At 71.9% G+C, this 55,774-nt stretch carries 56 protein-coding genes (1 of these 56 cut by a window edge); 17 read left to right on the forward strand and 39 right to left on the reverse strand.

Annotated features, from left to right (window positions below):
• Positions 1 to 144 precede the first annotated feature (144 nt).
• Entirely contained in the window at positions 145 to 897 is a 753-nt protein-coding gene (locus ACFWU3_RS28390; RefSeq protein WP_384443401.1) for a S1 family peptidase, read from the reverse strand.
• 241 nt (positions 898 to 1,138) lie between these two features.
• Between ACFWU3_RS28390 and ACFWU3_RS28395 the strand changes: the two genes are divergently transcribed.
• Positions 1,139 to 2,041, forward strand: coding sequence for a hypothetical protein (locus ACFWU3_RS28395; protein ID WP_384443501.1), 903 nt, complete (start codon positions 1,139 to 1,141; stop codon positions 2,039 to 2,041).
• Positions 2,042 to 2,064: 23 nt separating this feature from the next.
• Positions 2,065 to 3,678: an ankyrin repeat domain-containing protein gene (locus ACFWU3_RS28400; protein ID WP_384443403.1), complete on the forward strand. Its 1,614-nt coding sequence runs from the start codon at positions 2,065 to 2,067 to the stop codon at positions 3,676 to 3,678.
• Between the two features lie 76 nt (positions 3,679 to 3,754).
• On the opposite strand, the gene ACFWU3_RS28405 is transcribed toward ACFWU3_RS28400, so the two are convergent.
• The 4 genes from ACFWU3_RS28405 to ACFWU3_RS28420 all read right to left on the reverse strand — a co-directional run bounded on the left by ACFWU3_RS28405 (position 3,755) and on the right by ACFWU3_RS28420 (position 6,421).
• On the reverse strand, positions 3,755 to 4,141 hold the full coding sequence (locus tag ACFWU3_RS28405) for a barstar family protein (RefSeq protein WP_384443405.1): 387 nt from the start codon (positions 4,139 to 4,141) through the stop codon (positions 3,755 to 3,757).
• Between the two features lie 18 nt (positions 4,142 to 4,159).
• Positions 4,160 to 4,576 carry a ribonuclease gene (locus ACFWU3_RS28410; RefSeq protein WP_384443407.1) on the reverse strand — a complete coding sequence of 139 codons (417 nt, stop codon included), beginning with the start codon at positions 4,574 to 4,576 and terminating at the stop codon, positions 4,160 to 4,162.
• 118 nt (positions 4,577 to 4,694) lie between these two features.
• Positions 4,695 to 5,576: an SDR family oxidoreductase gene (locus ACFWU3_RS28415; RefSeq protein WP_384443409.1), complete on the reverse strand. Its 882-nt coding sequence runs from the start codon at positions 5,574 to 5,576 to the stop codon at positions 4,695 to 4,697.
• A complete protein-coding gene (locus ACFWU3_RS28420; RefSeq protein ID WP_384443411.1) occupies positions 5,573 to 6,421 on the reverse strand; it encodes an SDR family oxidoreductase in 849 nt (282 codons plus the stop codon). The genes ACFWU3_RS28415 and ACFWU3_RS28420 overlap by 4 nt, the downstream gene beginning before the upstream one ends.
• 56 nt (positions 6,422 to 6,477) lie before the next feature.
• Here ACFWU3_RS28420 and ACFWU3_RS28425 point away from each other — a divergent pair, with 56 nt between their 5' ends.
• The 4 genes from ACFWU3_RS28425 to ACFWU3_RS28440 are packed head-to-tail and all read left to right on the forward strand — an operon-like array spanning position 6,478 to position 9,882.
• On the forward strand, positions 6,478 to 7,227 hold the full coding sequence (locus ACFWU3_RS28425) for an enoyl-CoA hydratase family protein (protein WP_384443413.1): 750 nt from the start codon (positions 6,478 to 6,480) through the stop codon (positions 7,225 to 7,227).
• Positions 7,224 to 8,075 (forward strand): CoA transferase subunit A, encoded by an 852-nt coding sequence (locus tag ACFWU3_RS28430; RefSeq protein ID WP_384443415.1) that lies wholly within the window; start codon positions 7,224 to 7,226, stop codon positions 8,073 to 8,075. The genes ACFWU3_RS28425 and ACFWU3_RS28430 overlap by 4 nt, the downstream gene beginning before the upstream one ends.
• On the forward strand, positions 8,072 to 8,818 hold the full coding sequence (locus ACFWU3_RS28435) for a CoA-transferase subunit beta (protein WP_384443417.1): 747 nt from the start codon (positions 8,072 to 8,074) through the stop codon (positions 8,816 to 8,818). The genes ACFWU3_RS28430 and ACFWU3_RS28435 overlap by 4 nt, the downstream gene beginning before the upstream one ends.
• Positions 8,815 to 9,882 carry an NAD(P)H-dependent flavin oxidoreductase gene (locus ACFWU3_RS28440; RefSeq protein WP_384443419.1) on the forward strand — a complete coding sequence of 356 codons (1,068 nt, stop codon included), beginning with the start codon at positions 8,815 to 8,817 and terminating at the stop codon, positions 9,880 to 9,882. The genes ACFWU3_RS28435 and ACFWU3_RS28440 overlap by 4 nt, the downstream gene beginning before the upstream one ends.
• Positions 9,883 to 9,891: 9 nt before the next feature.
• On the opposite strand, the gene ACFWU3_RS28445 is transcribed toward ACFWU3_RS28440, so the two are convergent.
• The 6 genes from ACFWU3_RS28445 to ACFWU3_RS28470 form a co-directional block, all read right to left on the reverse strand.
• Positions 9,892 to 11,559, reverse strand: a complete 1,668-nt coding sequence (locus tag ACFWU3_RS28445; RefSeq protein ID WP_384443421.1) for a DEAD/DEAH box helicase — start codon at positions 11,557 to 11,559, stop codon at positions 9,892 to 9,894.
• 96 nt (positions 11,560 to 11,655) lie between these two features.
• Positions 11,656 to 11,859 (reverse strand): cold-shock protein, encoded by a 204-nt coding sequence (locus ACFWU3_RS28450; RefSeq protein WP_037915390.1) that lies wholly within the window; start codon positions 11,857 to 11,859, stop codon positions 11,656 to 11,658.
• A 229-nt stretch (positions 11,860 to 12,088) separates the two neighbouring features.
• Positions 12,089 to 12,577: an SRPBCC family protein gene (locus ACFWU3_RS28455; RefSeq protein WP_384443423.1), complete on the reverse strand. Its 489-nt coding sequence runs from the start codon at positions 12,575 to 12,577 to the stop codon at positions 12,089 to 12,091.
• Between the two features lie 168 nt (positions 12,578 to 12,745).
• Positions 12,746 to 13,903 carry an acetyl-CoA C-acetyltransferase gene (locus ACFWU3_RS28460; RefSeq protein ID WP_384443425.1) on the reverse strand — a complete coding sequence of 386 codons (1,158 nt, stop codon included), beginning with the start codon at positions 13,901 to 13,903 and terminating at the stop codon, positions 12,746 to 12,748.
• Positions 13,904 to 13,920: 17 nt separating this feature from the next.
• Positions 13,921 to 14,532 (reverse strand): TetR/AcrR family transcriptional regulator, encoded by a 612-nt coding sequence (locus ACFWU3_RS28465; RefSeq protein ID WP_327684788.1) that lies wholly within the window; start codon positions 14,530 to 14,532, stop codon positions 13,921 to 13,923.
• A gap of 28 nt (positions 14,533 to 14,560) precedes the next feature.
• Positions 14,561 to 15,349, reverse strand: coding sequence for an SDR family oxidoreductase (locus ACFWU3_RS28470; protein WP_384443427.1), 789 nt, complete (start codon positions 15,347 to 15,349; stop codon positions 14,561 to 14,563).
• 46 nt (positions 15,350 to 15,395) lie between these two features.
• Between ACFWU3_RS28470 and ACFWU3_RS28475 the strand changes: the two genes are divergently transcribed.
• Positions 15,396 to 16,535: an acyl-CoA dehydrogenase family protein gene (locus ACFWU3_RS28475; RefSeq protein ID WP_384443429.1), complete on the forward strand. Its 1,140-nt coding sequence runs from the start codon at positions 15,396 to 15,398 to the stop codon at positions 16,533 to 16,535.
• Entirely contained in the window at positions 16,535 to 17,560 is a 1,026-nt protein-coding gene (locus ACFWU3_RS28480; protein ID WP_384443431.1) for an acyl-CoA dehydrogenase family protein, read from the forward strand. The genes ACFWU3_RS28475 and ACFWU3_RS28480 overlap by 1 nt, the downstream gene beginning before the upstream one ends.
• Here ACFWU3_RS28480 and ACFWU3_RS28485 read toward each other — a convergent pair.
• From ACFWU3_RS28485 to ACFWU3_RS28510, 6 genes are all read right to left on the reverse strand, one after another.
• Complete coding sequence (locus ACFWU3_RS28485; RefSeq protein ID WP_384443433.1) at positions 17,557 to 18,030, reverse strand: pyridoxamine 5'-phosphate oxidase family protein; 474 nt, start codon at positions 18,028 to 18,030, stop codon at positions 17,557 to 17,559. The two genes, ACFWU3_RS28480 and ACFWU3_RS28485, sit on opposite strands and share 4 nt — an antisense overlap.
• Before the next feature lie 86 nt (positions 18,031 to 18,116).
• Positions 18,117 to 18,677, reverse strand: a complete 561-nt coding sequence (locus ACFWU3_RS28490; RefSeq protein ID WP_384443435.1) for a HutD family protein — start codon at positions 18,675 to 18,677, stop codon at positions 18,117 to 18,119.
• Positions 18,674 to 19,414, reverse strand: coding sequence for a vWA domain-containing protein (locus ACFWU3_RS28495; RefSeq protein ID WP_384443437.1), 741 nt, complete (start codon positions 19,412 to 19,414; stop codon positions 18,674 to 18,676). The genes ACFWU3_RS28490 and ACFWU3_RS28495 overlap by 4 nt, the downstream gene beginning before the upstream one ends.
• 237 nt (positions 19,415 to 19,651) lie before the next feature.
• Positions 19,652 to 21,112 carry a glutamate synthase subunit beta gene (locus ACFWU3_RS28500; protein WP_384443439.1) on the reverse strand — a complete coding sequence of 487 codons (1,461 nt, stop codon included), beginning with the start codon at positions 21,110 to 21,112 and terminating at the stop codon, positions 19,652 to 19,654.
• Positions 21,105 to 25,676 carry a glutamate synthase large subunit gene (gene gltB / locus ACFWU3_RS28505; RefSeq protein ID WP_384443441.1) on the reverse strand — a complete coding sequence of 1,524 codons (4,572 nt, stop codon included), beginning with the start codon at positions 25,674 to 25,676 and terminating at the stop codon, positions 21,105 to 21,107. Before gltB ends, ACFWU3_RS28500 begins: the two co-directional genes overlap by 8 nt.
• A 653-nt stretch (positions 25,677 to 26,329) precedes the next feature.
• Complete coding sequence (locus ACFWU3_RS28510; protein WP_384443443.1) at positions 26,330 to 27,058, reverse strand: VIT1/CCC1 transporter family protein; 729 nt, start codon at positions 27,056 to 27,058, stop codon at positions 26,330 to 26,332.
• Between the two features lie 224 nt (positions 27,059 to 27,282).
• Between ACFWU3_RS28510 and ACFWU3_RS28515 the strand changes: the two genes are divergently transcribed.
• The 7 genes from ACFWU3_RS28515 to ACFWU3_RS28545 are packed head-to-tail and all read left to right on the forward strand — an operon-like array spanning position 27,283 to position 35,501.
• Positions 27,283 to 28,347: an ADP-ribosylglycohydrolase family protein gene (locus tag ACFWU3_RS28515; protein WP_384443445.1), complete on the forward strand. Its 1,065-nt coding sequence runs from the start codon at positions 27,283 to 27,285 to the stop codon at positions 28,345 to 28,347.
• Entirely contained in the window at positions 28,347 to 29,972 is a 1,626-nt protein-coding gene (locus ACFWU3_RS28520; protein WP_384443447.1) for an ADP-ribosylglycohydrolase family protein, read from the forward strand. The genes ACFWU3_RS28515 and ACFWU3_RS28520 overlap by 1 nt, the downstream gene beginning before the upstream one ends.
• Positions 29,938 to 31,101, forward strand: coding sequence for an ADP-ribosylglycohydrolase family protein (locus ACFWU3_RS28525; protein WP_384443449.1), 1,164 nt, complete (start codon positions 29,938 to 29,940; stop codon positions 31,099 to 31,101). Before ACFWU3_RS28520 ends, ACFWU3_RS28525 begins: the two co-directional genes overlap by 35 nt.
• On the forward strand, positions 31,098 to 32,618 hold the full coding sequence (locus ACFWU3_RS28530; protein WP_384443451.1) for an ADP-ribosylglycohydrolase family protein: 1,521 nt from the start codon (positions 31,098 to 31,100) through the stop codon (positions 32,616 to 32,618). Before ACFWU3_RS28525 ends, ACFWU3_RS28530 begins: the two co-directional genes overlap by 4 nt.
• On the forward strand, positions 32,615 to 33,502 hold the full coding sequence (gene rbsK, locus ACFWU3_RS28535) for a ribokinase (protein WP_384443453.1): 888 nt from the start codon (positions 32,615 to 32,617) through the stop codon (positions 33,500 to 33,502). The genes ACFWU3_RS28530 and rbsK overlap by 4 nt, the downstream gene beginning before the upstream one ends.
• Positions 33,499 to 34,707 (forward strand): CaiB/BaiF CoA transferase family protein, encoded by a 1,209-nt coding sequence (locus ACFWU3_RS28540; RefSeq protein WP_384443455.1) that lies wholly within the window; start codon positions 33,499 to 33,501, stop codon positions 34,705 to 34,707. The genes rbsK and ACFWU3_RS28540 overlap by 4 nt, the downstream gene beginning before the upstream one ends.
• On the forward strand, positions 34,704 to 35,501 hold the full coding sequence (locus ACFWU3_RS28545) for an HpcH/HpaI aldolase/citrate lyase family protein (protein ID WP_384443457.1): 798 nt from the start codon (positions 34,704 to 34,706) through the stop codon (positions 35,499 to 35,501). Before ACFWU3_RS28540 ends, ACFWU3_RS28545 begins: the two co-directional genes overlap by 4 nt.
• Before the next feature lie 105 nt (positions 35,502 to 35,606).
• Here the strand turns inward: ACFWU3_RS28545 and lgt are convergent, their stop codons facing one another.
• The 11 genes from lgt to hisI all read right to left on the reverse strand — a co-directional run bounded on the left by lgt (position 35,607) and on the right by hisI (position 44,657).
• Positions 35,607 to 36,578 (reverse strand): prolipoprotein diacylglyceryl transferase, encoded by a 972-nt coding sequence (lgt, locus tag ACFWU3_RS28550; protein ID WP_384443459.1) that lies wholly within the window; start codon positions 36,576 to 36,578, stop codon positions 35,607 to 35,609.
• 99 nt (positions 36,579 to 36,677) lie between these two features.
• Positions 36,678 to 37,514, reverse strand: a complete 837-nt coding sequence (locus ACFWU3_RS28555) for a DsbA family protein (protein WP_384443461.1) — start codon at positions 37,512 to 37,514, stop codon at positions 36,678 to 36,680.
• 88 nt (positions 37,515 to 37,602) lie between these two features.
• Complete coding sequence (gene trpA / locus ACFWU3_RS28560) at positions 37,603 to 38,427, reverse strand: tryptophan synthase subunit alpha (RefSeq protein WP_384443463.1); 825 nt, start codon at positions 38,425 to 38,427, stop codon at positions 37,603 to 37,605.
• On the reverse strand, positions 38,424 to 39,722 hold the full coding sequence (gene trpB / locus ACFWU3_RS28565; RefSeq protein WP_384443465.1) for a tryptophan synthase subunit beta: 1,299 nt from the start codon (positions 39,720 to 39,722) through the stop codon (positions 38,424 to 38,426). Before trpB ends, trpA begins: the two co-directional genes overlap by 4 nt.
• Before the next feature lie 214 nt (positions 39,723 to 39,936).
• Entirely contained in the window at positions 39,937 to 40,194 is a 258-nt protein-coding gene (trpM, locus tag ACFWU3_RS28570; protein ID WP_384443467.1) for a tryptophan biosynthesis modulator TrpM, read from the reverse strand.
• Between the two features lie 8 nt (positions 40,195 to 40,202).
• On the reverse strand, positions 40,203 to 41,012 hold the full coding sequence (gene trpC / locus ACFWU3_RS28575) for an indole-3-glycerol phosphate synthase TrpC (RefSeq protein WP_384443469.1): 810 nt from the start codon (positions 41,010 to 41,012) through the stop codon (positions 40,203 to 40,205).
• Between the two features lie 145 nt (positions 41,013 to 41,157).
• Complete coding sequence (locus ACFWU3_RS28580; RefSeq protein ID WP_384443471.1) at positions 41,158 to 41,589, reverse strand: DUF2752 domain-containing protein; 432 nt, start codon at positions 41,587 to 41,589, stop codon at positions 41,158 to 41,160.
• A gap of 92 nt (positions 41,590 to 41,681) precedes the next feature.
• Positions 41,682 to 41,957 (reverse strand): HGxxPAAW family protein, encoded by a 276-nt coding sequence (locus ACFWU3_RS28585; protein WP_384443473.1) that lies wholly within the window; start codon positions 41,955 to 41,957, stop codon positions 41,682 to 41,684.
• Positions 41,958 to 42,090: 133 nt separating this feature from the next.
• Entirely contained in the window at positions 42,091 to 42,735 is a 645-nt protein-coding gene (locus ACFWU3_RS28590; RefSeq protein ID WP_384443475.1) for a TIGR02234 family membrane protein, read from the reverse strand.
• A gap of 15 nt (positions 42,736 to 42,750) precedes the next feature.
• On the reverse strand, positions 42,751 to 44,280 hold the full coding sequence (locus ACFWU3_RS28595; protein WP_384443477.1) for an anthranilate synthase component I: 1,530 nt from the start codon (positions 44,278 to 44,280) through the stop codon (positions 42,751 to 42,753).
• Between the two features lie 11 nt (positions 44,281 to 44,291).
• The gene (gene hisI / locus ACFWU3_RS28600; protein WP_313946911.1) at positions 44,292 to 44,657 is read right to left on the reverse strand and encodes a phosphoribosyl-AMP cyclohydrolase; all 366 of its coding nucleotides are present in this window, start codon (positions 44,655 to 44,657) and stop codon (positions 44,292 to 44,294) included.
• An 84-nt stretch (positions 44,658 to 44,741) separates the two neighbouring features.
• On the opposite strand from hisI, the gene ACFWU3_RS28605 reads away from it, so the two are divergent.
• Positions 44,742 to 45,377: a TIGR03085 family metal-binding protein gene (locus ACFWU3_RS28605; protein WP_384443479.1), complete on the forward strand. Its 636-nt coding sequence runs from the start codon at positions 44,742 to 44,744 to the stop codon at positions 45,375 to 45,377.
• A 24-nt stretch (positions 45,378 to 45,401) separates the two neighbouring features.
• Here ACFWU3_RS28605 and ACFWU3_RS28610 read toward each other — a convergent pair whose 3' ends face one another.
• The 11 genes from ACFWU3_RS28610 to hisD form a co-directional block, all read right to left on the reverse strand.
• Positions 45,402 to 46,673: an MFS transporter gene (locus ACFWU3_RS28610; protein WP_384443481.1), complete on the reverse strand. Its 1,272-nt coding sequence runs from the start codon at positions 46,671 to 46,673 to the stop codon at positions 45,402 to 45,404.
• Positions 46,674 to 46,710: 37 nt separating this feature from the next.
• Positions 46,711 to 47,301, reverse strand: a complete 591-nt coding sequence (locus ACFWU3_RS28615) for an ArsR/SmtB family transcription factor (RefSeq protein ID WP_384443483.1) — start codon at positions 47,299 to 47,301, stop codon at positions 46,711 to 46,713.
• A 160-nt stretch (positions 47,302 to 47,461) separates the two neighbouring features.
• Entirely contained in the window at positions 47,462 to 48,667 is a 1,206-nt protein-coding gene (locus ACFWU3_RS28620; protein ID WP_384443485.1) for a cytochrome P450, read from the reverse strand.
• Positions 48,668 to 48,880: 213 nt separating this feature from the next.
• Positions 48,881 to 49,636, reverse strand: a complete 756-nt coding sequence (gene hisF, locus ACFWU3_RS28625; protein WP_313946906.1) for an imidazole glycerol phosphate synthase subunit HisF — start codon at positions 49,634 to 49,636, stop codon at positions 48,881 to 48,883.
• Entirely contained in the window at positions 49,633 to 50,031 is a 399-nt protein-coding gene (locus tag ACFWU3_RS28630; protein WP_384443488.1) for a RidA family protein, read from the reverse strand. The genes hisF and ACFWU3_RS28630 overlap by 4 nt, the downstream gene beginning before the upstream one ends.
• Positions 50,028 to 50,753 carry a bifunctional 1-(5-phosphoribosyl)-5-((5-phosphoribosylamino)methylideneamino)imidazole-4-carboxamide isomerase/phosphoribosylanthranilate isomerase PriA gene (gene priA, locus ACFWU3_RS28635; protein WP_313946904.1) on the reverse strand — a complete coding sequence of 242 codons (726 nt, stop codon included), beginning with the start codon at positions 50,751 to 50,753 and terminating at the stop codon, positions 50,028 to 50,030. Before priA ends, ACFWU3_RS28630 begins: the two co-directional genes overlap by 4 nt.
• Positions 50,753 to 51,394: an imidazole glycerol phosphate synthase subunit HisH gene (gene hisH, locus ACFWU3_RS28640; RefSeq protein ID WP_384443490.1), complete on the reverse strand. Its 642-nt coding sequence runs from the start codon at positions 51,392 to 51,394 to the stop codon at positions 50,753 to 50,755. The genes priA and hisH overlap by 1 nt, the downstream gene beginning before the upstream one ends.
• Positions 51,391 to 51,558: a hypothetical protein gene (locus ACFWU3_RS28645; RefSeq protein ID WP_313946902.1), complete on the reverse strand. Its 168-nt coding sequence runs from the start codon at positions 51,556 to 51,558 to the stop codon at positions 51,391 to 51,393. Before ACFWU3_RS28645 ends, hisH begins: the two co-directional genes overlap by 4 nt.
• Complete coding sequence (hisB, locus tag ACFWU3_RS28650; RefSeq protein ID WP_313946901.1) at positions 51,555 to 52,148, reverse strand: imidazoleglycerol-phosphate dehydratase HisB; 594 nt, start codon at positions 52,146 to 52,148, stop codon at positions 51,555 to 51,557. Before hisB ends, ACFWU3_RS28645 begins: the two co-directional genes overlap by 4 nt.
• A complete protein-coding gene (locus ACFWU3_RS28655) occupies positions 52,145 to 53,266 on the reverse strand; it encodes a histidinol-phosphate transaminase (RefSeq protein WP_384443492.1) in 1,122 nt (373 codons plus the stop codon). Before ACFWU3_RS28655 ends, hisB begins: the two co-directional genes overlap by 4 nt.
• Entirely contained in the window at positions 53,263 to 54,612 is a 1,350-nt protein-coding gene (gene hisD / locus ACFWU3_RS28660) for a histidinol dehydrogenase (protein WP_384443494.1), read from the reverse strand. The genes ACFWU3_RS28655 and hisD overlap by 4 nt, the downstream gene beginning before the upstream one ends.
• Before the next feature lie 149 nt (positions 54,613 to 54,761).
• On the opposite strand from hisD, the gene ACFWU3_RS28665 reads away from it, so the two are divergent.
• Positions 54,762 to 55,774 carry the 5' portion of an oxidoreductase gene (locus ACFWU3_RS28665; RefSeq protein WP_384443496.1) on the forward strand. It continues 589 nt past the right edge of the window, so only the first 1,013 of its 1,602 coding nucleotides appear in the window; the start codon lies at positions 54,762 to 54,764; the stop codon falls past the right edge of the window.

Genomic DNA, 55,774 nt, shown 5'->3' on the forward strand with positions numbered 1-55,774 from the left:
TAATTCGGCGGGGGGTGGGTTTACCGCGCCCTGGTAATTTGGGGGGGCGTGTTTGTTATAAACGGGCCGGCCACCGGCCCTTGTTCCGGGGTTCTCCGGGGGCGGGCCGGGTCCGTGGCGGACCCGGCCGGACCGACTGTGTTGCTACAGCGTGGCGGCCGCGGACTTGATCGCGGCAGCGAAGGTGGACACCTCGGTGTAGACACCGGGGTAGTTGGGCCGTGCGCAGCCCTCGCCCCAGCTCACGATGCCGACCTGGATCCAGGCGTTGTTGTTGTCCTTGCGGAACATCGGGCCACCGGAGTCGCCCTGGCAGGTGTCGACGCCGCCCTGCGGGAGTCCGGCGCAGATCTCCTCACCGGCGACGAGGCTCGGGTAGGACTGCTTGCAGGAGGCGTCCGAGACGAACGGCACCTGGGCCTTGAGCAGGTAGCGCTGCTGCGCGCCGCCCTCACGGGCCGCACCCCAGCCGGCGACCGTGAAGGTGCCGTTGTTGTACGCCGTCGTGTCGGCGATCTTCAGTGTGGGGAGATTGATCGGCTTGGCCAGCTTGATCAGCGCCCAGTCCTTGCCCGTGCCGTTGTAGCCGGGGGCCTGGAGGACCTTGGTGGACTTGACCTTGACGGCGCTGGCGCTCTGCAGATCCACGACGCCGGCGGTGGCGGTGATGCTGGTGTTGTTGCCGGAGCCGGAGACACAGTGCGCGGCCGTGAGGACGATCTGCTGGGTGTACAGAGCGCCGCCACAGCCCATGGAGAGCCGGACCATGAAGGGGAACTCGCCCTGGGCGGCGCGGGTACCGCCGACGACGGGCGGCTGCGCGGCCGAGGCCGAGGAGGGCTGAAGGCTGACAGCGGCCAGCACGACAGCGCCGGCGGCGGCGCATCTCTTGACCATGCGAAGAAGCTGCTTCAACGGACTGCCTTTCGTGGGGGGTTCAGACTTACGCCGGCACCGGATCCAGGCAGCCGCGGCACGCAACTGACATGGGCCCGACAAGACGTGATCCGGATTATGGGGAGTGTGTCAGGTGCGCCACAAGGAGCAGTTTTCAGCCACGCCACCAGCGCGGATTCACCGCCCGTTCCCCGTAGAGTTGATCCCGGCCGACCATCGTGCATGGGGGGTACGGGACGTGGTGGCGAAGGACAGCGAGGTCGTACACGGCTATCCGCACCTGGACACCGTGCGGGCGGCGATCACCGCCCTGCACCGACGGCTCTCGTCCGAGGGTGTGCTCTCCTACGCGCCGAGCGTCCTGCCGGCCGACGTGGCCTTCGCCGATCAGGACGACCTCCATCTGGGCGCCCAGCGTGTCGCCCGGGCCCTGGTGCATCACCTGCGACTGCCGGACGCCCGGATGATCGTCAGCTTCCGCGAGATGACCCATGCGGCGAGCGTCGAACTGACGGCCGGACCTGAATACTTCATCGAGCTCAACGACCGGTTCCGTACGCACCGCCGGGACATCGGCGCGGCACTCGCCCACGAGATCATGCATGTCCTGCTCCACCGGCTCGGTCTCTCCTTCCCCGGCACTCGCGACAACGAGATCCTCACCGACACCGCCACCACCTATCTCGGAGCGGGCTGGCTGCTGCTCGACGCGTTCCGCGAGGACAGCGTCTCCAGTCAGAAACTCGGGTACCTCACGCCCGAGGAGTTCGGCTATGTCCTCGCCAAGCGGTCGCTCGTCTTCGACGAGGACCCCTCACCGTGGTTCACCAGCCCGCAGGGCTATACGGCATATACCAAGGGGAAGGCGCAGGCGCTGCGCGACGCGCAGCAGCCGCCGCTGACCACCGCCGGATGGACGGGCCGCCACCGCTACGCCAAGGACCGGCGGTACGCGCGGGAGCACGCCGGAGCGACCCCGCACCCGGAGTCCGGCGCGACCGGGTACGCCTTCGAGCAGGGCCCCGACGGCCTGCGCGTCTCGTTCTCGTGCCCCACCTGCCACCAGCGCATCCGGATCCCCGTGCGCGGCCGGGTGCGCGCCCGGTGCGGTCTGTGCCGGACGATTCTGGAATGCGACACCTGAGCGGTTTTCCGTAGGCTCGCGGGATGACGTACGAGCCCGCAGCACCCGTCCAGCAGCTCTTCGACGCCGTGTGGGAGGGCGCGGAGGACGCCGTCGTACGGCTGCTGCGGGCGGGAGTTCCCGCCGACGCGACCGACGAGGACGGACAGACGCCGCTGTACCGGGCCGCCGTGAGCGACGAGTTGGGCATCGTCCGGCTCCTGCTCGCGGCCGGCGCCGAGCCCGAGCGGCTCAGCGGGCACGAGGGCGGGGACCTGCCGCTGTGCGGAGCCGCCGTCGGCGGTCACACGGACGTCGTGCTGGCCCTGCTCGCCGCCGGCGCCCGGCCGGACACCGCGGAGGCCTTCGGCTTCACCGCCATGACCTGGGCCGTGCAGCTGGGGCACGCGGCGACGGTCGAGGCGCTGCTCGACCACGGCGCCGACCCCGATCTACCGGCTCCGCGGGGCGAACCCCCGCTGGTCCTGGCCGCGCGCCGGGGCTCGCCCCGCACCGTCAGGGCGCTGCTGCGGTACGGTGCGGGCGCACGGCAGGCGGCACTCGACGAGGCCCGCGCCTGGCTGGCGCGTGATGTCGAGAAGGAACTGCGCGCCGGGCTGCTGGAGGCGTACGGCGAGGGAACGCAGACGGTCGCGCGCCGCGTCGAGGAGGACGGCGGGGTGACGGTCGTGGTCGAGGTGCTGCGCGACGGGAAGCCGGTCGCGGGCAACGAGCAGCAGACCGGACATGCGGCGATCGCGACGCTCCTGGAGGAGGAGCTGGGCATCCAGACGCCGTACGCGACGCTGGCCGAGCGCGCGCTGCGCTGCGGGGACCGGGACCAGGACGACTGGGTGGAGGCGGTGCTGGCGCTGTGGAGGCGCGGCGACGAGGAGACGTTCCAGGCGGCGGCCGCGTGGTGTGCGAGCGACGATCCGCTGCGGCAGGCGTTCGCGGCGGAGGTACTGGCGCAGCCGGGCCCGGATCCGCACGCGGGTGCGCATACGAGTGCGGGTGCGGGTGCGGGTGCGGGTGCGGGAGGGCAGACGGATGCGGGTACGGGTACGGGCGCGGGCGCTGCCGGGGGGACGGCCGGGACCGCGCCGCACCGCCCCTTCGCCGCGCGGGCGCTGCCGCTGTTGCGCGAACTGGCCCGTGAGGCACGGGACGAGGAGCTGATCCGGGCCGCCGTCCTCGGGCTCGGCCACCACGGGGATCCGGCCGCACTGCCGGAGATCCTGCGCCACGCGGGACATCCGGACGCGGCCGTGCGCCACGACGTGGCGCTGTCGCTGTTCGGCCTGGTGCCGGACGGCCACCGGCAGGGCACCCGGACGCTGATCGCCCTCAGCCGTGACACGGACGACCAGGTCAGGGACTGGGCGACCACCGCGCTGGCGCACCTCGGCGGGGACACCGCGGAGATCCGCGAGGCTCTGGCGGCCCGGCTGGACGACCCCGACCCGGACACCGCGGCGGAGGCGGCACAGGGGCTGGCGAGGCGTCAGGACCCGCGGGCGGTCCCGGTACTGGCACGGATCCTGGCGGACGGGGATCCGGACGGCTACGCGCACGAGGCCGCGGCGGAGGCGGTACAGCTGATCCAGGACGAGACGGTCAGGCGCCGACTGGAGGGCACGGTCCCGCGCGTGCGCTGACCGAGAAGACCGAACCGCCGGCGCGGGAGCCCCGACTCCCCCGGAGCGGTTCCCGCGCGTGCGCCGACGCGCGAAGTCACAGCAGCCGTAGCACTCCGGGCGCGCGCTCCTCGATGATGCCGACCAGTTCGTCGAAGACGGTCGGCCCCTCGCCGGCTCGGGCGCGCTCCAGATCCTCCGCGACGGCCGCCTTGTTCGACGGATGACACCGGGCGAGCCGCAGCTCCAGCTGACGCGCCGTCTCCGGGTGCCCGAGGGCCCGGCGGGAGCTCTCGTGGTCGCGCCATTCGATGACGTAGTCACCGTCGTCGGGCGTGCCCATCCCGCCGCCGAGGCAGTCGGCGAAGGCATCGAGGTTGCGGCCGAAGTACCCCTCCGGCCCGTTCACGGCCTCGCCGATCACCCGCCAGAAGCTGTCCAGGCCGGTGACCTCCGCCCCGTCGATCACATAGGTCTTGGTCACGGGGCGGAGGATAACCGGTCAGCAGCCGTGGTCGACGAGGTCGAACGAGGCGTAGTGGTCGGCGGTGTAGTAGTCCTCCTGCGATGCCTCGCCCGTGACGATGCGGCGTGCGCCGCGGTCGGAGGAGCCCGGCGTCTTGACGGTGTACTCGTGGTAGTAGCCGGTCGAGTGCGACGGCAGGATGCCTTCCCGGTTCTGGAAGACCGTGCCGTCCTGCGGGTAGGGGAACGGCCCGCCCGCGTCGATGAGTTCGAGCGTGTCGTGGGCCTGGGACGGGAGGTCGGAATAGCAGATGTCACCGACCGCGGCGGCTGCTGTGGGGGCAGCCGTGAGGGTGGGGGTGTGGGTGGTGGCCGTGGCCTGCCCGCCGATGAGGAGGGTCGAGGCGAGGGCGGCGACCGCGCCGAGCGTGGCGATTCGTGGGGGGATTCGCATGTCGGCCATCATGACGCGCGTAGACATGCACGCGTCAAGGCGAACTCCTCGGTGTTTTCTGCGAATTAACCTGGGTGGATTCGTGGACACGAAGGTGTGGGGACGGTCTGAGAACCGGTCACCGGGCGCCGTGGACGGGCTGCGGAATCTCGGCGTCCGCCAGCAGTCTCCGTACGGTTTCGCCCACCTCCGACGGCTGCCGGCGAGCCCCCTTGTCGGCCGTCGGACCCGGCCGCCAGCCCTCCATGACGGTGATCCGCCCGGCCTCTGCCTCGAAGACCCGGCCGGTGACCCCCTCACTGGCGGCGGAACCCAGCCAGACGACGAGCGGGGACACATCCTCGGGCAGCGCGGTGAGCCCCGCGAACGTCTCCTCGGTCATCCTGGTGCGGGCCGCCGGGGCGATGGCGTTGACCTGGACCCCGTACCGGGCCAGCTCGGCCGCCGCGACCAGCGTCAGGCCGACGATCGCGGCCTTGGCCGCCGCATAGTTGCCCTGCCCGACACTGCCCGACAACCCTGCGCCGGAGGTGGTGTTGACGATGCGCGCGGCCACCGGCCGTCCGGCTTTGGCCTCGGCGCGCCAGTGCGCGGCGGCGTGCTTGAGCGGCAGGAAGTGCCCCCGGCCGTGCACCCTCATCACGGCGTCCCAGTCGTCCTCGTCGAGGTTGACGAGCATGCGGTCGCGCAGGAAGCCCGCGTTGTTGACCAGGGTGTCGAGCCGGCCCCAGGTCTCCAGAGCCGCGGCGACCAGGGAGGCGGCGCCCTCGCCGGTCGCGATGTCCCCGCCGTGCGCCACCGCCTCGCCGCCGGCCGCCCTGATCTCGTCGACGACCTGCCGCGCCGGGCCGGCCGAGGCGCCCGCTCCGTCCAGGCCCGCCCCCAGGTCGTTGACGACGACCCGGGCGCCCTCGGCGGCGAAGGCGAGGGCGTGCGCCCGCCCCAGCCCCCGTCCGGCGCCGGTGACGACGACCACGCGCTCCGCACAGATTCCCGTCATCTCACGTCTCCTTGTCGGCCGTGCCCTTGGGTGATCGTTTCCTCGTGGACCGCTTGCTCGTCGGCCGCTTCCTTGCCGCCCGTCTCCCTGTCGGCCGCTTCGTTGTTGACCGTCGCCGCACCGAGGAAGGCGGGGCGTTCCCCGCCTCCGTGCAGTAGCAGCGAGGCCCCGCTGATGTAGGCGGCGCGCTCCGAGGCGAGGAAGACGGCTGCGTCGCCGACGTCCGACGGCTGAGCGAGACGGCCGAGCGGGACGGTGCGGCCCACGGCGGCGATCCCCTCCTCGTCCCCGTAGTGCAGACCGGACAGTTCGGTGCGGACCATGCCGAGGACGAGCGTGTTCACCCGCACGTCCGGCGCCCACTCCACGGCCATCGAGCGGGCCAGGCTCTCCAGTCCGGCCTTGGCGGCTCCGTACGCGGCGGAGCCCGGCGAGGGCCGGCCTCCGCTGACGCTGCCGATCATGACGATCGAGCCCCGGGCCGCCCTGAGGTGGTCATGAGCGGCGAGGGACGCGGTCAGCGGGGTGACGAGGTTGAGCTCGACGACCCGAGCGTGACGCGCGGCGGCGCCGTCCGCGAGCAGCCGGTGAGGGGTGCCTCCGGCGTTGTTGACGAGGGTGTCGAGGCGGCCGTACCGGGCGGCCACGTCGTCGAAGAAGCCGGCCACCTCCTCGGCGTCACGCAGGTCCACAGGCACGAACTCGGCTCCGTCGAGCGGGACTTCGGGCGGTCTGCGCGCACAGACCACCACCCGGGCACCGGCCCGCAGGAAGGCCCGCGCGATGCCCGCGCCGACACCCCGCGTGCCGCCCGTGACGACGGCGACCCTCCCGTCCAGCTCCATCGGCTGCTACCTTCCTCACCTAACAAATGTTTGGTGGAAAGGTAGCTGATCCTCTCATGGGTGTCTCCACCACAAGCCCCGAGAAGGGCATCTCACGCGTCACGGCCGACTTCCCACCCGTCAACGCCCTTCCCGTGCAGGGCTGGTACGAGCTCGCGGACGCCGTCCGCGCGGCGGGCCGGGACCCCGCGACCCGCTGTGTGGTGCTGACCGCCGCCGGCCGCGGGTTCAACGCCGGCGTCGACATCAAGGAGATGCAGCGCGACCCCGGGCACGACACCCTCATCGGCGCCAACCGCGGCTGCTACGAGGCCTTCGCCGCGGTCTACGAGTGCGAGGTCCCCGTCGTCGCCGCGGTGCACGGCCACTGCCTGGGCGGCGGCATCGGGCTCGTCGGCAACGCGGACGCGATCGTCGCCTCGGACGACGCCACGTTCGGCCTGCCGGAGCTGGACCGCGGCGCGCTCGGCGCCGCCACCCATCTCGCCCGCCTGGTGCCGCAGCATCTGATGCGCGCCCTGTACTACACCTCGCGCACCGCGACGGCCGCCGAGCTGCATCACCACGGCTCCGTCTGGAAGGTCGTCCCGCGCGATGAACTCCAGGACGCGGCACTGGAGTTGGCCCGGGAGATCGCGCGCAAGGACGGCACCCTCATCCGGCTGGCCAAGGCGGCGATCAACGGCATCGACCCCGTCGACGTACGCCGCAGCTACCGCTTCGAGCAGGGCTTCACCTTCGAGGCGGGTCTCAGCGGGGTCGCCGACCGCGTCCGCGACACCTTCGGGAAGGAACCGCAGCCGTGACCGACAAGACCATGACGCCCGAGGACGTGGTGGGGCGCCTGCGCAGCGGGATGACCATCGGCATCGGCGGCTGGGGGTCGCGCCGCAAGCCGATGGCCCTGGTGCGCGCGCTGCTCCGCTCCGAGATCACCGATCTGACCGTCATCTCCTACGGCGGCCCCGACGTCGGCATGCTCGCCGCCGCCCGCCGGATCGGCCGGCTGGTCACGCCCTTCGTCACCCTCGACTCGATCCCGCTCGAACCGCACTACCGCGCCGCCCGCCAGCGGGGCGACTTCGCCCTCACCGAGATCGACGAGGCGATGTTCATGTGGGGCCTGCACGCGGCCGCCAACCGGCTGCCCTTCCTTCCGGTGCGGGCGGGCCTCGGCTCCGACGTCATGCGGGTCAACCCCGAGCTGCGGACGGTCACTTCGCCCTACGAGGACGGCGAGGAGTTCGTCGCCGTGCCGTCGCTGCGCATGGATGCCGCGCTCGTCCACCTCAACCGGGCCGACCGGCAGGGCAACGGCCAGTACCTGGGCCCCGACCCCTACTTCGACGACCTGTTCTGCCAGTCCGCCGACGCCGCGTACGTCTCCTGCGACCAGTTGGTGGAGACGGCCGAGCTCACCAAGGACGCGGCCCCGCAGACCCTGCTGGTCGCCCGGCACTCGGTCACCGGGGTGGTGGAGGCCCCGAACGGCGCGCACTTCACCTCCTGCGCCCCCGACCACGGGCGCGACGAGGCGTTCCAGCGGATGTACGCCGGCACGCCCTGGGACGAGTTCGCGGGACGATTCCTGGCCGGGGCCGGCGAAAGCGACTACCAACGCGCCGTACAGGCCTGGCACAAGGAGCAGCAGTGACCCCGACACGGACCGCATCCCGGGCCGAGTACTGCGTCGTCGCCTGCGCCGAGGCATGGCGCGGCGACGGCGAGATCCTGGCCAGTCCGATGGGGCTGATCCCCTCGGCCGGGGCCCGCCTCGCCCGGCACACCTTCTCGCCCGGCCTCCTGCTCACCGACGGCGAGGCGATGCTCGTCGGCCCGGACGGCACAGTGGAGGGCTGGCTTCCCTACCGTCAGCACCTGACCATGGTCACCGGCGGCCGACGGCACGTCATGATGGGTGCGAGCCAGATCGACCGCTTCGGCAACCAGAACATCTCCTGCATCGGGGACTGGCGGCAGCCCACGCGCCAGCTCCTCGGCGTCCGCGGAGCGCCCGTCAACACCCTGAACAATCCGGTGAGTTACTGGGTGCCCAAGCACTCGGCCCGGGTCTTCGTCCCGAAGGTCGACGTGGTGTGCGGGGTGGGTCACGACAACGCCGCCGCCGCCGGCCCCAGTGCCACCCGGTTCCACCGCATCCCGCGCGTGGTGTCCGACCTGGGCGTCTTCGACTTCGCCACCCCCGACCGCTCGATGCGGCTCGCCTCCCTGCACCCCGGTGTCACGCTCGACCGGGTGCGGGAGGCCACCGGCTTCGCGCTGACGGTCCCGGACGACGTCCCGTACACACGCGAGCCGACCGAGGACGAACTGCGGCTGATCCGCGAGGTGATCGACCCGGAGGGGCTGCGGGAGCGCGAGGTTCCCGCCCGATGACGGGTCGTGTCCGGACGGCGCTCACCGAACTCACGGGTGTACGCCATCCGATCGTGCAGACCGGGATGGGCTGGGTGGCGGGCCCACGGCTGGTGTCCGCGGCGGCGGAGGCCGGCGCGCTCGGCATCCTCGCCTCGGCGACGATGACCACCGACGAACTGCGCCGTGCGGTGCGCGAGGTCTCCTCCCGCACGGACGCGCCGTTCGGGGTCAACCTCCGCGCCGACGCGGGAGATGCGCGCGAACGGGTGCGGATCATCGTCGAAGAGGGTGTACGGGTCGCCTCCTTCGCCCTCGCGCCCTCACGGGAGCTGATCGCCGAGCTCAAGGACGCGGGGGTGGTCGTGATCCCGTCGGTCGGGGCGCGACGGCACGCGGAGAAGGTGGCCGCCTGGGGCGCGGACGCGGTGATCGTGCAGGGCGGCGAGGGCGGCGGCCACACCGGCGATGTCGCCACCACCGTGCTGCTGCCGCAGGTCGTGGACGCGGTCGGCATCCCGGTGATCGCGGCCGGCGGGTTCCGCGACGGACGGGGCCTGGTGGCGGCGCTCGCGTACGGTGCGGCGGGCATCGCGATGGGCACCCGGTTCCTGCTCACCGCCGAGTCGACGGTTCCGGACGCGGTGAAGGCGAGGTATCTCGCGGCGTCCGTGAAGGACGTGACGGTGACGACGGCCGTCGACGGACTGCCGCACCGGATGCTGCGGACGGACCTGGTCGACTCGCTGGAGCGGCACGGCCGTACGCGCACCCTGGCCCGTGCGGTACGCCACGCGGCCGGCTTCCGAAAGCTCTCCGGTCTGAGCTGGTCACGGATGCTCCGCGACGGCCTGGCCATGAAGCACGGGCGGGAACTGTCGTGGAGCCAGGTGCTGCTCGCCGCCAACACACCCATGCTGTTGCGGGCCTCCATGGTGGAGGGGCGCACCGACCTGGGGGTGATGGCGTCGGGTCAGGTCGCGGGGGTCATCGACGACCTGCCCACCTGTGCGGAGCTCGTCGACCGGGTCATGGCCGAGGCCCGGCAGGTGCTCGACGCACTGCCGGGCCCCGGTCGTCCCTGAGAACCGCGGTCAGGCCGCCCTGCGACGGCTGCTCTGCGCCGTGCGCTGGCGGCCGGCGGCCTGGCCGCCTGCCTGACCCTGGCGCGCCTGGCCACCCTGACGGGCCGATGCGCCCTGCCGGGACTGACCGCTCTGGCGTGCCTGACCGCCCTGACCGGTCCGGCCGCCCTCACGGGCCTGCCCGCCCCGGCGGCCGCCGCCGGCACTGCGCGCCCGGCCCTGCGTCTGACGGGGTCGCTGCTGCTGGGCGGCCGGCTCCGGCACCTCGATGGTGACGGCGACGCCCGAGGGCTCCCGAGCGCCGGTGATCCGGCTGAGTTCCTCGTCGCTCGACTTGATCCGCGCGGTCTGCGGGCTGATGCCGGCGTCCGCCATCAGCCGCGTCATCTCACGCCGCTGCTCGGGCAGCACCAGCGTGACCACGCTGCCGGACTCCCCCGCGCGGGCGGTACGGCCGCCGCGGTGCAGATAGTCCTTGTGGTCGACGGGCGGGTCGATGTTCACCACGAGTTCGAGATCGTCGACGTGGATGCCACGGGCCGCCACATTGGTCGCGACCAGCGCGGTGACCTGCCCGTTCTTGAACTGGTCCAGGGTGCGGTTGCGCTGCGGCTGCGAACGGCCGCCGTGCAGCGCCGCCGCGCGGACACCGCTGGCCAGCAGCCGCTTCGCGAAGCGGTCCGCGGCACGCTTGGTGTCGACGAAGAGAATCACCCGGCCGTCGCGGGCCGCGATACGGGTGGCCACGGCCTTCTTGTCGGTCTCGTCAGCGACATGCAGCACATGGTGCTCCATGGTGGTGACGGCTCCCACGGAGGCGTCGACCGAGTGCACGACGGGATCGGTCAGGAACATCCGGACGAGCCGGTCTATGTTCTTGTCCAGCGTCGCCGAGAAGAGCATCCGCTGACCGTCCGGCTCGACCTGCTTCAGCAGCGCCGTGACCTGGGGCATGAACCCCATGTCGGCCATCTGGTCGGCCTCGTCGAGGACCGTGATGGACACCCGGTCCAGCGAGCAGTCGCCGCGCTCGATCAGGTCCTTGAGCCGCCCGGGCGTGGCCACGAGCACCTCGGCGCCGCGGCGCAGCGAGCCCGCCTGCTTGGAGATCGACAGCCCGCCGACGACGGTGGTGAGCCGCAGCTGCACCGAGGTCGCGTACGGGGTCAGCGCGTCGGTGACCTGCTGCGCGAGTTCACGGGTCGGCACCAGGACGAGCGCGAGGGGCGCCCGGGGTTCGGCACGGCGGCCGGCGGTGCGGGCGAGCAGCGCGAGCCCGAAGGCCAGCGTCTTGCCCGAACCGGTGCGTCCGCGGCCGAGGATGTCACGGCCTGCGAGCGAGTTCGGCAGGGTCGCCGCCTGGATGGGGAAAGGCTCGGTCAGTCCCTGGGCCACGAGGGTCTTCAGCAATGCGGCCGGCATGTCCAGCTCGTCGAATGCGTGAACGGCGGGCAGCGCCGGGGTTACGGTTTCCGGCAGCGCGAATTCCTGCGGGGGAGCCGCCTTGCGGGCGGGGCCCTTGCCGGGGTTCTTTCGCGAGCCGTTGCCCGCTGTCTTTGCCGCGGGCCTGCCGGAGCCGGAGCCACGGGAATCAGCCGTGCGCTTACGGGCCGGGCGCGCCGGGCGGTCCTGACGTGCCGGACGGTCCTGGCCGGCCGGTCGATCGGAGCGAGTCATGCGGTATTGCCTTCCTGGGCCTCGGGACAGCACGCACAAGCCGGGGCCCGCACCCTTGAGGGTGCGGGCCCCGGCTAGGAGTCACGCGCCGACGGTTCAGGCCGGGACGATGTTCTCCGCCTGCGGGCCCTTCTGGCCCTGCGTGACGTCGAAGGAAACCTTCTGGCCCTCCTGGAGCTCACGGAAGCCCTGGGTGGCGATGTTCGAGTAGTGGGCGAAGACGTCGGCGCCGCCGCCGTCCTGCTCGATGAAGCCGAAGCCCTTTTCCGCGTTGAACCACTTCACGGTTCCAGTAGCCATGTCATTACTCCTAAAACGAGGGGCAAGCCGGAAATCCACACCTCGTGGATTTCCCATCGCCGCATTGACCCCCATCCGGAAAAGACCGGCAAACAAAATATGCGCCTGCGGAAGCATCCCGTCAGGCGCACACAAAGTTCATGGGTACCAAAACTGCAACACAGTAACCGTAGCATGCCCCTTCCTGAATGGCTCGCAGGCACGGCCGTTTCTTGATCACGCGGCGGAATCACGGGAGGGGCGTCGGCCCGGTGATCTCGGCCAGATGCCGGAGCGAGTTACCGAGGTGCTCGGGGCCGAACGGGGGGAACCGGAGGTACTCACGGACGGACCGCGGCACCGCGGACCAGTCGTAGGTGAGCGTCACCTCGGTCCCGGACGGACCGAGCGGCGTCAGGTCGTACCGCCAGAACCAGCCACCGAACTCCAGGTGACCGTCGCCCTGGGGGTCGTACCCCGTCCGCCAGCCGATGGCGCGCGGCGGGTCGGCCACCTGAACCTCGTTGAACACCTGGTAGTCGCCGTCCGGATGGCCGGGGTGGTACATGTCCATCCGGAAAAGCTGTCCCACCTCGGTCAGGGGCACCCGGTCGACGGCTTCCTGGACCCAGCCGGTGCCGTCGATCGAGGCGTGGGTCGTCGGGTCCGCCAGCACCGCGTACACCCTCGCGGGGGGCACGGCGACGGTCAGGGTGGCGGTCTCGTTCTCCTCGGGCACGGTGTCCACGCTCCTCGTCGTCTCGTCCCGGGCCTCCCGCCGGCACGGAGGGAGACGCTCACAGGGGAGACGACGCGGCGGGGCGGAACTCATCGGTCCTACGGGCACAGCCCCGCCCGGCCACGGCGGGCTCGCGGCGGAAGCACGGACGGGGCTGCCGGCCAGGACCTAGAGCCGTTCGACGATGGTCACGTTCGCCTGGCCGCCGCCCTCGCACATCGTCTGGAGGCCGTAGCGGCCGCCCGTACGTTCCAGTTCGTGGAGCAGCGTCGTCATGAGCCGCACTCCCGTCGCGCCCAGCGGATGGCCGAGCGCGATCGCGCCGCCGTTGGCGTTCACCCGGGCCGGGTCGGCGCCGGTCTCCTTCAGCCACGCCAGGACGACGGGGGCGAAGGCCTCGTTGATCTCGACCAGGTCCATCTCGTCGATCGACATGCCGGTCTTCTTGAGCGCGTGGGCCGTCGCCGGGATCGGGGCGGAGAGCATGCGGATGGGATCCTCGCCGCGCACCGACAGATGGTGGATGCGGGCCCGCGGCGTCAGACCGTGCTCGCGGACGGCCCGCTCGCTCGCCACCAGCATCGCCGCGGCGCCGTCCGAGACCTGCGAGGAGCACGCCGCGGTGATGGTGCCGTCCGGCATCACGGGTTCCAGGCCCGCCATCTTCTCCACCGTGGTGTCACGGCGGGGGCCCTCGTCCACGGTCACGTCGCCGTACGCCACGGTCTCGCGCGCGAAACGCCCCTCGTCGATCGCCCGGACCGCGCGCCGGTGGGAGCGAAGGGCGTACTCCTCCTGGTCGCGGCGGGTGATGCCCCACTTCGCGGCGATCAGCTCGGCGCCGTGGAACTGGTTGACCGGCTGATCGCCGTACCGCGCCCGCCAGCCCTCGCTGCCCGCGAAGGGGCCCTCGGTCAGCCCGAGCGGACCGGCGGCCTGCCGGGAGGCGAACGCGATGGGGATCATCGACATGTTCTGGGTGCCGCCCGCGACCACCAGGTCCTGGGTGCCGGAGAGGACCGCCTGGGCCGCGAAGTGCACGGCCTGCTGCGACGAGCCGCACTGCCGGTCGACGGTCACGCCCGGCACCTCCTCGGGCAGCCCCGCCGCGAGCCACGCGGTCCGCGCGATGTCGCCGGCCTGCGGGCCCACGGTGTCCAGACAGCCGAAGACGACGTCCTCGACGGCCGACGGATCGACACCGGAGCGGGCCATCAGGGCGGTGAGCACATGCGCGCCCAGGTCGGCGGGGTGGACACCCGCGAGGCCTCCCCTGCGCCGGCCCACCGGGGTCCGTACCGCTTCGACGATGTAGGCCTCGCCCATGACAACTCCTCGGTCGTTTACTGACGTACGGCGATTCCGTCCAGCACCATCGACAGATACTGGCGGGCGATCTCCTCGGGACTGTGCTGTCCGCCGGGCCGGTACCAGGACGCCGCGACCCACACGGTGTCGCGCACGAACCGGTAGGTCAGCCGGACGTCCAGGTCGGCGCGGAAGACCCGGTCGGCGACGCCGCGTTCCAGCGTCCCGAGCCAGGCCTTCTCGAACTTCTGCTGCGAGTCGGTGAGGTAGTGGAAGCGGGGCTGCGCGGCCAGGTGCCGGGACTCCTTCTGGTAGATCGCGACGGCGGCCCGGTGCCGGTCGATCTCCCGGAACGACTCGGTGACGAGGGCCTCGATGGTCTCCCTCGGACCGAGGCCGGCCGCGAGGACGCTGTCGTAGCCCTGCCACAGCTCGTCCAGGAACGTGGAGAGGATCTCGTCGACCATCGATTCCTTGGAATCGAAGTGGTAGTAGAGGCTGCCGGCGAGCATCCCGGCCTCGTCCGCGATCCTGCGGACGGTGGTGGCGTTGTACCCCTGCGCGGCGAACACCTCGGCGGCGAGGGCGAGGAGTTCACGCCGGCGCTCGGGCGAGGGGGTCACCTGGTTCTTCTTCTTGTTCGGCACACGGTCATTGTCGGGGGCTCTCGGCGGGCTACGGATGGCGGCTGCTGACGGAGACGACCTCGCCGGTGAGATACGAGGCGTAGCCGCTGGCCAGGAAGACGATGGCGTTGGCGATCTCCCACGGCTCGGCGGGCCGGCCGAACGCCTCCTTGGCGGTCAGATCGGCCAGCACCTCGGCGGAGGTGACCTTCACCAGATGGGGGTGCATGGCGAGGCTGGGGGCGACCGCGTTGACGCGGACGCCGTGGTCGGCGGCCTCGACGGCGGCGCAGCGGGTGAGCGCCATGACCCCGGCCTTGGCGGCGGCGTAGTGCGCCTGGCCGGCCTGGGCCCGCCAGCCCACCACGGACGCGTTGTTGACGATCGCTCCGCCGTTCCCGCCCGCCCGGAAGGCACGCAGGGCGGCGCGGGTGCAGCGGAACGTGCCGGTGAGGGTGACGCCGAGGACGCTGTCCCACTGCTCGTCGGTCATGTCGACGAGTTCGGACGTACCGCCGAGGCCGGCGTTGTTGACGACGATGTCGAGTCCGCCGTGCTCCTCGGCCGCGCGGTCGAACAGCGCCTGCACTTGGGCCTCGTCGGTGACGTCGCACGGCTGGGAGGAGACGGCGGAGGCGCCGAACTCCGCGGCGAGCGCTGCCTCCGTCTCCTTCAGCCGGCGTGTGTGGGCGTCGCTGATCAGGATGCGCGCGCCCTCCTCCAGGAACCTGCGGGCGGTCGCTCCGCCGATCCCGGCGCCGGCCGCGGCGGTGAGCACGGCGGTACGGCCTTTCAGCAGGCCGTGGCCCGGTACGTACTGAGCCCTGTTGTCCGTCACACCGGCACGTTAACCTACCAAACACTTGTTAGGGAAGGATGCGCGTATGGACCTGCACCACTCCCCCGAGGACGAGGCGCTCCGGGCCGAGGCCCGCGACTGGCTCGCCGCGCAGGTGCCGGAGCACCCGCTGCCGTCCCTGGAGACACGCGAGGGGTTCGCGGCCCACCGCGCCTGGGAGGCGCGGCTCCACGCGGACCGCTGGTCGGTCGTCTCGTGGCCGAGGGAGTACGGCGGCCGGGGCGCCGGACTGTTCGCCTGGCTGCTCTTCGAGCAGGAGTACTACGCCGCCGGCGCACCCGGGCGGGTCTCGCAGAACGGCATCAACCTCCTCGCGCCCACCCTCTTCGACCACGGCACCGAGGAGCAGCGGGCCCGGGTGCTGCCCCCGATGGCGAGCGGCGAGGTCGTCTGGGCCCAGGCATGGTCCGAACCCGAGGCCGGCTCCGATCTCGCGTCGCTGCGTTCGCGGGCCGTCCCGACGGACGGGGGCTGGCTGCTGAACGGCCAGAAGACCTGGTCGTCGCGGGCCGCGTTCGCGGACCGCGCGTTCGGCATCTTCCGCAGCGATCCCCGGGCGGACCGGCCCCACCAGGGCCTGACGTATCTGATGTTCGACCTGTCGGCGCCCGGGGTGAGCGTTCGCCCGATCGGCCGCCTCGACGGGAAGCCCGCCTTCGCCGAACTCTTCCTCGACGACGTCTTCGTGCCGGACGAGGACGTGATCGGCGAGCCGGGCCGGGGCTGGCGGATCGCGATGTCCACGACGGGCAACGAACGGGGGCTGACGCTGCGCTCCCCCGGCCGCTTCCTGGCCGCGGCCGGCCGTCTCGTACGGCAGTGGCGGGAGGGGGGCGAGGACCCGGGCGTACGGGACCGGGTCGCGGACGCGGTGATCGGCGCGCGGGCCTACGAGTTGTTCACCTGGGCGGGCGCCTCGCGCTTCGCGCGGGGCGGCAGCATCGGCGCGGAGTCCAGTCTCAACAAGGTGTTCTGGTCCGAGTACGACATCGCCCTGCACGAGACAGCGCTCGACCTGCTGGGTGAGGAGGGCGAACTGTCCGACACGGCCTGGGCGGAGGGCCACCTCTTCTCGCTGGCGGGACCGATCTACGCGGGGACCAACGAGATCCAGCGCGACATCATCGCCGAGCGGCTGCTCGGCCTTCCGAAGGGCCGCCGCTGATGGATCTGACGCCGACCGCCGAACAGCTCGGTTTCGTCCGCTCGCTGGAGGCGATGCTGACCGCGGCGGACGTTCCGCCGGCGGCCCGCGCCTGGGCCGCGGGCGACACCGCGCCGGGCCGGGCGGTGTGGTCACGGCTCGCGGACGCGGGCCTCTTCGCGCTCGCGGCGCCGGAGACGTACGACGGCGTGGGCCCGCTCCCGGTCGAGCTGGCGCTCGCCTTCACGGAGCTGGGCCGCGCGGCCGTGCCGGGGCCGCTCGTGGAGACGGTCGGCGCCGTGGTCCTGCTGGCGCAGCTGGCCGAACTGGGCGACGCGGCACCGGCGAAGCGCCTGCTGCCGGGGCTGGTGGCGGGGGACGAGACGGCGACGCTGACCGTGGCGGGCCACGGCGCCCTTGCCCTGGACCCCGCCGCGGCGGGCCTGCTGCTCGTGGTCGAACCGGAGGAACCGGACGGCGGCGCGGCCCGGCTGCGGTGTGCGCCCGGGCACGGGCCCGTGCGGGTCTCCGCCGACCCCGTCCGGCGTCTCGCCGCCCCGCTGGCCGGCGGGGAGATTCTCGCGAGCGGTCCGCACGTGGCCGCCGCCGCCGATCGCGCGGCCGCGCTGGCGAGGCTGCTCACCGCCGCGCAGGCACTCGGCGTGGGGCTCACCCTTCTGGAAGCGACCGTGGCCCACGTCAGGCAACGCACCCAGTTCGGCGTCGCCGTCGGCTCGTTCCAGGCGGTGAAGCACCGGCTCGCGGACACGCTGATCGGGCTGGAGTTCGCGAGGCCGCTGCTGCACGGGGCCGCGCTCACCCTGGCTCCCGCGGACATCTGCGCCGCGAAGGTCACCGCGGGCGAGGCAGCGTACGCGGCGGCCGGGACGGCGCTGCAACTGCACGGCGCCGTCGGGTACACGGACGAGCTGGACCTCGCGCTGTGGCTGCGCAAGGCCCGGCCCCTGCGGGACGCGTGGGGCTCCCCCGCCCGCTGCCGGGCGGAGGTGCTGGCCGGCCCCACCCGGCGCCGGGGAGTGTCCTAGCGACGCCGGACGGTCCGCAGCGAGCCGCCCGGGCTCCAGGACTGGACGACCAGCTCCTGGCCCTCGACGAACGTCCGGACCACCTCGCCGAGTTCGACACGGAAGAGATGGAACGGTTCCGGCGGTCCGACCTCGGCCACGAACGCGGCGATCCGCGCGGGGTCGGTCACCTCCAGCGCCCGCCCGGAGATCCGTACGTCGCCGCCGTCCATGGAGTCGTCGGGCCCCGGGTTGGCGTGCACGGCGAAGCGCGGATCCCGCTTCAGGTCCTGAGCCTTGCGGGAGTCCGGCATCATGCCGAGCCACAACTCCCCGCCGCGGAAGGTCACTTCCAGCCCTGTCAGGCGCGGCGACCCGTCCTTGCGCAGGGTGGCGAGGACATGGTGCTTGTAGCGCTCGAAACGGCTCTGCACGGTGGCGGCGAACTCGGGCTCGGCCGCAAGGAAGCCGGCCCACGTGGATGAGGTCATGCGTCCATCGAACCGCAGAAACCGGACATCTCCTGTCGGGATTCCCGGTGACACACGGTGACACCTCCCGCGGGCGACCGAACGGCTCACAGGCTCCGCAGGACGACGACCGCCGTGTGTCCCTCCGTGCGCAGCGGTCCTGGCGGTCCGTCGAGCAGCACGGCGTCGTACCGTTCGAGGGTCAGGCTCATGTCGCCGACGGCCGTGGTGCCGTCGAGCGCGACCACCACCACGGTGGAGCCCGGCGGCACCTCCGGTGCGGCCTCTCCCCGTACGACCGAGGTCCGGCATGCGATGCGGTCCCGCCGGTACATCACATTGAAGTTGACGACCGGGCCGCCCAGCAGCCGGCCTTCGGTCGGCACATCGCCGGGGAAGGCGTACGGCCGGTAGCGCCGGTCGGCGAGCGTGCGCTCCCCGCCCACCGTGAGATCCATCCCGGCGCCGTCGGCGACGGTCAGGACGCGCTCCACACCGGGGAACGCGGAGAACGGCCCGTCCACGCCGACGTCGGCGAGTGAGATCCGCCAGTCGAAGTCGTCCGTCCCGGCGCCGACGGGCGCCACCGCGACCTCACGGGTGGTCCCGCCGCCGTTCTTCCAGGGCACGGCTCGGCGGCCGTGGGCCCGCAGCACCCGCGGCGTCACCGCACGATGCCCTGGGCACGGGCGGCGGCCAGCCACAGCGGGAACTCGCCGACCAGCCGGTCGTACAGCTCGGAGTCCGGGACCGTGCGCGGGTCGAGGCCGGCGTGGAAGAAGCCGGCGTTGTCCACGGCCCGCTTGGCGGGCACGGCGAGTTCGTCGAGCTTGTGCAGGAAGTCGAACTGGGAGCTCCGCTTGTTGCCGAAGCCGATGAACTGCCAGAACAGCGGCAGCTTCGCCGCCTTGCACAGATAGCGCTCGGCCGCGTGCTTGCTGATCGGACCGCCGTCCGTCTGGAAGACGACGAGCGCGGGGGCCGTCGAGCCACTGTCGATGTAGTGGTCGATGACGGCGTCCATGGCCAGGTGGTAGCTGGTCTTGCCCATGTGCCCGAGGCCCGCGACGATCTCGTCGATCCGTCCGTGGTGGTTCTCCAGCGCTATGTCGGTGACGGCGTCGATGTCGGTGGAGAAGAAGACGACCGGGACACGGCCGTCGTCGTCGAGGTTCGCCGACAGGCCCAGCACCCGGTCGGCCAGCGCCTGCACGCTGCCGTCCTTGTAGTAGTCCTTCATCGAGCCCGAGTAGTCGAGCACCAGATAGACGGCGGCGCGCTGCCCGTCCAGGCCGTGCTTGCGCAGGGAGACCCCGGCGGACTTGTAGAGGCTGACGAGCGCGGGCGCCTTCTCCTCGACCTTACGGAGACTGATGGCCGGTCCGGGGATGCTGGCGGTGGCCATGCACGGCTCCGTTCGTCGGGTGAGGGTCGTCCGCCGAGAATATCGCCCGGTTCCCCGGCGGCCGGGGTGGCCTCGGGGATCGCTGCCTCGGGCCTCCGCGGCCCCGATCCCCGTCGTCCCGCCGGGCGTTGACGGCCCGGCACGCAGCACGGCGCCTGCTCCATGTCCGGTCGGGGACAGAGCAGGCGCCGTGTTCGTTTCCGTACGCCGTTGTACGGGACGTCTTTCGGCCGGTGGTCAGACCATCAGGGAACGGTCCGTCGGCTTGATCGGGGCGTGCAGGTCGCTCGCCCCGGTCAGGAAGCGGTCCACACCGCGGGCCGCCGAGCGGCCCTCGGCGATCGCCCACACGATCAGGGACTGACCGCGGCCCGCGTCGCCGGCGACGTACACGCCGTTGACGTTGGTGGCGAAGTCGGCGTCGCGCGCGACATTGCCGCGCTCGTCCAGTTCGAGCCCGAACTGCTGGACCAGACCGTTCTCCTGGTCGGTGCCGGTGAAACCCATGGCCAGGGTGACGAGCTGCGCCGGGATCTTCCGCTCGGTGCCGGGCTTCTGCTCCAGCTTGCCGTCCTTGAACTCCACCTCGGTGAGGTGGAGGAACTGGACGTTGCCGTCCTCGTCGCCCTCGAAGTGGGTGGTGGAGACGGAGTAGACCCGCTCGCCGCCCTCCTCGTGCGCGGAGGTGACCTTGTAGAGCATGGGGAACGTCGGCCAGGGCTGGCCGGCGCTGCGCTCGTCGCCCGGGCGGGGCATGATCTCCAGCTGGGTGACCGAGGCCGCGCCCTGGCGATGGGCGGTGCCCACGCAGTCCGCGCCGGTGTCGCCGCCGCCGATGACGACGACGTGCTTGCCCTCGGCGGTGATCGGCGGAGCGACGAAGTCGCCCTCCTGCACCTTGTTGGCGAGCGGCAGGTACTCCATGGCGAAGTGGATGCCGTTCAGCTCCCGGCCCGGCACGGGCAGGTCGCGGGAGACGGTGGCACCGGCCGCGATGACCACGGCGTCGTACCGCCGGCGCAGCTTCGCCGCGTCGATGTCCCGGCCGATCTCGATCTCGGTGCGGAACTTGGTGCCCTCCGCGCGCATCTGCTCGATACGGCGGTTGATGTGCACCTTCTCCATCTTGAACTCGGGGATGCCGTACCGGAGGAGTCCCCCGATGCGGTCCGCGCGCTCGTAGACGGCGACCGTGTGACCGGCCCGGGTCAGCTGCTGGGCGGCGGCGAGTCCCGCCGGGCCCGAGCCGATGACCGCGACGGTCTTGCCGGACAGACGCTCCGGCGGCTGCGGGGTGACGTCGCCGGAGTCCCACGCCTTGTCGATGATCGAGACTTCGACGTTCTTGATGGTGACGGCGGGCTGGTTGATGCCGAGGACGCAGGCGGCCTCGCAGGGCGCGGGGCACAGCCGGCCGGTGAACTCCGGGAAGTTGTTGGTCGCGTGCAGCCGCTCGGAGGCGGCCGACCAGTCCTCGCGGTACGCGTAGTCGTTCCACTCGGGGATGAGGTTTCCGAGCGGACAGCCGTTGTGGCAGAACGGGATGCCGCAGTCCATGCAGCGGCCGGCCTGCTTGCTGATGATCGGCAGCAGGGCGCCGGGAACGTAGACCTCGTTCCAGTCCTTGACGCGCTCGGCCACGGGGCGGGTCTCGGCGACCTCGCGCCCGGTGGTCAGGAAGCCCTTGGGGTCAGCCATTGATCGCCGCCTCCATCATCTTCTCGGTGGTCTCCTGCTCGGAGAGACCGGCGAGCTCAGCGGCGTCCTTGGCGGCGAGCACTGCCTTGTAGGTGGTCGGGATGATCTTGCTGAACCGGTCCACGTTCGCGGACCAGTCGGCGAGAAGCTTCTCGGCGACGGTGGAGGCCGTCTCCTCCTGGTGGCGGCGCACGACGTCGTGCAGCCACTCCTTGTCCGTGTCCGACAGCGGCTCGACCGCCTCGAGGTTCCCGGAGTTGACGTTGTCCGGATCGAGGTCGATCACGTAGGCGATACCGCCCGACATGCCGGCCGCGAAGTTGCGCCCGGTCTCGCCGAGCACCACCGCGTGGCCGCCGGTCATGTACTCGCAGCCGTGGTCGCCCACGCCCTCCGAGACGACCGTGGCGCCGGAGTTGCGGACACAGAACCGCTCGCCGGTGCGGCCGCGCAGGAACAGCTCGCCGCCGGTCGCGCCGTACGCGATGGTGTTGCCCGCGATGGTCGAGTACTCGGCCAGGTGGTCGGCGCCCCGGTCCGGGCGGACGACGACGCGGCCGCCGGAGAGGCCCTTGCCCACGTAGTCGTTGGCGTCACCCTCCAGTCGCAGCGTGACGCCGCGCGGGACGAAGGCGCCGAAGGACTGGCCGGCCGAGCCGGTGAACGTGATGTCGATGGTGTCGTCGGGCAGGCCCGCACCGCCGAACTTCCGCGTCACCTCGTGGCCGAGCATCGTGCCCACGGTCCGGTTGATGTTGCGGATGGCGACCTGTGCGCGGACCGGCTGGGCGGCCTCGGCGGAATCGGCGTTCAGCGCGTCGGCGGCGAGCTTGATCAGCTCGTTGTCGAGCGCCTTCTCCAGACCGTGGTCCTGGGTGATCAGCGCGTGGCGCACCGCGCCGTCGGGCAGCTCGGGCACGTGGAACAGGGGTGCGAGGTCCAGGCCCTGTGCCTTCCAGTGCTTCACGGCGCGCTCGGTGTCGAGGAGTTCGGCGTGGCCGACGGCCTCCTCGACGGTACGGAAGCCCAGCTCCGCGAGGATCTCGCGCACCTCTTCGGCGATGAACTGGAAGTAGTTAACGACGTACTCGGCCTTGCCGGAGAAGCGGTCCCGCAGCACCGGGTTCTGGGTGGCGATACCGACCGGGCAGGTGTCGAGGTGGCAGACCCGCATCATGATGCAGCCGGAGACGACGAGCGGCGCGGTCGCGAAACCGAACTCCTCGGCGCCCAGCAGCGCGGCGATGACGACGTCGCGGCCGGTCTTCAGCTGACCGTCGGTCTGCACGACGATACGGTCGCGCAATCCGTTGAGCAGCAGCGTCTGCTGGGTCTCGGCGAGACCGAGTTCCCAGGGGCCGCCGGCGTGCTTGAGCGAGGTGAGCGGGGAGGCGCCGGTGCCGCCGTCGTGGCCGGAGATGAGCACGACGTCCGCGTGGGCCTTGGAGACACCCGCGGCGACCGTGCCGACGCCGACCTCGGAGACCAGCTTCACGTGAATCCGCGCCTGCGGGTTCGCGTTCTTCAGGTCGTGGATCAGCTGGGCCAGGTCCTCGATCGAGTAGATGTCGTGGTGCGGCGGCGGGGAGATCAGACCGACGCCGGGGGTCGAGTGCCGGGTCTTGGCGACCCAGGGGTAGACCTTGTGGCCGGGCAGCTGGCCGCCCTCGCCGGGCTTGGCGCCCTGCGCCATCTTGATCTGGATGTCGTCGGCGTTGACCAGGTACTCGCTGGTGACGCCGAAGCGGCCGGAGGCGACCTGCTTGATGGCGGACCGGCGGGTGGGGTCGTACAGCCGGTCGGCGTCCTCGCCGCCCTCACCGGTGTTGGACTTGCCGCCGAGCTGGTTCATGGCGATGGCGAGGGTCTCGTGCGCCTCGCGCGAGATGGAGCCGTAGGACATGGCGCCGGTGGAGAACCGCTTCACGATCTCGCTGACCGGCTCGACCTCGTCGATGGAGATCGGCTGCCGGTCGGACGTGAACCCGAACAGGCCGCGCAGCGTCATCAGCCGCTCGGACTGCTCGTTCACCCGGTCCGTGTACTTCTTGAAGATGTCGTAGCGCTTGTTGCGCGTGGCGTGCTGGAGCCGGAAGACCGTCTCCGGGTCGAAGAGGTGGGGCTCGCCCTCACGGCGCCACTGGTACTCACCGCCTATGTCCAGCGCACGGTGCGAGGCGGAGATGCCGGAGGCCGGGTACGCCTTGGCGTGCCGGGCGGCGACCTCCTTGGCGACGACGTCGAGACCCGCTCCGCCGATCTTGGTGGCGGTGCCGTTGAAGTACTTCTCGACGAACGCCTCGTCCAGGCCGACGGCCTCGAAGACCTGCGCTCCGCGGTAGGAGGCGACGGTGGAGATGCCCATCTTGGACATCACCTTGAGCACGCCCTTGCCCAGGGCGTAGATCAGGTTGCGGATGGCCTGCTCGGGCTCCAGGCCCTCGATGAAGGTGCCGGCCCGGACGAGGTCCTCGACCGATTCCATCGCCAGGTAGGGGTTGACGGCTGCGGCGCCGTAGCCGATCAGCAGCGCGATGTGGTGCACCTCGCGCACGTCACCGGCCTCGACCAGCAGACCCACCTGGGTGCGCTGCTTGGTACGGATGAGGTGGTGGTGCACGGCGGAGGTGAGCAGCAGCGACGGGATGGGCGCGTGCTCGGCGTCCGAGTGCCGGTCGGACAGGACGATCAGACGGGCGCCGTCCTCGATGGCGGCGTCGGTCTCGGCGCAGATGTCCTCGATCCGGGCCGCGAGGGCGTCGCCGCCGCCGCTGACGCGGTAGAGGCCGGAGAGCGTGGCCGCCTTCATGCCAGGCATGTCGCCGTCGGCGTTGATGTGGATGAGCTTGGCGAGCTCGTCGTTGTCGATCACCGGGAAGGGCAGGGTGACGCTGCGACAGGACGCGGCGGTCGGCTCCAGCAGGTTGCCTGCCGGGCCCAGCGAGGAGCGCAGCGAGGTGACGAGCTCCTCGCGGATGGCGTCCAGCGGCGGGTTGGTGACCTGCGCGAACAGCTGGGTGAAGTAGTCGAAGAGCAGCCGGGGGCGCTCGGACAGGGCCGCGATCGGCGAGTCCGTGCCCATGGAGCCGAGCGGCTCGCCGCCCGTCCTGGCCATGGGCGCGAGGATGATGCGCAGCTCTTCCTCGGTGTAGCCGAACGTCTGCTGGCGGCGGGTGACCGAGGCGTGGGTGTGGACGATGTGCTCGCGCTCGGGGAGGTCCTCGAGCTCGATCTCACCGGCCTCCAGCCACTCCTGGTACGGCAGCTCGGCGGCGAGACCGGCCTTGATCTCGTCGTCCTCGATGATGCGGTGCTCGGCGGTGTCGACGAGGAACATCCGGCCGGGCTGGAGGCGGCCCTTGCGGACGACCTTCGCCGGGTCGATGTCGAGGACGCCGACCTCGGAGGAGAGGACGACGAGTCCGTCGTCCGTCACCCAGTAGCGGCCGGGGCGCAGACCGTTGCGGTCGAGCACGGCGCCGACCTGGGTGCCGTCGGTGAAGGTGACACAGGCGGGTCCGTCCCAGGGCTCCATCATCGTGGCGTGGTACTGGTAGAAGGCGCGCCGGGCGGGCTCCATGGAGTCGTGGTTCTCCCACGCCTCGGGGACCATCATCAGCACGGAGTGCGGCAGCGACCGGCCGCCGAGGTGGAGCAGCTCCAGCACCTCGTCGAAGGACGCGGAGTCGGAGGCGTCCGGGGTGCAGACGGGGAAGATCCGGTCCAGTTGCTCGGCGCCGAAGAGGTCGCTCGCGAGCTGGGACTCACGGGCACGCATCCAGTTGCGGTTGCCCTTGACCGTGTTGATCTCGCCGTTGTGCGCGACGAAGCGGTACGGGTGGGCGAGCGGCCAGCTCGGGAAGGTGTTCGTGGAGAACCGCGAGTGGACGAGCGCGACGGCCGTGGCGAGACGCCGGTCGGACAGGTCGGGGAAGAAGGGCTCCAGCTGGCCGGTGGTCAGCATGCCCTTGTAGACGATCGTGCGCGCGGAGAGCGACGGGAAGTAGACACCGGCCTCGCGCTCGGCGCGCTTGCGCAGGACGAAGGCCCTGCGGTCCAGCGCGAAGCCGGTGCAGGCGGCCTCGTCGTCGGCGCCGGAGACGAAGAGCTGCCGGAAGGCGGGCATGGTGGCGCGGGCGCCGTTGCCGAGCAGATCCGGGGTGACCGGGACGTCACGCCAGCCGAGGACCTTCAGACCCTCTTCGGCGGCGATCGTCTCGATACGTGAGACGGCCTGCGCGTCGTCATCGGCCGGAAGGAAGGCGATGCCGACGGCGTACGAACCCGCTTCGGGGAGCTCGAAACCGCTGACCTCACGCAGGAAGGCGTCGGGAACCTGGAGCAGGATGCCCGCACCGTCACCCGAGTCGGGCTCGGAGCCGGTGGCACCGCGGTGCTCGAGGTTGCGCAGTACGGTCAGCGCCTGCTCCACCAGCTCATGGCTGGCCACACCGGTGAGGGTGGCCACGAACCCGACGCCGCACGCGTCGTGTTCGTTACGGGGGTCGTACATCCCCTGGGGGGCGGGGCGACCGTCCATGGGCGACCAGGCGTCGGAACGCATCGGCTCTCCCGTCGTCGTCGTGGCATATGCAAGTACCGAGGGACGACGTTGGCCCTCCGCAAAATTTCGTGCAGGTTACATGATGGAATGGTTCTCGAAAAGTGGATAGCGCATTCCAACATGCGGACACCGCGCGTAGCGGTCGAGGTGGGTCGCCGTCGGACAGATCGGTATCCGCAGGACCATCGCAGAGCAGGCTTCGTTGCCCGCAGCGCTTTCGGCTCATGCCCGGTGGTCACGGACTCGAAACCGCCGAGTTACGGCTACTTATGTAGCGCCATGCATAGTGTCTCACCGGAAGCGGGATCCGCGGTGGGGATGTGCGTCACAGCGAGGTGTCTTCCCGGTGATGTGGGGATACCCCAGCCTGACACGACTCAGCCCGTACGGACAGCCCATAAATCGGTCAGGGCGGGTGATTCGGGGCGGCTGGGTGTGCGGCCGGGGCGGGAGGGCCGAGGCAGAGCCGGGAGGGCCCGGGGCGGGTCCGGGGCGCGGGGCGGGCCCTGGGCGGGGAGCGGGAACAGCCCGCGCGTAGGGCAGGGCGGGTCCGGGGCGCGGGGGCGGGCACCACCCCGCCGGAGACGGGCCGAGGCCGGGTACCACCCCGCCGAAGACGGGCCGAGGCCGGGTACCACCCCGCCCGAGACGGGCTAGACCGCGGCGCCGAACAGCGTGCCCAGGCCGTAGGTGAGCGCCGCCGCGGCCCCGCCGAGCGCCAGCTGCCGCAGGCCGCTGAACCACCAGCTGCGTGCCGTCACGCGGGCGACGACCGCACCGCAGGCGAAGAGCCCCACCAGCGCCAGCAGGACCGCCGGCCACAGCGCCGTCGCGCCGAGCAGATAGGGCAGCACCGGCAGCAGGGCGCCCAGCGCGAACGATCCGAAGGACGAGACGGCTGCGACCGTCGGCGACGGCAGATCGTCCGGATCGATGCCGAGCTCCTCGCGGGCGTGGATCTCCAGCGCCTGCTCCGGGTCCTTCGACAGCTGCATCGCGACCTCACGGGCGAGCGCGGGCTGGACGCCACGGGAGACATAGAGCGCCGCCAGCTCCTCCATCTCGTCCACCGGGTGCTTGCGCAGCTCGCGCCGCTCGACGTCCAGCTCGGCCTGGACGAGCTCGCGCTGGGAGGCGACGGAGGTGTACTCCCCCGCGGCCATCGAGAACGCTCCCGCCGCCAGCCCGGCGAGCCCGGTGATGACGATGGTCTGCTGCGAGACGGCACCACCCGCGACACCGGTCATCAGCGCGAGGTTCGAGACCAGTCCGTCCATCGCACCGAAGACCGCGGGGCGCAGCCAGCCGCCGTTGACATCACGGTGGGTGTGGTTGTCGCGATGTGCCTCGTGCAGTGTCGCGGCGTTTTCGATGATGGACACAACTCTCCCCTTCAACCTTCTCAGCAGCGGAAACAGCGGGTCCGCTCCCCCTTCGGCACTGTCGAACATACGCATCATGTAAGGGGCGCGCTAGCAAGGCAGGCCGTACTAACCACGGGGCGGGGCATGGCGGTTCGGGTGACAGAGGCGTTTCTCAGACTCGTCCCGGGCCGCGTGTGGCACAGATGCAGGAACCGCCGGTGCACGCGAAAGGGGCCCGCCCCGTGGAGTTGGTTGCATGCGATCCCGCTGATCCCTCCGAGCGCGCGCCCGGTACGGCTCCCGCCGCGCCGGCCGTTCCCGCCTCCGTGCTGCGGGAGCGGGCCCGCGGGGCACTGCTCGGCCTGGCGGTGGGCGACGCGCTGGGCGCGCCCGCGGAGAACATGCGGCCCTCGGAGATCCGAGCCCGGTGGGGCCGTATCGAAGGCTTCGTGAACGACGATCCCGCGGGCACGGACGACACCGAGTACGCGATCTTCTCCGGGCTGCTGCTGGCCCGGCACGGCTCGGCCCTCACCGCCACCCACGTCGAGACGGCGTGGCACCACTGGATCGCCGATCTGGACGAGGGTCCCTTCCGCGGAGCGGGCTTCAGCGAGCGCGGCACCCTGGAGAACCTGCGGCGGGGACTCGCCGCCCCGATCTCCGCCCAGCACCGGCACGCCTGGAGCGACGGTCTCGCCATGCGGGCGGCGCCCTTCGGGGTCTTCGCGGCGGGCCTGCCGGCCGAAGCCGCCCGGCTCGTGGCGATCGACGGCTCGGTCAGCCACGACGGCGAGGGCATCTACGGCGGGCAGGCGGTGGCCGCGGGAGTCGCCGCGGCGATGACCGGCGCGGGCCCCGCCGGGGTGATCGGCGCCGCGCTCTCGGTGATTCCCATGGACTCATGGACGGCCCGATCCCTGCGCCGCGCGGTGGTGACGGCCCAGCGCAGTCAGGGCGACCCCCTGGCGACGGAACGCGCGGTGCGCTCGGCGGTGGTGATCGGCGGATACCCGTGGACGGATCTGGCCCCGGAGGCGGTGGGCCTGGCCTTCGGCGCGTTCGCTGCGGCCCGGGGGGACTTCCGTACCTCGGTGCTGACGGCGGTCAACATGGGCCGCGACGCCGACACCACCGCGGCGGTGGCGGGAGCGCTGGCGGGAGCGGTCTCGGGCGCGGCGGCCATCCCCACCGCCTGGGCCTCGGCCATCGGTCCGGTACGCGGCAGCTGTCTCCCGTCGATGAAGGGCCACCACGTACTGGAGATCGCGGACCTCCTCACCCCCGACGACCCGCAGGCGGCGTGATGACACTGACTCCACCGACGAACGACGCGTCGATCCCCGACCCCGATCCGGCCTCCGTGCAGACGGCCCGGCCGGCTCCGCCCGCGGCGGGCGGGATCGTCGTGCCGGCCCATCCGGCCGGCGCGCACGGGTCCCGGCCCGCTCAGCCCGCGGCGGCGGAGGCAGCGGCCACGACCTTCGGCATGGCCGTACTCGAACACCCCGCCGCGCCGCACACCGGCACGGCCACCGACCCGTATCTGCTCGCGCTCGCGGACGCGCCGGTACCGGACGCACCCGCGGCGTCCGGCGGCACCGCCGTACTCGACCGCCCGGCCGACGCGCCTTTGCCGCAGGACGTCTGGCCGAGCGGTGCGGGCATCACCCCGTCGTTGGACGCCACCGCCGCCACCACGGCAGGCGACGGCGGCCCCGGGCTGCCCGCCGGGGACAGTGAGCGCGCGCCCGCACCGCACCGGACGCGCCGCGTCCCCGTCCGGCCCGTCGAAGGGCTCCTCCTCGGGCTCGCCGCGGGTGACGCGGCCGGGTGGCCCGCCGCGCGGCACCGGGCGGCGCGGATGCCCGAGTGGACCCGGCGGCTGACCCGCGAACTGGACACCTTCGCCGAGCAGAACTCGACCACCACGCTGCCCGTGCCCATCGCCCTCAACCAGCCCCCCGAGCCCCTTCGTCTCGGTCCGTCCGACGACGCCGAGTGGGCCGCGTTCGCCGCCGAGACGGTGCTCATCGGCTCGGGGCACCTGTTCGCCGGGCTGGCTCCCGGACGCCGGATGCGCGCGGCCGTCGACCTCGCCTGGAACTCCCTCGCCGGTGAGGTGGCCGCCGCCGCCGAGCGCGCCCCCGAGGTGGAGTCCGCCGTGCTGCCCCTGCGCGCCCGGATCTCCGTACGCGCGGGACTCGGCAATCTCGCCACCGGCCTGCGCCCGCCCGCCACCGGCCACGACAACCCGCACTACTTCGACGACGCCGCGTGTGTGCGGGCCGCCGTCCTCGCGGTGGTCCACCCGGGCGATCCGGCGGCCGCGGCCGAGCTCGCCGAGTTCGACGCCCGCTACACCCAGGACGGCGACGGGGTGCACGGCGCCCGTGCCATGGCGGCGGCCGTCGCCGTCGCACTCGGCGGCGGAGGGGTCGACGACTGTGTGGACGCCGCGCTCGCGGAACTCCCCGAGTCCACCGAGATCGGCCGCAACGCGCGCCACGCGCTCAAGCTCGCTCGCGACGCGGACGCCGCCTTCGACCTCGTACCGCTGCTGGAGCACCAGATCGTCGACCACGTCTACAGCTACGGGGTCGCCGCGGCCGAGACCGTGCCCGTCGCTCTCGCCGTCGCGACGGCGGCCCGCGGCCGCGTCGCCGAGGCCGTACCCGCCGCGGCCTGTCTGTCGCGGGTGGCCGACTCGGCCCCCGCGCTGGCCGGCGCGCTGACCGGCGCGCTCGGCGGGGGCGATGCCGTTCCGGCCAGCTGGCGGGACGCCTGCCGGACCCTCGCGGGCTGCGCCCTCCCCCGTCTCGCGGGCACCGATCTGGTGGAACTCGCCGGGCTGCTCGCAGACACGGAACTGACGGCCCCGGGTGGACAATTCCGGCATGACGACGACACTCGCGACGCTCGCACTCGATGACCGGATCACCGGCAGCCTGATCGGCGCGGCCGTGGGCGACGCGCTCGGCGGCCCGGTCGAGGGGTATACGCCCGAGCAGATCACCGAACGGCACGGCGGCCGCGTCCACGGCATCGTCGGCCCCTGGAACGGCGACGACTGGCGCACCGCCCGCCCGATCGCGCCGTACCACAAGGGCGACGGCCACGTCACCGACGACACCCTGATGACGCATGCCCTGATCCGGGTGTACGGCACGGTCCGCGACCATCTCGACGCCTACGCCGTGGCCGACCACCTGGTGCCCGACCTGCTCTCCACCCCCCGCTGGATCCCCGAACTGGAGGCGGAGGCGCTCCCCCTCCAACGGATCTTCCTCGCCGAGAAGTGGCTCGTGGCCCGTATCCACTACGGGCACCACGACCCCCGCGAGGCCGGCAGCGGCAACATCGTCAACTGCGGTGCGGCGATGTACATGGCACCGGTGGGCCTGGTCAACGCGGCCAACCCCGCTGCCGCCTACGCCGAGGCGCTCGACATCGCGGGGGCGCACCAGTCCTCGTACGGGAGGGAGGCGGCGGGCGTCTTCGCGGCAGCGGTCGCCGCCGCGTGTCTGCCCGGCGCCACCCCCACGTCCGTGGTCGACGCGGCCCTGGCACTGGCGAAGGACGGCACCCGCTCGGCCATCGCGGCGGTGGCCGAAGTCGCGGCGCGGCACACGGACTTCGAGTCGGCGCTGGCGCCGCTGCGTACGGCGGTCGCTCCCTTCGACACGGTCGGCCCGGACTACCGGGCGCCGTCGCTCGCCGCCCGCCGTCCCTCCCGGCTGCACTCCATCGAGGAACTCCCCGTCGCCCTCGGCATGCTGCTGGTCGGCGAGGGCGACTACCGCCGTACGGTGCTGGGCTCGGTGAACTACGGCCGCGACTGCGACTCGATCGCCACGATGTCCGGCGCGATCGCGGGCGCTCTCGGCGGCACGGCGGCGGTACCCCACGACTGGGCCAAGACGGTCGCCGAGGCCAGCCGCCTCGATCTGCACGCGCCCGCCCGCGAGCTGACCGCGGTCACCCGGGAGGTCTTCGCCCGCGACACGCAGCGCCGCCGGGCCCACGAGTCGGCGTTCGCGGCCCTGACGGACGCGCGATGAGCGACGCCCTCCGACTCACCTGGGTGCAGCCGGAGGATCTGCTCGGCCACGAACTGCGTCAGGCCGCCGAGGACGGCCGTGACGTGGGAGGGATCACCACCGCCTGGCTCGGGGCGGGCGGCTCCCCCGCACCGCCCGCGGCCGGTGCCTCCGCCGTCCCGGCCTCCCCCGAGCTGCGCGCTCTGGCACTGCGGCTGCTGGACGAGTTGTCCGCGGTCCCCGGTCCGCTGGCCGCACAGGAGCCGACCGACCTCGCGGCCATCAAGGCGGCATGCCCCAACTGGCCGGCGTCCCCCGGCGACCCGGCATCAGCCGTCGCCGGTGGACCGCGCGTGTCCCTCACGACCGGAACGACAGCTACGACAGCTACGACAGCTACGACAGGGTCCGACTCCCGACCCGGTGCACCGGACGACGCTGCCGCCTCCCCGCCCGGCACCCCCGCCGCCCTGCGCGACCCGCGGCTCCCCGACCGTCTCCACGCGGCCTGGCTCGGCCGTGCGGCCGGCTGTCTGCTGGGCAAGCCCGTCGAGAAACTCCCCCTCCACGCGATCCGTGCCATCGCCCGCGCCACCGGCAACTGGCCTCTCCACACCTGGTTCACCGCCAAGGGCCTGCCCGCGGAACTCGCCCGCGCCCACCCCTGGAACCGCCGTTCCGCCACCACCTCACTGGCCGAGAACATCGACGGCATGCCCGAGGACGACGACCTCAACTACCCCCTGCTGAATCTGCTCCTGCTCCAGCGGTACGGCCGCCGCTTCACCACGGCGGACGTCGGCCGGCTCTGGCTCGACGAACTGCCCGCCGGCCGCACCTTCACCGCGGAACGCATCGCCTACCGCAATCTCCTCTCCGGACTCGAACCCCCGCTCACCGCCTGCCACCACAACCCCTTCCGGGAGTGGATCGGCGCCGCCATCCGCGCCGATGTGCACGGCTGGACCCACCCCGGCGACCCCGGGGCAGCCGCCGAACAGGCACATCGCGACGCCACGCTCACCCACACCGCGAACGGCGTCCACGGCGCGATGTTCGTCGCGGCGGCCGTCGCGACCGCCGCCGACGGCACCGGTGATGTGCACCGGGCGCTCGCCGCCGGGCTGACCGTCGTACCGCCCGCCTCCCGGCTGGCGCACGCGGTCCGCCTCGGTATCGACACGGCGCGCGCCGAACCCGACTTCGCCGCGGTCGTGGACCTGCTCCACACCGCCTACGGCCAATACCACTGGGTCCATGTGCTGCCCAACGCCGCCCTGCTCGCCGCCGCGCTCACCCATGCGGACGGCGACTTCGGCGGCTCCATCTGCCGCGCCGTCTCGGGAGGTTGGGACACGGACTCCAACGGAGCCACCGCCGGGTCGATCGCCGGACTGCTCACCGGCCGGCCCGGTGACCTGCCCGACCGGTGGACCGCCCCGCTCAAGAACCGGCTCTCCACCTCCGTCGCCGGCTTCGACGGCACGGGCTTCGACGCCCTCGCCCACCTCACGCACCAGGAGGCACTCCGCCCATGACCGGCATCGTGGTGCTCGGCAGCACCAACATGGACCTCGTCGCCTATGTCGCCCACGCGCCGAAACGCGGGGAGACCGTCACCGGACGGGAGTTCCGGACGATCCCCGGCGGCAAGGGCGCCAACCAGGCCGTCGCCGCCGCCCGCGCCGGTGGCGACGTCGCGATGATCGGCGCGGTCGGCTCGGACGACTTCGGCGCGGCCCTGCGGCAGACGCTCGTCGCCTCCGGCGTCGACGTCGATCTGCTGCGCACCTCCGAAGGCCCCTCGGGCACCGCCCATATCGTCGTCGACGACGAAGGCGGCAACTCCATCGTCGTCATCCCCGGCGCCAACGGCACGCTCACCGCCCTCGCTCCCGGCGACGAAGCCCTCATCGCCACCGCCGACACCCTGCTCCTCCAGCTCGAACTCCCCCTGAGCGCCGTGCTGGAGGGTGCCGAGGCCGCCCGCCGGCACGGCGTGCGCACCGTGCTCACTCCCGCCCCCGCCCAGCCGCTGCCTCCCGAACTCCTCGCCGTGACCGACCTGCTGGTGCCCAACGAGCACGAGGCCGCCACCCTCACCGGCGTCGCCGACCCGCGCGCCGTCGCGGAAGCGCTGCTGCGCCAGGTCCCCGAGGTGGTGATCACGCTCGGCTCGGCCGGCTGCCTCCACGCCGGCCGTCACTCGCCCCCGCTCATCGTCCCCGCCCCCGAGGTCACCGCCCTGGACACCACGGCGGCCGGCGACACCTTCGTCGGCGCCCTCGCCGTCGCGCTCGGCGAGGGAAAGCCCGTCGAGCAGGCCCTCACCTGGGCTTCCGCCGCCGCGGCACTGTGCGTCCAGCGCGCGGGCGCCTCGACCTCCATGCCGTACCGCTCCGAGATCGACGAGGCCTCATGACACCAACGCCCGCACCCTCCCCGATGCCCCTTCAGGGGCTGCGCGTTCTCGATCTGGCCACCCTCTTCGCCGGCCCGCTCGCCGCCACCATGCTCGGTGACTTCGGCGCGGAGGTGATCAAGGTCGAGCACCCCACCCGGCCCGACCCGTCCCGCGGCCACGGCGCCGCCAGGAACGGCGTGGGCCTGTGGTGGAAACTGCTCGGCCGCAACAAGCGCACCATCACGCTGGACCTGTCCACCTCCGGCGGCCGAGAGACCCTGCTGCGCCTCGCCGCCACCGCGGATGTGATCGTCGAGAACTTCCGCCCCGGCACCCTGGAGAAGTGGCAGCTCGGCTGGGACGAACTCAGCGCGGTCAATCCCCGGCTCGTCCTCACCCGCGTCACCGGCTTCGGCCAGTTCGGCCCCTACTCCCACCGGCCCGGCTTCGGCACCCTCGCCGAGGCGATGAGCGGCTTCGCCTCCATCACCGGCGAGCCGGACGGCCCGCCCACACTCCCCCCGTTCGGTCTCGCGGATTCCATCGCCGCCCTGGCCACCTCCTACGCCGTGATGACCGCCCTCACCGCCCGTCAGGTCACCGGCCGCGGCCAGGTCGTCGACATGGCGATCATCGAGCCGATCCTGACCGTCCTCGGCCCACAGCCGCTCTGGTACGACCAGGTCGGCTACGTCCAGACACGGACCGGCAACCGCTCCGGCAACAACGCGCCCCGCAACACCTATCGCACCGCCGACGGCCACTGGGTGGCCGTCTCCACCTCGGCCCAGTCCATCGCCGAGCGCGTCATGACCCTGGTCGGCCGCCCCGATGTGATCGACGAGCCGTGGTTCACCACCGGAAGCGGCCGCGCCGAGCACGCCGACATCCTCGACGACGCGGTCGGCGGCTGGATCGCCGAGCGCAGCCGGACCGAGACCATGGAAGCCTTCGAGAAGGCCGAGGCCGCCATCGCGCCGATCTACGACATCCGCGATGTCATGGAGGATCCGCAGTACCAGGCGCTGGACAGCATCACCGAGGTCCCCGACCCGGAACTCGGTCCGCTCCGCATGCAGAACGTCCTCTTCCGCCTCTCGGAGACACCCGGCGCCATCCGCTGGGCCGGCCGTCCGCACGGCGCCGACACCGACGCGGTCCTCACCGAACTCGGCCTGACCGGGGCCGATATCAGCGCACTCCGCACCCAGGGCGCCCTATGACCCCGCTCACCTATCTCTACGCCCCCGGCGACCACCCCGACGTCGTGGTGAAAGCCCTCGCCTCCGGTGCCGACGTGGTGATCATCGACCTCGAGGACGCGGTCCCCTCCGACCGCAAGAACTACGCCCTGGCCGCCACGGCCGAACTCCTGACTCTCCCTCAGCCCCTGCCTGTCCATGTCCGCATCAACTCCCCCCAGGACATCGAGACTCTGACCGGTCTCCCCGGCCTGTGTGCTCTGCGTGTTCCCAAGGTCGCACACGGCACTGACATCCGCCGGATCGCGGACCGCGCACCCGGCGTCCCGCTCCACCCGCTGCTGGAGTCCGCCGTCGCGATCGAGCACGCCTACGACATCGCCGCCGCCCATCCGGCCGTCCGCGGCATCTCGCTCGGGGAGGCGGACCTCCGCGCCGACCTCGGCGTCCGGGACGGCGCCTCCCTCGACTGGCCCCGCTCGCGCATCGTGGTCGCCGCCCGCGCGGCCGGTCTCCCGCCACCGTCGCAGTCGGTCTTCCCGGACATCCGGGACCTGGACGCGCTCTACGCCTCCTGCACACACGGCCGCGCTCTCGGTTTCCTCGGCCGGGCGGCCATCCATCCCCGCCAGCTCCCCGTCATCGAGCGGGCCTTCCTGCCCACCCCGGAGGAGATCGAGGCGGCGGAGGAGGTCGTCAAGGCGGCCGCCGGGGACGAGGGAGCGCTTGCCCTTCCGGACGGCCGTTTCGTGGACGCCGCGATCGTGGCGGCCGCCGAGCGCACGCTGTCCATCGCCCGCCGGGAGACCTTCTGACGCCCTGACTCTCCGACGCCCCGACACCGGCGACCAGCCTTCCGGCACACGACAAGGCCGCCGGGACCCGATCGGTCCCGGCGGCCTCGTCGTACGTCGCCGCGGTCAGCCCTTCTTGGCCGACCCCGCATCCGCGTCGGCATCGGCGTCCCTGACGGTGTCCCCGGCGTCCGCCGAGTCCTCCGCGGTCGACTCGTCGCCCGACTCCTTCTTCTCCTCGGCCTTCTCGTCGGCCGCGTCCGCGCCGTCCGTGCCCGGCTTCGAGCGGTCCGGCTCGACGATCTCCTCGCGTCCCGGCCGCACTCGCGACGAGATCACGATGTAGGCCACCGCGAGCGCGAAGACGATGATCGCGGTCCACACGTTCAGTCGCAGGCCCAGGACGTGGTGCGCCTCGTCGACGCGCATGTACTCGATCCAGGCGCGGCCCGCGCAGTACGCGGCGACGTAGAGGGCGAACGCCCGTCCGTGGCCGAGCTTGAAGCGCCGGTCCGCCCAGATGACCAGCAGCGCGACACCGATGCACCACAGGGACTCGTACAGGAACGTCGGGTGGTACAGCCCCGCCTCGCGGTTCGCACCCTCCGTGATCTTGAGGGCCCAGGGCAGATCGGTCGGCTTGCCGTACAGCTCCTGGTTGAACCAGTTGCCCCAGCGGCCGATGGCCTGCGCGATGGCGATGGCCGGAGCGAGGGCGTCCGCCCAGGCCGGCAGGGGAATCCCGCGACGGCGGCAGCCGATCCAGGCTCCGACCGCGCCCAGTGCGATCGCGCCCCAGATCCCGAGGCCGCCTTCCCAGATCTTGAAGGCGTCGACCCAGTTCTCACCGTCGCTGAAGTACAGCTGGTAGTCGGTGATCACGTGGTAGAGCCGGCCGCCGACCAGGCCGAAGGGCACCGCCCAGACGGCGATGTCGGCCACGGTGCCGGCTTTGCCGCCTCGGGCGATCCAGCGCTTGTTGCCGTACCAGACGGCCACGAAGACACCGATGATGATGCAGAAGGCGTAGCCGCGCAGCGGGAGCGGTCCGAGATGGATCACTCCGGTCGACGGACTGGGAATGTAGGCAAGTTCCATGGCAGGACCGACGCTACCCTGCCGGGCGGGAGACACGGCAACCCACCCGGCAACGTCCTGATAACGAGCGGCGTGCCGCGGCGCGGCCCCGCCGGGCGGTCAGGACGACGGGCTCGGCGCCGGCGCGGACTGCTGGGTGCCCGGCTTCTTGCCCTTGTTCGCCTCGGTGACCCACTTCTTCAGGTTGGCCGGGGAGATCTGCTCGTTGCCCTTGGTCGGGAAGATCGACTCGCCGTTGAGCAGGACGGTGGGCGTCCCGCGGAAGCCGCCGTTCTGGAAGGCCGTGTTGGACTTGGCGACCCAGCTGTCGTGCTTGCCGTCCTCGACACAGCTGCGGAACCCGGGGGTGTCCAGCCCCTCGACCTTGCCCGCGAGCTCGATCAGCCGGTCGTTGTTGCCGAAGGCGTCGTCCGGCTCCGGCGGCTGGTTCTGGAAGAGCACGTCGTGGTACGGGGCGAAGTCGCCGACGTCCTGGGCGCAGGCCGCGGCATTGGCCGCACGCAGGGATCCGCTCCCGCCCATGTTGCCGTCGATGATGGTGGCGAGGTGGTACTCGACCTTGATCTGACCGGCCGCGACGAGCTCGTGGATCGTGTCACGGAAGAGGTTCTCGAACTGCGCGCAGACCGGGCAGCGGAAGTCCTCCCAGATCGTGAGCGTGGAGGGCGCGTCGTCCGCTCCCACCGGGATCGCCAGCTGGTCCTTGCCCTGCACGCCGGCGGGCGCGAGGAGCGGGCCGGCCTGGGAGCCGCCGTCCTTCTTCGTGCCGGAGTTGGCCGCGATCACGCCGACGACGGCAGCGAGGCCCAGCACGGCCACCACCGCCGCCGACACGATCAGCACCCGGCGGCGCTTCTCACGTGCCTTGTGCTGCTCACGTTCCTGCTGGAGCCGCTCGCGCGCGGTCCTCTTCCGGTCCTGGTTCTTCTCACTCACATCCCGCAAACGAACCGGGGAGGCACGTGAGCGCCTCCCCGGTCCAGATCCACTCGTACGAGCGAGCCGTACGAGAGGGATGACCCGGCTACCCGGCCTGCCCGTCCCTGCGTACGCCCCTGGCCAGCTCCGCCGCCAACTCGCGGACGGCCGCGAGGCCCGCGGCGGTGTCGGGCGCGTCGAGGATGCGCTTCACGAACGCGGACCCGACGATCACTCCGTCGGCGAACGCGGCGACCTCGGCGGCCTGCTGTGCGTCGGAGACCCCGAGGCCCACGCAGACCGGCAGCTCGGTGGTGGCCCGGGTGCGGCCCACCAGGTCCTGGGCCTGCGCGCCGACCGACGCGCGGGTGCCCGTGACCCCCATCAGCGAGGCCGCGTACACGAAGCCGGACCCTGCCTCGGTGATCCGCGCGATCCTGGCGTCCTTGCTGCTCGGGGCGACGACGAAGACGGTGGCGAGAGAGTGCTTCTCCGCGTGTTCGCGCCACAGGCCGGACTCCTCGACCGGCAGGTCGGGCAGGATGCAGCCCGCTCCGCCTGCCTCGGCGAGCTCGGCGGTGAAGCGCTCGACGCCGTAGCGGTCGATCGGGTTCCAGTACGTCATCACGAGGACCGGCTTGCCGGTCGCCGCGTGCGCCTCGCGGACCGTGCGCATCACATCGGCGATCTTGACGCCGCCGCGCAGGGCGATGTCGTCGGCGGTCTGGATGACCGGTCCGTCCAGGACGGGGTCGCTGTGCGGCAGCCCCACCTCGACGACGTCCGCGCCGCCGTCCAGGACCGCCTTGACGGCCTCGATACCACCGTCGACGGTCGGGAAGCCGGCCGGAAGGTACGCGATGAGCGCGGCACGCCCCTCGTCCTTGGCCCGCGCCAGGGTGTCGCTCAACAGCTGGATGTTGCCGCTCACTTCGCGTCCCCCTTGATCTCGCCCTCGCCGTTCTCGGCGGCTGCGTCCGCCTCGACCACGGCGTCCGCCTCACGGTCGTAGAGCCCGAAGTAGCGGGCGGCGGTGTCCATGTCCTTGTCGCCGCGCCCGGACAGGTTGACGACGATCAGGCCGTCCTTGCCGAGTTCCCGGCCGAGGTCCAGCGCACCGGCCAGCGCGTGCGCCGACTCGATCGCCGGAATGATGCCCTCGGTGCGGGACAGCAGCCGCAGGGCTTGCATCGCGGCGTCGTCGGTGACCGCGCGGTACTCGCCGCGCCCGCTGTCCTTGAGGTACGCGTGCTCGGGACCGATGCCCGGGTAGTCCAGTCCGGCCGAGATCGAGTACGGCTCGGTGATCTGGCCCTCCTCGTCCTGGAGGACGTAGCTGCGCGAGCCGTGCAGGATGCCGGGCTCGCCCGCGGTCAGGGTGGCCGCGTGCTCGCCGGACTCGATGCCGTGCCCCGCGGGCTCACAGCCCACGAGGCGCACACCGGCGTCCGGGATGAAGGCGTGGAACAGGCCGATCGCGTTGGAACCGCCGCCGACGCAGGCGACGGCCGCGTCCGGCAGACGGCCGGCGCGCTCCAGGATCTGGCGCCGGGCCTCGACGCCGATGACACGGTGGAAGTCGCGCACCATGGCCGGGAAGGGGTGCGGGCCCGCGACCGTGCCGAAGAGGTAGTGGGTGTGGTCGACATTGGCGACCCAGTCGCGGAACGCCTCGTTGATGGCGTCCTTGAGAGTCCTGCTGCCGGACTTCACCGGGATGACCTCGGCGCCCAGCATCCGCATCCGGGCGACGTTGAGCGCCTGGCGCTCGGTGTCGATCTCGCCCATGTAGACGGTGCACTCGAGGCCGAACAGAGCGCACGCGGTCGCGGTGGCGACGCCGTGCTGGCCTGCCCCGGTCTCGGCGATGACGCGCGTCTTGCCCATGCGCTTGGTGAGCAGCGCCTGGCCCAGCACGTTGTTGATCTTGTGCGAACCGGTGTGGTTCAGGTCCTCCCGCTTGAGGAAGACCCGCGCACCGCCGGCGTGCTCGGCGAACCGGGTCACCTCGGTCAGCGCGCTGGGGCGGCCCGTGTAGTTGACCATGAGGTCGTTGAGCTCGGCGACGAAGGCCGGGTCCGTCTTGGCCTTGTCGTACTCGACGGCGACCTCGTCGACGGCGGCGACGAGGGCCTCGGGGATGAACTTGCCGCCGAAGGCACCGAAGTAGCCCTGGGCGCTGGGGACCTGACCCTCGGGGTCCGGGATGAAGAAGTCAGAAGACATCCGACGTACTCCTCAGAAGGGGCTGACGCCCCGGAAGTCTGGGTGTGCAAGGGGACACGTTATGCGCGCGCGCCGCTGTGACCGGGCTTTCCGCACCGGACCGACGCGCCGCAACGGCGGTGCGAGGTCAGGACGCATGGGGCCCGTCCGGCGGTCGAGGACACCGCGAGAGCCGTGACCGGGGCTTCACCCCGGGAACCGGCACCGTCGGACGTCAGTCGCGCGCGCCTGCCCCGCGCCATCGCATCCCGTTGACCTGGCCCGGCTCCGAGCCGATGACGTACCGCACGCGGCGGCCGTGCACCCGTCGGGCGGGGGCGCGGCAGCCGCGAGGCTTGCAGCCCCGGGCGAGGCGGGCGTACGGGTCACGGGCGGCGGCGAGCGCCGCCCGTGCCGCGCGCACGGCCGCCGTCGCCGTCACGGGACGCATGGGCGTCCGGTGCGACGGGGCGGTGGTGCGGGCGGCGGTCATGGCGGGTGTCAGCTCCTGCCGTGCCGCAGCGCCGGGTGGGCGCCCGCGGCGACGAGGTCGGCGACGGCCGCCTTCGGGTCCCGGCCGGTGACCAGGGACTCTCCGACCAGTACGGCGTCGGCGCCGGCGTTGGCGTAGGCGATCAGGTCGTGCGGACCGCGCACACCGGACTCGGCGACCTTGACGATGTGGGCCGGGATCTCGGGGGCGAGCCGTTCGAAGGTGCCCCGGTCGACCTTGAGGGTCTTCAGATCGCGGGCATTGACTCCGATGATCTTCGCGCCGGCGTCCACCGCACGCTCGACCTCGTCCTCGTCGTGCACCTCGACCAGCGGCGTGAGCCCGATCGACTCGGCGCGTTCGATGAGGGAGACCAGGGCCTCCTGCTCCAGGGCGGCGACGATCAGCAGGATGACGTCGGCGCCGTAGGCGCGGGCCTCCCACAGCTGGTACGCCGTGACGATGAAGTCCTTGCGCAGCAGGGGCACGTCGACCCGGGCGCGGACCGCCTCCAGATCGGCGAGCGAACCGCCGAAGCGGCGCTCCTCGGTCAGGACGGAGATGAGGGCGGCGCCCCCGGCCTCGTAGTCCGCGGCGAGCGCGGCGGGGTCGGCGATCGCGGCGAGCGCGCCCTTGGAGGGGCTGGAGCGCTTCACCTCGCAGATCACCTGGACGCCCTCGCCGCGCAGTGCGGCGACCCCGTCCTTGGCGGCGGGAGCCTTGGCGGCGCGCTCCTTGAGCTCGTCGAGGCTGACGCGCGCCTGCCGCTCTGCGAGGTCGGCGCGTACGCCTTCGATGATCTCGTCGAGCACACTCACGCGAGCGGCCCCCTTCCGGGACGGTGATGGTTCAGGATCAGCCATGTCGATGGTATCCGCAGGAGGCCCTCGGCCTCGCATCCGGTTGACGCCTGTCCCACTACCTGGGACTTCGACGCCTCCCCGGCACCGGCCGGGCGGCCCCTCACGGCGCCAGCGCAGAGCCGAACGGCAGGTTCCGCACCACGCTGAAGACCAGCAGTACGGCGCCGAGCGACCACCACCACACGGGGGCGACGGCGATCCGCATCGGCACGCCGCGGACGGCGCGAATCAGCCACAGGGCCATCACCACGGCGAAGACGCCGTAGCCGACGACGGCGACGGCGTTGGCCCCGAGGGCCGCCGTCAGATCGCCGTGCGCGAAGGCGTGGGCGCTGCGCAGACCGCCGCAGCCCGGGCAGTAGATCCCGGTGAGCCGCAGGAGCGGGCAGACCGGGTAGTGGCCCGGTTCGTTGGGGTCGACCGCGCCGACGTAGGCGAAGGCGGCGGCGACTCCCGCGAGGGCGGCCGCGGGGGCGGCGAGACGTCGCGCGAGCGGGGCGGGCCCGGGAGCGGATGTGGCGGGAGAAGGCATGGCGTCCACCCCGTGATTGTCTCCGTCGGAACGCAAAGGCGCAGCCCGGCCTCGGCCGGTCTGCGCCCTTGTGTCGTGAGGTCCTGGCGGTGTCAGGCGGAGGTCTGCGCCGAGGCGGGCTGCGCGGTGGCGGTGGCCGCCTGCGCACGGGCCCGCTCCTGGGCGGCCTTCTCGGCCTTCGGCATACCGAGACCGGCGGCCCTCATCGCGAGGCCGACCAGACCGCCGGCGACGACGACGCCCATGCCGGCCCAGAAGCCGAGCGGGTTGGCCGCGACCATGAAGACTCCGGCGATGCAGAAGCCGATGAAAGCGATGATGACACCGGTCCAGGCGGCCGGGGTGTGTCCGTGGGCGCTGCCCGCCATGAGTTGCTCCTCGTTGCCGTTGCTCTGTGGTGAGCTGTTGCTCGATGGTGAGCCGGTAGCTCACCTGCCATTGTCCCGTACGCCGTGTCGTGCCCTGTGCCAGGGGTGGCGGTCACGTCTCGGCCCCGGGGGGTCATGTCCCGCGGGTCGGGTCCTCGCCGCGGTCCAGTGCCTTCCAGAGGTCCTCGGGGCGGTCGGGGTCGACGACCGGCGCCTTGCGGGGCCTCGGGGTGCCGTCCCGCTCGTAGCGGCCCGACATGGCGGGCCACTGCCTGCCGTAACGGAGCGCGAGCAGTCCGGCGAGCAGGATCAGCAGACCGCCGGCCGCGGTCACATAGGGCCAGGCGGTGTGGGTGAGTGCGCCGACCGTGGCGGCGGTGTCGCCGGTGGTCGTCGCGGCCTTCTCGTCCAGGGCCGCGCTGTCGGACGCGCCCAGGAAGGCGGTGACGGCCGCACCGGCGCCGCTGAGGGCGAGCAGCCCGGCCACCAGGAACCGGCCGGCTCTGCGGACGGCGAAGACCGCGACGAGCGCGGCCAGGCCGACGATGGCGAGGGCGGTGGGCACTCCGGTGACGTCGCTGCCGTCGGCGTCGAGCGGCACGCTGCCGCCACCGACGGCCGCCGTTCCCTCGGCCCAGATCTGGCCGGAGGCGAGCAGGACGACGGTGGCGCCGGCGGCGCCGAGAACAAGTGCTGCGCCGAGGCTGCGGCGGCTGCTGTGGGCGGACGCGGCGGATGCCGATTCGGCGCGGGGCTGGGGTACAGGTACAGCACTCACGACCCCTACTATCCCTTACCGCCCGGTGTGGCCGTTCAGCCGGTTGGCCGTATGGACGGCGCGGAGCACCGCGGCCGCCTTGTTGCGGCACTCGGTGTCCTCGGCGACCGGATCGGAGTCGGCCACGACACCCGCTCCGGCCTGCACGAACGCGGTTCCGTCGCGCAGTACGGCGGTACGGATGGCGATCGCGGTGTCCGAGTCGCCGGCGAAGTCGAGATAACCGACACATCCGCCGTAGAGCCCGCGCCGCGAGGGTTCGAGCTCGTCGATGATCTGCATCGCGCGGGGCTTGGGCGCCCCCGAGAGGGTGCCGGCGGGGAAGCAGGCGGTGAGCACGTCGAAGGCGGTGCTGCCCGCGGCGACCCGGCCGGTCACGGTCGAGACGATGTGCATGACGTGGGAGTAGCGCTCGATCGACATGAAGTCGACGACCTCGACGCTGCCCGGCTCGCAGACCCGGCCGAGGTCGTTGCGGCCGAGGTCGACGAGCATCAGGTGCTCGGCGCGCTCCTTGGGGTCGGCGAGCAGTTCGTCGCCGAGCGCCTGGTCCTCCTGCGGGGTCGCCCCGCGCGGCCGGGTGCCCGCGATGGGGTGGACCATGGCGTGCCCGTCCTCGACCTTGACCAGGGCCTCGGGGCTGGAGCCGACGACGTCGAAGCCGTCGAAGCGGAAGAGGTACATGTACGGGCTCGGGTTGGTGGCCCGCAGCACCCGGTAGACGTCGAGGGCGCTCGCCGCGCAGGGGGTCTCGAACCGCTGCGAGGGGACGACCTGGAACGCCTCGCCGGCCCGGATCCGCTCCTTGATGTCCTCGACGGCGGCCTGGTAGTCGGGCCCGCCCCACGGGACGGTGAAGTCGGGGAGCTCGGAGGGCGGCAGTACGGCGGGGGCGGAGGCCAGCGGCCGCGCGAGGTCGGCCTCCATGGCGTCGAGCCGGGCGACGGCGTCCGTGTACGCCTCGTCGACACCCGTGTCGAGGTCGTTGTGGTTGATCGCGTTGGCGATCAGCACGACGGTGCCGTCCCAGTGGTCGAGCACGGCGAGGTCCGAGGTGAGCAGCATCGTCAGCTCGGGGAGCTTCAGGTCGTCGCGCTCCCCCGGACCGATCTTCTCCAGCCTGCGGACGATGTCGTAGCCGAGGTAGCCGACCATCCCGCCGGTGAAGGGCGGCATGCCGGACGCCGGGTCACTCGTGTGGGTCCCTGCTACGTCGCCGGGCGTAAGGGGAGTGTGCAGGGTCTCGACGGTGGCGCGCAGGGCGGCGAGCGGGTCACCGTCCGTGGGGACGCCGACGGGCGGGGTGCCGAGCCAGTGCGTGCGGCCGTCCCGCTCGGTGAGGGTGGCGGCGCTGCGGACCCCGACGAAGGAGTAGCGGGACCAGGACCGCCCGTTCTCGGCGGACTCCAGCAGGAAGGTGCCGGGACGTTCGGCGGCCAGCTTGCGGTAGAGCCCGACCGGGGTGTCGCCGTCGACCAGGAGCCTGCGGCTGACGGGGATGACGCGGCGGTCGGCGGCCAGCTTCCGGAAGGTGTCGAGATCCATGGCGGCTGAGCCTACTTGCCGAGCGGGAGCACGTCGGCGTCGAAGCAGGTGCGGTCGCCGGTGTGGCAGGCGGCCCCGATCTGGTCGACCTTGACGAGGATGGCGTCGGCGTCGCAGTCGAGGGCGACGGACTTGACGTGCTGGACGTGGCCCGACGTGTCGCCCTTGACCCAGTACTCCTGGCGGCTGCGCGACCAGTAGGTGCACCGGCCGGTGGTCAGCGTGCGGTGGAGGGCCTCGTCGTCCATCCATCCGAGCATGAGCACCTCACCGGTGTCGTACTGCTGGGCGATGGCCGGGAGGAGCCCGCCGGCGTCACGCTTGAGGCGTTCGGCGACGGCGGGATCGAGGGAGCTGGCGGGGACACTGCTGGTCATACGGCCATTGTGCCGTGTTGTGGGCGCGCGATGGACGGTATGTCCACTGGGCGGACCGTGTGCCGCCGCCGTAGGCTGGCGGACATGTCGACCCATGCGAAGCGTGAACGACTTCTGCTCGCCGATCTGTTGGAGGCGGCGGGCCCCGATGCCGCCACTCTGTGCGACGGCTGGACGACCCGGGATCTCGCTGCCCATGTGGTGGTGCGTGAGCGACGGCCCGACGCGGCCGGCGGGATCATGATTCCGCTGCTCAAGAGCCGGCTCGAGCGGGTGATGGCCGAGTTCACGGCCAAGCCGTACGACGAGCTGATCCGGCTGATCCGCACCGGGCCGCCGCGGATCTCGCCGTACGGCATCAAACAGGTGGACGAGGCCGCGAACACGGTCGAGTTCTTCGTGCACGCAGAGGATGTGCGCCGGGCGCAGCCCGACTGGACGCCGCGCACGCTGGACCGGGTCTTCGAGGACGCGCTGTGGTCGCGGCTGGAGAAGGTGGCCCGGCTGCTGGGCCGCAAGGCCCCGGTGGGCCTGGTGCTGCGGCGGCCGGACGGCCAGACCGCGGTCGGTCATCGCGGCACGCCGGTGGTCACGGTCACCGGTGAGCCGGGTGAGCTGACGGTCTTCGCGTTCGGCCGGCAGGAAGCGGCGCAGGTGGAGCTGGAGGGCGACAAGGACGCGGTGGCCCGGCTGCGAGACATGGGCCGGCTCGGAATGTAGCGGGGTCCTCGCGGTGCGGCGGGGTCAGCGCACGAGTTCGGCACGGCGGACGGCCGGGGTGAGGAGCCCGACGGCCGCACCCGTCATGCTGATGGCGCCGAAGGCGAGGAAGACGGGCACGGTGCCGAAGCTGTCGCTCGCGAACCCGAAGACGGGGTACGCGAGCGGGGCGATGCCCACACTCGTGAGCGCCATGACCGAGCTGACCCGGCCGAGGTAGGCCGGGTCGGTCGCACTCTGGATCAGCGCGATCGCCAGTCCCCCGCAGACGCCCGCGACCAGGCCCGTGGCGCCCGCGAGGGCGACGGCCGTGACCAGCCCGGGCGCCAGCGCCAGTGAGCCGAGGGCGGCGCTGCCGACGACGAGGGCCGCGATCTGGACCGCCCCGGCGCGCGGCAGCCGGCGGGCCACGGTGAGCAGCAGGGCACCCGCTCCGGCGCCGGCTCCGAAGGCGGCGACGATCCAGCCGACGCCCGAGGGCCCCCAGCCGCGCTCGTCGGCGAGCAGGACCAGGCCGACGTTCAGCGGCGGGATGGCTCCGAGTTCGCTGAGGGCTCCGGAGAGGACGAGCGGGCCGATCAGCGGATGGCGGCGGATGTGGCGCAGTCCGCCGCGCAACTGCTGCCAGGGGGTTTCGCCCCGGTCCTCGCCGACGCCGCCGGGCAGCGGTGCGATCCGTACGGCGACGAGCAGGACCAGCGAGAGCGCGAACAGGCATCCGGCGACACCGAAGGCGGCCGCGGGTCCCCCGGTCCCCATCGCGAACCCGGCGAGCGGCGGCCCGGTGGTGGTGCCGACGCGCTGCACGAGGGCGCGCAGTCCCTGGACACGTACGAGCCGGCCGGCGTCGGTGATGCGGGGCGGCAGGGCACCGACCGCGGGCAGGAACAGGGCGTCGACCGTGCCGAAGACGAGGGCCGCGGCGATCAGCAGCCACAGTCCGGGTGTGGCGAGGGCGAGCCCGCCGGCGACGGCGAGGATCACGACGCATCGGACGGCGTCTGAGGCGATGACGACCCGGCGCGGGCCGAAACGGTCGGCGATCACTCCGCCGCCGAGCATGAGAAGCGCTCTGGGCACGGCTCCGGCAGCCATCACCATGCCGACCTGGGCGGGCCCGGCGATCTGGGCGGCGGCCCAGCCGAGCGCGAGGAAGTAGATGCTGTCGCCGACGAGGGAGGCGGCGTAGGCGCCGAGCCAGCGAAGGACGTTGCCGTCGCGGTGGGCGACGCGGGCCGGTATGCGAGGGCTGGACGTCTCGGTCGCGGTCGCGGTCACTCGGGCTCCTTCGCGCATTCCTTCGGGCAGGAGGACGCAGGCGTCGGCACGGGCGTCAGGGGCGGAAGGGGAATCCGTACAGGTGGACCGCGACGTGCTCGCGCCCGGCCGTGTCACCGCTCTCCTCGGCGGCGCGGCCCCGGTCGGTCCAACGGCGCATCAGCTCGCCGATCTCCTCGGCCATCTCCTGCAGTTCGGAGGAGGTGAGACGGGGGACGTACTCGCAGTTGAAGGCGGCGTCGGTCCACTCACGGGGCCAGGCGGCCTGCTGATCGAGGTAGGCCGCGTACCGCTCGGCGCGCGTGTCGACGAGCCTGCGGACGACGGTGCCGGCGACCGCCGCGCCCTCGGGGCCGTCGAAGTCCGAGGTCCGGAAGGAGAATCCCCGCTCGGTGGAGAGGCGCCACCAGCGCTCACGGCCGTCCTTGCCCGCCTCCGGCGCCTCCTCGATGAACCCGTGCTCGGCCATCTTGCGCAGGTGGTAGCTGACCAGCGAGACGGCCTCGTCGACCTGGTCGGCGAGGTGGGAGGCGGTGGCCGTGCGGGCCACGTGGAGCGCGCGGTAGAGCGTGATGCGCAGCGGGTGCGTGAAGACCTTGAGGGCCTCGACGTCGGTGATGCGCTGGGTCTCGTCGTGGTCGGCCATGACTCGACCGTAGATACGAAAGAGAAGTTGCGCAATAAGATTTGCGCAACTTCCCTTTCGTATCCTTGAGTCCTGACGGATCAGGGTCCTGACGGATCAGGGTCCTGATGGATCAGGGTCCTGACGGTCGGGTCGGGGGGCGGCGGTCAGCGCTTAGGCGTCACCAGCGCACCGGCAGCTTCCGCACGCCCCTGATCAACATCCCCGGCATCCAGGGAAGGTCCGCCACCCGCGCGTCGAGCGCGAGGCCGGGGAAGCGCTCCAGCAGTCCGCGGATCGCGATGCGGCCTTCGAGTCGGGCCAGCGGCGCGCCGAGGCAGTAGTGCAGACCGTGCCCGAAGGCGATGTGGCCGCGCGCGTCCCGGCGGATGTCGAACCGGTCCGGGTCCTTGAAGCGCGCCGGGTCGCGGTCGGCGTCCGCCATCGCGATCAGGACCGTGGAGCCGGCCGGGATGGTGACGCCCTCCATCTCCACGTCCGCGAGAGCCAGTCGGTCCGTGCAGGCCTCCACCGGGCCGTCGTAGCGGAGCATCTCCTCGATCGCCCCGTCGAGCAGCGAGAAGTCCGTACGCAGCGCGGCGAGTTGGTCCGGATGCGCGAAGAGCGCGCGCATGCCGTTGCCGATGAGGTTGACCGTCGTCTCGTGCCCCGCGATGAGCAACAGGACGGACATGCCGATGAGTTCGTCCGGCGAGAGCCGGTCGCCACCCTCGTCCACGGCATGGATCATCGCGCTGAGCAGATCCTCACCCGGGTCCCGGCGCTTGGCCGCGATCAGCTCCCGGAGGTAGGCCGTGGTCTCCTGGTAGGCCTGCGCCTCAGCCTCCGGACTGGTGCGCGCGACCATCTCGTTGGACCAGCCGCGGAAGGCGTCGCGGTCCATCCCGGGCACGCCCAGCAGCTCACAGATGACGGTCATGGGCAACGGAAAGGCGAACGAGGCCACCAGGTCGGCCCGCCGCTCCTCCGTCGCCGTCATGGCGTCCAGCAGTTCGTCGGTGATCTGCTGGACGCGCGGCGCCAGCGCCTCGATGCGGCGCGGTGTGAACTCCCGTGCCACCAGCCGCCGCAGCCGGGTGTGGTCCGGCGGGTCGGACATCAGCATGTGCGCGAGCGCCGGCTGGTCCTGGTCCGTGTTCACGATCTGGGTGATGTCACCGGACTTCAGCCAGTCCCGGCTCAGCCGGGGATCGGTGAAGGCGGTACGGCACGCCTCGTACCCGACGACGAGCCACAACTCCTCGCCGTCGGGGGCGCGGACGTGGTGGACGGGCCCCTCCGCGCGGAGCCGGGCGTAGACGGGATACGGGTCGCTCACGAAGTGCGGACTGAGTTCCGCGAGATCGGCAATGGGCCGGGTCACCATGCTGTTCCCCCTGTTCATCATGGGTCCAACGGCACGCTAACCCGGCCCACAGGAGGGACGGACGCCAGTTTTCGGACAGTTTGTCCCGAGTCTCGGACAGTTCGCCCGGCTGTCCCGGACCGTGGTCCAGGACAGTTCGCCCGGTATCCCGGACCGTGGTCCCGGACAGTTCGCCCGGTGGCCCAGACCACGGTCCCGGACCGTCGCCCGGCGTCAGCGCACGGGGTGACCGGATCCGCGCAGGGCTTCCTTCACCTCGGAGATCCGCAGATCGCCGAAGTGGAAGACGGAGGCCGCGAGGACGGCGTCCGCGCCGGAGTCGACCGCCGGGGCGAAGTCCGCCAGCCGGCCCGCGCCGCCGCTCGCGATCACGGGCACGGTGACATGCCTGCGCACCGCCGCGATCATCTCGGTGTCGTAGCCGTCCTTGGTGCCGTCGGCGTCCATCGAGTTGAGCAAGATCTCGCCCGCCCCCAACTCGGCGGCCCGGTGCGCCCATTCGACGGCGTCGATGCCGGTCCCCTCACGGCCGCCGTGCGTGGTGACCTCGAACGACCCGGACGCGGTACGCCGGGCGTCCACCGACAGCACCAGCACCTGCCGGCCGAAGCGCTCGGCGATCTCACGGATCAGCTCGGGCCGGGCGATCGCCGCCGTGTTGACGCCCACCTTGTCGGCGCCCGCCCGCAGCAGCTTGTCGACGTCCTCCGCCGAGCGGACACCGCCGCCGACGGTGAGCGGGATGAAGACCTGCTCGGCGGTGCGCCGCACCACGTCGTACGTCGTCTCCCGGTTGCCCGAGGAGGCCGTGATGTCGAGGAAGGTGAGCTCGTCGGCGCCCTCGGCGTCGTACAGCTTCGCCATCTCGACGGGGTCGCCGGCATCGCGCAGGTTCTGGAAGTTGATCCCCTTGACGACCCGTCCGTTGTCCACGTCCAGACAGGGGATGACACGGACCGCGAGGCTCATCCGGCACCTCCCCGGTACGCCTCGACCTCCACCTCGACGACCAGGCTCGGGTCGACGAAGCCGGAGACGATGATCATGGACGCGGCGGGGCGGACCTCACCGAACAGCTCCTTGTGCGCACGGCCGACGTCCTCCACGTCACGGGCGTGCGTGAGGTACATGCGCGTCCGCACCACGTGCTCCCGGCCGAGGCCGAGCTCCTTCAGCGCGTCGATGGCGACACCGAAGGCGGTGACCGCCTGCTCGTAGGGGCCGCCCGCGGAGATCTGGCCGCCGACGGTCGACGTGCAGCCGGAGACGAGGACCAGACCGGTCGGCAGCTCGACGGCGCGGGAGTAGCCGAAGGACTCCTCCCACGGGTTCTCCGAGGCGAGACGGCGTACGGAGTCGGTCATGCCGACACCGCCGCGAGCGCCTCTTCCAGGGTGAACGCCTTGGCGTACAACGCCTTTCCGACGATCGCGCCCTCGACACCGGCGGGGACCAGCGAGGAGAGAGCCCGCAGATCGTCGAGCGAGGAGACACCGCCGGAGGCGACGACCGGCTTGTCGGTGGCGGCGCAGACGTTCTTCAGGAGTTCCAGGTTGGGGCCCTGGAGGGTGCCGTCCTTGGCGATGTCGGTGACGACGTACCGCGCGCAGCCCTCGGAGTCGAGGCGGGCCAGCGTCTCGTAGAGGTCGCCGCCGTCGCGGGTCCAGCCGCGGCCGCGCAGGGTCGTGCCCCGGACGTCCAGGCCGACCGCGATCTTGTCGCCGTGCTCGGCGATGACCTTGGCGACCCACTCCGGGGTCTCCAGGGCGGCCGTGCCGAGGTTGACCCGGGTGCAGCCGGTGGCGAGGGCCGCGGCGAGCGAGGCGTCGTCGCGGATGCCGCCGGACAGCTCCACCTTGATGTCCATGGCGCGCGCGACCTCGGCGATCAGCTCGCGGTTGTCGCCGGTGCCGAACGCGGCGTCCAGGTCGACGAGATGCAGCCATTCCGCGCCCGAGCGCTGCCAGGCCAGGGCGGCCTCCAGGGGGGAGCCGTAGGACGTCTCGGTGCCGGACTCGCCGTGCACCAGCCGGACGGCCTGGCCGTCGCGGACGTCGACTGCGGGAAGGAGTTCAAGCTTCGGCATTACAGCGTCTCGATCCAGTTGGTCAGCAGCTGGGCGCCGGCGTCGCCGGACTTCTCGGGGTGGAACTGGGTCGCCCACAGCGCGTTGTTCTCCACGGCTGCCACAAAGCGCTCGCCATGGGTGGCCCAGGTGATCTGGGGGGCGCGGATGGCGGGGTTGGTGACCTCCAGCTCCCACTCGTGCACGGCGTAGGAGTGCACGAAGTAGAACCGGGTGTCGTCGTCGGTGCCGGCGAACAGCTTGCTGCCGGCCGGTGCCTCGACGGTGTTCCAGCCCATGTGCGGGACGACGGGCGCCTTGAGCGGGCCGACCGTGCCGGGCCACTCGTCGAGGCCCTCGGTCTCCACGCCGTGCTCGATGCCGCGGCCGAACAGGATCTGCATGCCCACACAGATGCCCATGACGGGGCGGCCGCCGGAGAGCCGGCGGCCGATGATCCAGTCGCCGCGGGCGCGCTTGAGGCCGTCCATGCAGGCGGAGAACGCGCCGACGCCCGGGACGAGGAGCCCGTCGGCGTTCATCGCCGTGTCGAAGTCGCGGGTGATCTCGACGTCCGCGCCGACGCGGGCCAGCGCCCGCTCGGCGGAGCGGATGTTGCCGAATCCGTAGTCGAAGACGACGACCTTCTTGGCAGTGCTCATTCCCAGATCCCCTGGATCCGCAGGACACCGGCGACCAGGCACATCGCGGACCCGATACCGAGGAGCACGACGAGGCCCCGGGGCATGTCCTGCTTGATGAAGGAGTACACACCGCCGGCGAGGAAGAGCCCGACGACGATGAGGACGGTGGAGAGGCCGGTCACAGGGCACCCTTCGTGGACGGGAGGATGCCGGCCGCGCGCGGGTCGCGCTCGGACGCGTAACGCAGGGCACGGGCCAGCGCCTTGAACTGGCACTCCACGATGTGGTGCGCGTTGCGGCCGTACGGCACGTGGACGTGCAGCGCGATCTGGGCCTGGGCGACGAACGACTCCAGGATGTGCCGGGTCATCGTCGTGTCGTACTCGCCGATCATCGGCGCCATGTTCTCGGGCTCCGTGTGCACGAGGTACGGCCGCCCCGACAGGTCCACGGTGACCTGGGCGAGCGACTCGTCCAGCGGCACGGTGCAGTTGCCGAAGCGGTAGATGCCGACCTTGTCGCCGAGCGCCTGCTTGAAGGCGTTGCCGAGCGCGAGTGCGGTGTCCTCGATGGTGTGGTGCGAGTCGATGTGGAGGTCGCCCTCGGTCTTCACGGTGAGGTCGAACAGCCCGTGCCGGCCCAGCTGGTCGAGCATGTGGTCGTAGAAGCCGACCCCGGTCGCGACATCGACCTTCCCGGTGCCGTCGAGGTCGATCTCGACGACGACGGACGTCTCCTTGGTGGTGCGTTCGACCCGTCCTACGCGGCTCATGCGCTCTGCTCCTTCTTGCTGCGTTCCTTCATCAAAGCGCGAACCGCATCGAGGAACGCGTCGTTCTCTTCGGGGGTGCCGGCGGTGACCCGCAGCCATCCGGGTACGCCGTTGTCACGGACCAGGACGCCGTGGTCGAGGATCTGCCGCCATGCCTCATGCGCGTCGGGGAACCGTCCGAACTGCACGAAGTTGGCATCGGACTCGGTGACCTCGTACCCGATGGCGAGCAGCTCGGCGACCAGGCGGTCCCGCTCGGTCTTCAGCTGCTCGACGTACCCGAGCAGGGTATCGGTGTGTTCGAGGGCGGCGAGCGCGGTGGCCTGGGTGACGGCCGACAGGTGATACGGCAGGCGGACCAGCTGGACGGCGTCGACCACGGCGGGATCGGCGGCGAGATAGCCGAGGCGCAGTCCGGCGGCGCCGAACGCCTTGGACATGGTGCGGGACACCACCAGATTCGGCCGGCCCTCGATCAGCGGCAGCAGCGAGGGGCGGTGACTGAACTCCACGTACGCCTCGTCGACCACGACCAGGGACGGCTTGGCGGCCTGGGCCGCGTCGTACAGCGCGACGACGGTGTCGGCGTCGACCGCGGTGCCCGTGGGGTTGTTGGGCGAGGTGATGAAGACGACGTCCGGCCGGTGCTCGGCGACGGCCTCCCGGGCCGCCGCCACGTCGATGGTGAAGTCGGCGTGGCGCGGCCCGGAGATCCAGGCGGTGCCGGTGCCCCGGGAGATCAGGCCGTGCATCGAGTACGAGGGCTCGAAGCCGATGGCGACACGGCCCGGCCCGGCGAAGGTCTGGAGCAGTTGCTGGATGACCTCGTTGGAGCCGTTCGCCGCCCAGACGCCCGCGCGGCCCACCTCGTACCCGGTGGTGCGGGTGAGATAGCGGCCGAGCTCGGTGCGCAGCTCGACGGCGTCCCGGTCGGGGTAGCGGTTGAGGCCGCGGGCTGCCTCCCGGACCCGCTCGGTGATCCGGTCGACCAGCGCCTCGGGCAGCGGGTAGGGGTTCTCGTTGGTGTTCAGCCGGACGGGCACGTCCAGTTGGGGCGCGCCGTAGGGGGACTTGCCGCGCAGCTCGTCCCTGATGGGGAGATCGTCGATGCCGGTCACCTCTGCGGCACCTTCCAGCCGAAACGCGCCTTCATGGCGGCGCCGTGCGCCGGCAGGTCCTCGGCCTCTGCGAGGGTGACCACGTGGTGGGTGACCTCGGCGAGGGCGTCGCGGCTGTAGTCCACGATGTGGATGCCGCGCAGGAACGACTGGACGGACAGACCCGAGGAGTGGCACGCGCAGCCGCCCGTCGGCAGCACGTGGTTGGAGCCCGCGCAGTAGTCGCCGAGGGAGACGGGAGCCCAGGGGCCGACGAAGATCGCTCCGGCGTTGCGGACGCGTGCGGCGACCGCGGCGGCGCCAGTGGTCTGGACCTCCAGGTGCTCGGCCCCGTAGGCGTTGACGACCCGCAGACCCGCCTCGATGTCGTCGACCAGGACGATCGCGGACTGCTTGCCCCCCAGGGCCGGCAGGATCCGGTCGGCCACGTGCTTGGTGGCCGCCACCTGCGGCTCCAGCTCCTTCTCGACCGCGTCGGCCAGCTCCGGGGAGTCGGTGACCAGCACGGCGGCGGCCATCGGGTCGTGCTCGGCCTGGCTGATCAGGTCGGCGGCGACGTGCACCGGGTCGGCGGTGTCGTCGGCGAGGACCGCGATCTCGGTCGGGCCGGCCTCGGTGTCGATGCCGATCCGTCCGGTGAAGTAGCGCTTGGCGGCGGCGACCCAGATGTTGCCCGGGCCGGTGACCATGTTGGCGGGGGCGCACCCGTCGGGTCCGGAGGTTCCGTACGCGAACATCGCGACGGCCTGGGCGCCGCCGGCCGCGTACACCTCGTCGATGCCGAGCAGCGCGCACGCGGCCAGGATCGTCGGGTGCGGACGGCCGCCTGCCGGGTCGCCGGCGAAGCGGGGCTTCTGCGGCGGGGACGCGAGCGCGATCGACTCGACACCCGCCTCCTGCGCCGGCACGACGTTCATGATCACGGAGGAGGGATAGACGGAACGGCCGCCAGGGGCGTAGAGCCCGACACGCTCCACCGGGACCCACTTCTCGGTGACCGTGCCGCCGGGAACGACTTGGGTGATGTGCTCGGCGCGGCGCTGCGCCCGGTGCACGATCCGGGCGCGCCGGATCGACTCCTCCAGCGCGGCCCTGACCTCGGGGTCGAGCTGCTCCAGGGCCTCGGTGAGCGCGGCGCGGGGCACCCTCACCTGCGTCAGCGTGACGCCGTCGAACTTCTCCGCGTAGTCGATCAGCGCCGCGGTGCCCCGATGATGCACGTCCTCGCAGATGGGCCGCACCTTCTCCAGGGCGGCTTCCACGTCGAACTCGGCACGGGGCAACAGGTCACGCAGAGCGGCGCCCTCGGGGAGGGCGTCGCCGCGCAGATCGATTCGAGAGATCACGCAGACAATTCTCTCAGACCGGGTACGGCCTCCGATCGTCCGTATCAATGGCTGATACACGCCACTCTTTTTGACCATGACCACATGCGTTCAGTTGGTTACTCAGCGGGAAGAACAGCTGTACGAGCCAAGGAAGCGGAGGAGCGGCAGTGACCGAGCCGCTGGACGACGGTCCTCCCGACGGGCTGAGCCCGCCCGAGGAACGCATGTGGAACGCCTTCCGGAACGGAAGCACATACGACCTGAGCGATCCCAATCCCCTGTTGAACGACCCCTTCTCGCCACGCCCCTGGGGTCCCGACCGCAGCGTCCGCGCGTCCATCGTCGCCCGGCTGCTGCTGAGCGGACCGACCGCCCGCCCCGGCCGGGTGGCCGCGCTGAAGCTGCGCGGGATCCAGATCACCGGCACCCTCAAGCTCGCCGGCGGCAGCATCGCCCCGTACGTCGAGCTGAACGGCTGCCGCTTCGAGAACGAACTGCTCATGCCCGAGGCACACTTCACCACTGTGCGCATGGTCGGCTGCGCCATCCCGCGGATCGAGGCGGCCCGGCTGCGCACCGAGGGCGATCTGCATCTGCCGCGCTGCCGCATCGAGCACGGCATCCGGCTCACGGACGCCCAGATAGGCACCGACCTGCTGATCAACCAGATCCATGTGCGGCCCGACCGCAGAGGCCGGGCGATCACCGCGGACGGCATGTCGGTCGCGCAGGACTTACAGGCGGAACTGATCGAGACGTACGGCGAGTTCAGCCTGCGCGGCGCGAAGGTCGGGGTCTCGCTCAGCCTGCGCGGCAGCAGACTGCGGGCCGCGGGCGAGCGCCGGGCGCTGAACGCACCCCAGCTCAGTGTGGAGCGGACGCTCTACATGACGGGCGCGTGGGTCAGCGAGGCCACCGGCAACCAGGGGACCACTCCCCCGTTCGGCACTCCGCGGGGCAGCACCGCGGCGCGCGGGACGAGACTTCAGCCGTTCGAGTGCCGGGGCGGGGTGCGTCTGGATGACGGCCGGTTCGGAGACGCGGTCGATCTGAACCGGGCGCGGTTCGTGCTGAACGCGCGCGAGGAGCTGTCGCTGCGCCGGATCGTGACACCGGAGCTGCGGTTCAGCGCCGAGCGGCCCGAGGAGGGCCGGGTCGTACTGAACGGCGCGAAGGTCGT

This window comes from Streptomyces sp. NPDC058685 (genome assembly GCF_042714725.1).
Lineage (GTDB): Bacteria > Actinomycetota > Actinomycetes > Streptomycetales > Streptomycetaceae > Streptomyces.

Bases quoted from the DNA above. Each gene is read 5' to 3' on its own strand.
- ACFWU3_RS28390 (WP_384443401.1), bottom strand. From the start codon at position 897: ATGGTCAAGAGATGCGCCGCCGCCGGCGCTGTCGTGCTGGCCGCTGTC.
- ACFWU3_RS28400 (WP_384443403.1), top strand. From the start codon at position 2,065: ATGACGTACGAGCCCGCAGCACCCGTCCAGCAGCTCTTCGACGCCGTG.
- ACFWU3_RS28410 (WP_384443407.1), bottom strand. From the start codon at position 4,576: ATGCGAATCCCCCCACGAATCGCCACGCTCGGCGCGGTCGCCGCCCTC.
- ACFWU3_RS28415 (WP_384443409.1), bottom strand. From the start codon at position 5,576: ATGACGGGAATCTGTGCGGAGCGCGTGGTCGTCGTCACCGGCGCCGGA.
- ACFWU3_RS28420 (WP_384443411.1), bottom strand. From the start codon at position 6,421: ATGGAGCTGGACGGGAGGGTCGCCGTCGTCACGGGCGGCACGCGGGGT.
- ACFWU3_RS28425 (WP_384443413.1), top strand. From the start codon at position 6,478: ATGGGTGTCTCCACCACAAGCCCCGAGAAGGGCATCTCACGCGTCACG.
- ACFWU3_RS28440 (WP_384443419.1), top strand. From the start codon at position 8,815: ATGACGGGTCGTGTCCGGACGGCGCTCACCGAACTCACGGGTGTACGC.
- ACFWU3_RS28445 (WP_384443421.1), bottom strand. From the start codon at position 11,559: ATGACTCGCTCCGATCGACCGGCCGGCCAGGACCGTCCGGCACGTCAG.
- ACFWU3_RS28450 (WP_037915390.1), bottom strand. From the start codon at position 11,859: ATGGCTACTGGAACCGTGAAGTGGTTCAACGCGGAAAAGGGCTTCGGC.
- ACFWU3_RS28460 (WP_384443425.1), bottom strand. From the start codon at position 13,903: ATGGGCGAGGCCTACATCGTCGAAGCGGTACGGACCCCGGTGGGCCGG.
- ACFWU3_RS28475 (WP_384443429.1), top strand. From the start codon at position 15,396: ATGGACCTGCACCACTCCCCCGAGGACGAGGCGCTCCGGGCCGAGGCC.
- ACFWU3_RS28480 (WP_384443431.1), top strand. From the start codon at position 16,535: ATGGATCTGACGCCGACCGCCGAACAGCTCGGTTTCGTCCGCTCGCTG.
- ACFWU3_RS28485 (WP_384443433.1), bottom strand. From the start codon at position 18,030: ATGACCTCATCCACGTGGGCCGGCTTCCTTGCGGCCGAGCCCGAGTTC.
- ACFWU3_RS28495 (WP_384443437.1), bottom strand. From the start codon at position 19,414: ATGGCCACCGCCAGCATCCCCGGACCGGCCATCAGTCTCCGTAAGGTC.
- ACFWU3_RS28500 (WP_384443439.1), bottom strand. From the start codon at position 21,112: ATGGCTGACCCCAAGGGCTTCCTGACCACCGGGCGCGAGGTCGCCGAG.
- gltB (WP_384443441.1), bottom strand. From the start codon at position 25,676: ATGCGTTCCGACGCCTGGTCGCCCATGGACGGTCGCCCCGCCCCCCAG.
- ACFWU3_RS28520 (WP_384443447.1), top strand. From the start codon at position 28,347: ATGACACTGACTCCACCGACGAACGACGCGTCGATCCCCGACCCCGAT.
- ACFWU3_RS28525 (WP_384443449.1), top strand. From the start codon at position 29,938: ATGACGACGACACTCGCGACGCTCGCACTCGATGACCGGATCACCGGC.
- ACFWU3_RS28530 (WP_384443451.1), top strand. From the start codon at position 31,098: ATGAGCGACGCCCTCCGACTCACCTGGGTGCAGCCGGAGGATCTGCTC.
- rbsK (WP_384443453.1), top strand. From the start codon at position 32,615: ATGACCGGCATCGTGGTGCTCGGCAGCACCAACATGGACCTCGTCGCC.
- ACFWU3_RS28540 (WP_384443455.1), top strand. From the start codon at position 33,499: ATGACACCAACGCCCGCACCCTCCCCGATGCCCCTTCAGGGGCTGCGC.
- ACFWU3_RS28545 (WP_384443457.1), top strand. From the start codon at position 34,704: ATGACCCCGCTCACCTATCTCTACGCCCCCGGCGACCACCCCGACGTC.
- lgt (WP_384443459.1), bottom strand. From the start codon at position 36,578: ATGGAACTTGCCTACATTCCCAGTCCGTCGACCGGAGTGATCCATCTC.
- trpB (WP_384443465.1), bottom strand. From the start codon at position 39,722: ATGTCTTCTGACTTCTTCATCCCGGACCCCGAGGGTCAGGTCCCCAGC.
- trpM (WP_384443467.1), bottom strand. From the start codon at position 40,194: ATGACCGCCGCCCGCACCACCGCCCCGTCGCACCGGACGCCCATGCGT.
- ACFWU3_RS28580 (WP_384443471.1), bottom strand. From the start codon at position 41,589: ATGCCTTCTCCCGCCACATCCGCTCCCGGGCCCGCCCCGCTCGCGCGA.
- ACFWU3_RS28585 (WP_384443473.1), bottom strand. From the start codon at position 41,957: ATGGCGGGCAGCGCCCACGGACACACCCCGGCCGCCTGGACCGGTGTC.
- ACFWU3_RS28595 (WP_384443477.1), bottom strand. From the start codon at position 44,280: ATGGATCTCGACACCTTCCGGAAGCTGGCCGCCGACCGCCGCGTCATC.
- hisI (WP_313946911.1), bottom strand. From the start codon at position 44,657: ATGACCAGCAGTGTCCCCGCCAGCTCCCTCGATCCCGCCGTCGCCGAA.
- ACFWU3_RS28605 (WP_384443479.1), top strand. From the start codon at position 44,742: ATGTCGACCCATGCGAAGCGTGAACGACTTCTGCTCGCCGATCTGTTG.
- ACFWU3_RS28610 (WP_384443481.1), bottom strand. From the start codon at position 46,673: ATGCGCGAAGGAGCCCGAGTGACCGCGACCGCGACCGAGACGTCCAGC.
- ACFWU3_RS28615 (WP_384443483.1), bottom strand. From the start codon at position 47,301: ATGGCCGACCACGACGAGACCCAGCGCATCACCGACGTCGAGGCCCTC.
- ACFWU3_RS28620 (WP_384443485.1), bottom strand. From the start codon at position 48,667: ATGGTGACCCGGCCCATTGCCGATCTCGCGGAACTCAGTCCGCACTTC.
- hisF (WP_313946906.1), bottom strand. From the start codon at position 49,636: ATGAGCCTCGCGGTCCGTGTCATCCCCTGTCTGGACGTGGACAACGGA.
- ACFWU3_RS28630 (WP_384443488.1), bottom strand. From the start codon at position 50,031: ATGACCGACTCCGTACGCCGTCTCGCCTCGGAGAACCCGTGGGAGGAG.
- priA (WP_313946904.1), bottom strand. From the start codon at position 50,753: ATGCCGAAGCTTGAACTCCTTCCCGCAGTCGACGTCCGCGACGGCCAG.
- hisH (WP_384443490.1), bottom strand. From the start codon at position 51,394: ATGAGCACTGCCAAGAAGGTCGTCGTCTTCGACTACGGATTCGGCAAC.
- hisB (WP_313946901.1), bottom strand. From the start codon at position 52,148: ATGAGCCGCGTAGGACGGGTCGAACGCACCACCAAGGAGACGTCCGTC.